This is a genomic window from Clostridium sp. ZBS2 (assembly GCF_023845855.1).
Taxonomy (GTDB): Bacteria; Bacillota; Clostridia; order Clostridiales; family Clostridiaceae; genus Clostridium; species Clostridium aquiflavi.
On record NZ_JAMQIF010000006.1, the window covers coordinates 302,936 to 349,171 of the forward strand.

A 46,236-nucleotide genomic window follows, 5' to 3' on the forward strand; every position below is an offset into this window, starting at 1 on the left:
GACAAGCAGTAAATATGACAATATTAAAAGGAAACTCGACTTCGCTGAGTAAGTTCGAAAAGCTAAATATAAAATTTAGATTCTCACTTAACAATTCTCAAAGTCCAATTACAATGCCACTTTACCTATTGCATATATCAACACGCATTTAAAACAGAGCCAAATTATAAAATAAACCAATAATTTCTTGGAGTAAATTTTAAAAAAATACATAACTTATTTATAGAACAATTAATATAATAAAATGGCTATGTTTTAAATATATAAACATTATACTAAAACATAGCAAAAAAAATGTAAGAGGTGTTTATTATGGGAAAATTTACTAAGGGAATTGTTGCAGGAGCATTAATTAGTACAGCTGTAGGAATGGCATTTATGCCTAATTTAGATCGCAGAACTCAAAAGAAAATGAGAAGAGTTGGAACAAAAATGAGAAATATGGCTGAAGATACATATGATAATATGATGAATTGTTGTATGAAATAAAAATATGTTTATCAAAAAGACAAGAAAAAACATTTATTTTTTCTTGTCTTTTTATTTTTGTAGCATATTTTATAATGAAATTTTTAAATATTATTTATATTATTAAAAGTTAAATAAAAAAATATATTAAATATAATGTAATTACATCAATATTGCATAAAAATGTAAAAGATACATAAATAATAGAAAAATAATAATAATTTGGTGTAGTTTATTGTGATTTTATGGTATAATTATTAATATAATAATTCTTGGTATAGAAAAGAGTTGAAAAATGTGGAAATCCTGTCATTGGGTGAAAAAATAAAGACGAGACGAAAAGAATTAAATATGACATTAAAAGATTTAGCAAAGAATAGGATAACTCCTGGTCAAATAAGTTTAATTGAATCAGGAAGATCAAATCCATCAATGGATTTGCTTGAATACTTAGCAGCAACATTAAATATAAGTATTGAACATCTTATGGAGTCGGAAGAAAGTCAAGCCGAAAAAATAAGCATCTATTATGAACAAGTTGCAGAATCATATATATTATTAGAAATTTATGACATTGCACAAAAATACATAGAAAATGCTTTATATTATTCAGAAAAATATAATTTAGAATATAGAAAAGCAAGATTATTATTTATAACAGCACAAATATATGTTTATAAAAAAGATTTTCAAATGGCACAAAAGTTTTTCTTATCTTCTAATGTTATATTTATTAAAAATAATAATTATGAAGAAATAATTAAAACGTTTTTAAACTTAGCCAAAATAACAATAAATTTAAGAGCATATCATTCTGCTAGTAGTTATTTAAGACAAGCAGAAAAAGTATATTTAGATAATAACATAGAAGATGACTTTTTATTAGGAGAAATATACTATAATATGGCACGAACTTATTTTAATATAGAAGATTTAGATAAAGCATTAGAATATTCAAATGTTGCCAAGAAGAAATTAGAAAGAACTTATAGTGATAAAGGTTATGCCAAAACACTGCTTGTTTTAGCTGAAGAATTCAATAAACGAGGAGATTTATTGAAAGCTACTGCATATTCTAAAAAAGCATTAGAAGTCTATAGAAAAATAGAACACAAAAAGAGTGTAGTAGAAATTGAACATAACTTAGGTAAATTATTTTATGAATTAGATAATTTAGAAGAGTCGTTTAAGCATTATGAAATATCTAAAAAGGTAATTAATCAAAATGAATTTGAAAATGAAGTAGATGTTTTAATAGACATATGTAAATCACATCTAAAACTTAAAAATATAGAAGAATGCAGAAAAATAGTAGAACAAATGGATAAAGTTATAGACCCAAATGATTTTAGTAGATTAATAGAATGTAAATTAATACAATATATAATTTTTAATATATCAGAAGAATATGAAAATGCTGAAAAAATGATCATGGAAGCATATGCTAAAGCTAAAGAAAGCAAAGATTTATTAAAAGCAGGCGAAATAGCTATGAAAATAGGTAAGCATTTTATGGATAAAAAAGATGAAAATAGAGCAAGTAATTATTTAAATGAAGGAATTAAATTTTTTGAAGAGTTAGGATTAATAAAATAAAATTAATTCATATTATATAATGAATCAATAAATATAAATGGGTGATGTAAGTGGAAATATTATCTACAGGGGAAAAAATAAAAAGGGCTAGAATTTTTAAAGGTATTACATTAAAAGACTTATGTGGAACTAAAATTTCAATTTCTAAAATGAGTTGTATAGAAAATGGAAAAGTTAAGGCTGATAAAGAACTATTAGAATATATATCAGAGAAAATAGGAATTGAACTAAATTATTTAATACAAGATGTATATGATCAAATATTAAATAACTTAGAATTAATAAAAAAGACATTGTCTTCGGATTCAGAGTGTGAAAATAAGCTGAAATATAATTTAGAATATGCTTTGAAATATAAATATAATGATTTAGCTTTTGAATTAATACATATACTATTTACTTATTATGTTGAACAAAGTAAAGTTGAAAATATTCAATTAATAGTTTCTCAATATTATGATTTGTATCAAAAAAATAATAATGTTGAAAATACATTAGTATATTTTAAAGATATGGCTAGATACTTATATGAAAATAAAGAGTATTTAGAATCAATAGCTTATTATAATAAATTAAGAGAAATTTTAAATCAAGAAAATAAAAAAATAGATCGGGAAGAGTACTGCTTAATCTTATATAATGAAGCTATTTGTTATCAAAGATTAAATAAATATGAAGAAGCATATGAACTTTTATCAATAGTAATTAAAGATATTGATAAAATAAATAGTGACTTAAATAAGGGAAAAATATATCATGCATATGCGACTTTGTGTATTAAGTTAAATAAAGATTATGCTGAAGACTTTAAAATTAAAGCTTTTGAATATCAAAAACATAATCCTATAAATTTAGCATTATCTAGAGGTGATTATGGTAAATATTATTTTCAAATAAATGATAGAGAGAAAGCCATAAAAGAAATAGAAGAGGGAATAAAGACATTCCCACATCATAATAAAGAAAAATATGTAGAGTTTTTAAATTCTTGTACTAAAATTTTAGTAAAGAATTCAGAATTTGAAATTGCATCTAAAATAGCAGATGAATCTTTAAATATTGCAATTTCTACTGATAATATATCTTTATTAAAGAAATCATATTATTTAAAGGGTACAATACTTCAGAAATTAGGAGATTATGTACAAGCTGAAAAATATATGAATATAGCATTAGATGCTTTATTTAAATCAGGTACTAAAGAAGAACGTAAGGAAAGATATATAGATATGGGAAATATGTATTATAAACTAGGATCTGTATCTGATTCGTTAAAATATTTTAATTTAGCTTTTTTTGTGGATAAAAGAATATAAAAAAATTAAGGGGTATCTTTCACTGCCGTTAAATATTAAGCTAAATTTAATACACTATGAATACTAAATTTATAGATAAAATTATGTCTTTATAACACACTTATGTTAAATAACATAAATGTGTTATTTTTACATATATAATAATTTTGATAATGTGAATTAAAAGTTAAATATCTTCATAGATATAGATTAAGAAAGATAATTTTAAAGGAGCGGTTTAATGAAATTTATTTCTGTTTACCCTTCATCTATATCTGTGATTAGTAGAAGATTTAATGAAGAAAATTTTTATGAAAATAAGTATTTACCAGTAGGAAATGTAGTAGGAACTGATGGTAACGTTTTTAGGACACTAATGATGTTTGATATAAAGGATAAAATATTAAACACCTATAAGATAAAATCTGCAACATTGAATTTATGTGTAGAAAAAAATATATATAATTTTAGACAGGTTTCTGGAAATAAAGTTTTCTTAAATAATAATACTGAAGAATATAATCCTTTAGCAGTTAATTGGAATAACGCACCTAGTTATGAATACACAGGTAATTTCTTAATTATTGAAGGAAATAAAGATGAGCATTTTCTAAGTGTAGATGTTTCTGAAATGGTAAACAAGTGGTTTAATTATTATGAAGAAAATTTTGGATTAACATTAACAGGAATGGAAGATGTAGAGAATTGTATAAGTATATTTTCTTATTCCAGAAATAGAAATAAGCCTTATTTATCATTGGAAGTTGAGGCGTAAAAAAATAATGTCATTAAAAAGTTCTATTAAAAATCCAATTTAATAGAACTTTTTTTATTTTTTAAATATACTTTGACTTTCTTTGACCTTTGTATTATTATATATTTAAAGAAGAAAATATATAGTGAAAATAAATAGGGGAGGCAAGAAGAATGAATATAGAAAAAATGACATTAAGAGTACAACAAGCTTTAAGTGATGCCAATATTATAGCAGTTAAATATAATCACCAACAAATAGATGTAATTCATGTTTTTTCTGCTCTGGTTAATCAAGAAGATGGTTTAGTACCTAATATTTTTACTAAGATGGGTATTCAAGTAAAATCTTTAAAAGATAATTTAAATAAAATAATTGATTCAATGCCTAAAGTTTTAGGTGAAGGTGCATCAAATTCGGGAGTATATATCACAAGAAAAGTAGATGAAATTTTAATTAAAGCAGAAGAAATATCAAAAAAATTCGAAGATTCTTATATAAGTGTTGAACATTTAATGTTATCTATAATGGATATTGATAAAAATGGAGAAGTGGCTAAATTATTAAATAAATATAACATTACTAAGGATAAATTTTTAAAAGTTTTATCAGAAGTTAGAGGAAGTCAAAGAGTTGATACTCAAGACCCAGAGGGAACTTATGATGCATTAGCTAAATATGGAACTAATTTAGTAGAGTTAGCTAAAAAGCATAAATTAGATCCTGTTATAGGTAGAGATGAAGAAATAAGAAGAGCTATAAGAATTCTATCAAGAAGAACAAAAAATAATCCTGTTCTTATAGGTGAACCAGGTGTGGGTAAAACAGCAATAGTTGAAGGGCTAGCTGAAAGAATAGTTAGAGGTGATGTACCAGAGGGTCTAAAAGAAAAGATTATATTTTCTTTAGATATGGGATCATTAATAGCAGGGGCCAAATATAGAGGTGAATTTGAAGAAAGATTAAAAGCTGTTTTAAAGGAAGTTCAAAATAGTGAAGGTAGAATAATTTTATTTATAGATGAAATTCATACTATTGTTGGTGCAGGTAAAACTGATGGAGCTATGGATGCAGGTAACTTAATTAAGCCATTACTTGCAAGAGGAGAACTTCATTGTATAGGTGCAACAACATTTGATGAATATAGACAATATATTGAAAAAGATAAGGCTCTAGAAAGAAGATTTCAACCAGTAATAATAGAAGAACCTACTGTTGAAGACACAATTTCAATATTAAGAGGATTAAAAGAAAGGTTTGAAATACATCATGGTATAAGAATACATGATTCGGCAATAGTATCAGCTGCAAAATTATCAGATAGATATATTCAAGACAGATATTTACCAGATAAAGCTATTGATTTGATTGATGAAGCAGGTGCCATGATAAGATCAGAAATAGATTCTCTACCAACAGAGTTAGATGTAATAAGAAGAAAAATATTTAAACTTGAAATTGAAAAAGAAGCATTATCAAAAGAAAAAGATGAAGGGTCTAAAAATAGATTAACAGATTTAGAAAAAGAATTAGCTGGATTAAAAGAAGAAAATGATGAGATGACAGCTAAATATGAAAAAGAAAAAGCGCATATAGTTGTTTTAAAAAATATTAAAGAAGAACTAGATGAAGCTAGAGGAGAATTAGAAGCTGCTCAAAGAAATTATGAATACAACAAGGTAGCTGAAATTCAATACAGTAAAATTCCTGCATTAGAAGAAAAGCTTAAAAATGTAGAATTAGAAGTTAAAGAAAATTATGAAGGTGCTCTTTTAAAAGAAGAAGTTACAGAAGAGGAAGTTTCACAAATTTTATCTAAATGGACTGGAATACCTGTAAGTAATATTCTTGAAGGTGAAAGAGAAAAACTTTTAAGATTAGAAGACGAGATGAGCAAAAGAGTAATAGGTCAAGACGAAGCTATTGAGTCTGTTACAAATGCAATTCTTAGAGCTAGAGCAGGGCTTAAAGATATTAATAGACCAATAGGATCATTTATCTTTTTAGGACCAACAGGAGTAGGTAAAACAGAACTTGCAAAAACTTTAGCTAGAAATTTATTTGATTCAGAAGAAAATATTATTCGTATCGATATGTCAGAATACATGGAAAAACATTCAGTATCAAGATTAGTTGGAGCGCCTCCAGGATATGTAGGTTATGATGAAGGCGGACAACTAACAGAATCAGTAAGAAGAAATCCATATAGTGTAGTACTTTTTGATGAAATAGAAAAAGCACATGATGATGTATTTAATATATTCCTTCAAATTTTAGATGATGGTAGATTAACTGATAATAAAGGAAAAACAGTAGATTTTAAAAATACTATAATTATAATGACTTCTAATATAGGTAGTAATTATTTATTAGAGAATAAAAGTGAGAATTATATTGAACCAAGTATAAAAGAAGATGTAATAAATCAATTAAAATTAAGATTTAAACCGGAATTCTTAAATAGAGTTGATGATATAATTATGTTTAAACCACTATCTGAAAATGGAATAAAGAAAATTATAAATATATTTTTAAATGAAGTTAAGAACAGATTAAAAGATAAGAATATAGAACTAGAAGTTACTGATTCAGCTAAATCAATAATGGCTAAAGAAGGATATGACCCAATATACGGGGCAAGACCTCTTAAAAGATATATTCAAAATACTTTAGAAAATAGTCTTGCAAGAATGATAATTAAAGGAGATTTAATTTATGGATCTAAAGTAGTAGTTGATGGAGCCAATGAAGAAATAATATTGAAACCTGTAAATAATTAAGTTTTATTTATTAAAAATATTTTAATAATATAATTCGTGAAGTTAGAATTTCTTATTTAAATTATCTTTACAAACTTTATAATAGGCTCTGTTTTAAATAAGTGTTGATATATGCAATAGGTAAAAGTGGCATTTGTACAATTTTACTTATGCATATATCAACACTTTGCTAAAATTAAAACACAGCCTTATAATAATAAAATGTAAAAGGAGATAGAATACTCCTTTTATGTTTAATAAATTATTTTATATATGATTTATTTTAAATGAGAATTTGTTTTATCTGAAAAATTTCAGTTTTTCATAATCCTATATTTAAAATGAAAAGTCATATATTAATTTATTAATATTAGAGTATATCTATCTCCTCTTTTGGTACACAGTCAGAATACTATTTTATGCCAGATTCGTATTGTTGTACCATTCTCTTAACCATTTCTCCACCAACGCTTCCACATTGCTTAGAAGAAAGGTTACCATTGTAATCAGTAAATGGAACACCCATTTCATTTGCTACTTCATTTTTGAATTTTGCTAACCCGTTTTTTGCTTCTGGTACTAATGAATTTGCCATAATATATTCCTCCTTTAATCTAATTATAAAATAATTTTATTTGCTAAGCTTTTCTGCTTTGCAGTATTATTTTGTGCCATATCAAAAAATATACTCTATGTAATGAGAGGAATATTAGTAAAAATTAATTATAAAATCCAAAAAACTACATACGTTAATAAAATTCGATAATAATGTTAAATTTATCTATTTATATCTTGAAAACTAGGTACTCCAAATAATGATTTTGCAGATTTAACACCTCTTAGAATAGCTTCTTGCATTACTTTAGCGCCTATCATCCCAACAGTAGTAACATCAGATTTAACTTTATTTGTTGACATTGTAAATATTGTATCTCCATCAAACATAGTGTGAGCTGGATACATTGTTCTAGCATAGCCATTGTGAGCCATAGAAGCGACTTTATTTGCTTCTGCTTTAGTAAAGTTTGCATTAGTAACAATTATTCCAATAGTGGTATTCCCTTTAAATGGATTAATAGGATTATATAAGCTAGACAATAATAAATTTTCTGTATTTAAAAAATTATTATTTTTGCGATCATATGCACCAGAAATTATATTTAAATTTTGTGGATCAATTACATCACCAAGACAATTGACAGCTACAATTGCACCAACTTCTAAAGGTCCAATTTTAACAGCATATGTACCTAGACCACCTTTCATTGAAAAATCTGGTCCTAAAAACTTTCCTACGGTTGCACCAAATCCAGCACCTATATTACCGTTTATATCATCATAGTATTCTTCTGAATTTAAGCAAGCTTTAATTCCCATTTCTTTATTTGGACGTATTTTAGAATCACCAAATGCTAAATCAAATAAAACTGCTTGACACACTATTGGAACTTTAGCAACAGTTACATCAAAGCCAATATTTTTATTTTCTAAATATTCCATTACACCACTAGAAGCATCCAGGCCAAAAGCACTTCCGCCAGATAGCACAACAGCATGAATTTTATCTACCATTTCCATTGGATTTAATAAATCGGTTTCTCTTGTACCAGGTGAACCGCCACGAACATCAACTCCACCAGTTGCACCATTTTCACAGATGACAACAGAACACCCAGTTCCACCTTCTTTATTTTCAGCATGTCCTAGCTTTATACCATCTATATCACAAAATTTAATTTCTTCCATAAAAAATACCTCCTCTAGATTTTAATTACATGTCCAGCTTTACTTATGCATATGCCGCACCATTATTCCTTCACTGCGTTTGGAAAGGGTGCATGGCTAAAAAAATCCACGGCTCTAAAGTCGCCTTGGCGATTTTGTTCTAATAAACAAAAAAACAATGATAGTAAAAAGATATAGTTATTTTACACCATTGTTTTTTTATTTAATATTGAAATTAATTATTCCTATTTATTTTTAATATTGTCATTATTACTGGAACTGAAATCAAAGCACTTACAATAGCTTCTATAGAACCATTAAGTGTAATAACACTACCAATTCCTATAGTAGCAGCTTGTCTACTAATTCCTAATGCATGAGCGTATTTTTCTAAATAAATAATATATGTTAAGCCCATAACACCAATTGTATTAGTTAGCGTTCCTAGTATAGCAGCAGTACCAATACTAATACTTTTATTTTTAATTTTATTTTTTAAGAATGTATAAACATAGTATGATACTATCCCAATTAGAACTCTAGGTAATATTGCAATTATAGGATTCCAAAATATAAATGATGTTGGCATTGGAGCTGTAAACGCTTGGTACATTGAAAATAATCCAAACACTCCACCAACTAAAGCACCAACAACAGGTCCTTCAATAATTGCACCTATGATAACAGGTATATGCATGATAGTAGCTTTAACAGGTGGTATTGGAATAAATCCTAATCCTGTTAAGCCTAAAAAAATAGAGATAGCAGATAGCATACCTACCATAGCCATTTTTCTAGTTGAAAATTTTGTTTTTACATTAATTCTTTCCATAAAATGCCTCCGTTCTTATTCCCATATTTAATAAGGATATAATTCAGAAAAATTTAATTATTAGTTTTTCTGTTCAGTTTCTTTATTAAGAATACCGACAATGTAATTTTATCATGTTTCCAAAAATATTCAATAAGAAATTGTTAAAAATTTATCTAAGTTTAAACTTTTACATAAAAATTAAAAGGTTATTAAGAAAATAATCATCAAAATTAGTATAGTTTCATCCTAATAATGCAAAAATTATACTAATTGTAGTAATTTTCATTGTTAATTAAATAATGAATAATGTTAAAAATTTGTTGATTAATTAGTCGATAATTATAAAGGTTTGTAAAAATAATTATTTTTAAATTTATATAAATGATGTTATAATTACTATGAAAAAATGAGGTGTATATTATGAATAGTATAGCAGGTAAAGGTTGTCCGACTATTATACCGGATGAAGAAAAAAAGCCATTAAAAGATATTGAAAGAAGTATAGTAAAAACATATAGAAAACATGTTTGGTCTAAGTTTGTAAAAGCAATTAAGAATTACGAACTTATTCAAGAAGGAGATAAAATTGGAGTAGCCATATCAGGAGGAAAAGATAGTATTCTTATGGCAAAATTATTTCAAGAACTTCAAAAACATGGTCAAATGAATTTTGAAGTAGAATTTATAGCTATGGATCCAGGATATCATCCACATATAAGACAATTGTTATTAGATAACTGTGAATATTTAAATATTCCAATAACTATTTATGAATCAGGAATTTTTGATGTAGTTGATAAAATGGCTAAGGATTACCCATGTTATTTATGCGCTAGAATGAGAAGGGGTTCTCTTTATAATAAAGCTCAAGAGCTTGGATGCAATAAGTTAGCATTAGGACATCATTATAATGATGTTATAGAAACAACTTTATTAAATATATTATATGGTGGTAATTTCAAAACAATGCTACCAAAGCTTAAATCAGCAAATTTTGAAAATTTAGAATTAATAAGACCAATGTATTATATTGAAGAAGAATACATAAAGAAATTTATTAAAAGTACTGGAATTGCTCCGTTAAATTGTGCATGTATGGTAGCAGCAGAAAGAACAGGCAATAAGAGATATGAAATAAAGGATCTAATTGCACAATTAAAACAAAATTTTGATGGTGTAGATAAGTCTATATTTAAATCTGCTGAAAATGTTAGTATGGATTCAATACTAGGATGGCAAAAAGGAAATAAAAAATATTCATTTTTAGATGTATATGACGAAGAATAAATAGAGGTTGTCTTAATTTTGACAACCTTTTTAATATAGGATCTGTTTTAGCAGGGTGTTGATATATGCATAAGCAAAGTGGGCGGAGTAATTGAAAGTAATTATATAAAATAATAGAATAAAAAGTATATTATAAATAAAAATAAAATATCTATAAAGGAATGATGAAGATGAATAGAGAAGATGTAATAAGTATGGATGCTAATTTATTGGTTAGTATTATGAATATGAAATTAAGAGATAATTATGATTCATTACAATCACTTTGTTATGATTTGGATTTAAAAGAAGAAGATATAGTACATAGATGTAAAAGCATCGGATATGAATATAATAAATTACATAATCAATTTAAAGCATTTTAGTTAAAAATTAGGTATAATAAAATAAAAAGAGTAGGAGGAAAGAATGATGAACTTAAAAAAATACGGAAAAATTATGGGTGTTCTTGCAGCTACTACAGCTTTAGTTTTATCTTTAGTAAATGATAAAAAAGACAGCAGGGCAGATGATGACAAGTAATTAAAATAATTATTTGATGAGGGAATGTTAATTATGAATATAGAAAAATTAAATTTTAATTACAAGGATTTATTTAATCACTTAGATATTAATGGAATAACTATGTTCTGGAATCCATTAAAGGATGAATTGACATTTGACTATAAAATAGTTGATTTTTTAGAGGATTATGAAATAGACAATAAGAAAATTAATCAATTTTTAAATTATATATATCTAGAAGATTTAAATAAAATAAAAGATATATTCAAAGAAGACTTAAAAAAAATTTATGATTCTAAAAAGCATCTAGTAACTCATTATAGAATAAAAAATAATAATAATATTCTATATTTCATCTTTGTGGGGAAGGTAGTTAAGAAATATGATGGGTATACTTTAATGGGAATACATTATTGTTTTGAAAATTTGGATTCTAATTATTGGATTTCCGAGATAGACCTTTTATATAAAGAATTATCTGAAGAGTATTTCATTAATCAAAAAATAACATCATTAATTGAATGTGATAGAACAACAGAACTTCCTAATTGTTATTATTTTAAACGAACTGTAATGGGATTTTTAAAAGAATGTAAAGAAGAACAAGTTCAATGTGCTATGTTAATGCTTAACTTAGATAATTTTAAATATGTAAACGAATCTTTTGGACATGAATTTGGAGATGTAGCATTAAAAGTAGCTGCTAATAAAATATTATCTTTGGTTTCAGAACGTGATCTAGTATGTAGATATAGTGGAGATACTTTTTTAATATTTATTCCAGACATTATTGATTTAAATGAAATAAGTATTTTATGTAGAAAAATAGTTAAGTCTTTTGATGAATCTATAATAATAGATGAGAAAGAGGTATATGTTAGTGTGAGTATAGGAGCATCTTTGTATCCATATAATGGTGTGGATTTTGATACACTATTAAAAAATTCAGATGCTGCTATGTATGTAGCAAAAGGAAATGGAAAAAATGAATATAATTTTTTTAATGATAAAATATCACTTGAATTAAATAGAGTATATTCATTACAAAAGGGATTAAGATATGCATTAGATAATAAAGAGATATTTATAGTATTTCAACCTAAGGTTACTTTGGATGATTTTTTAGTACGAAGTTTTGAGGCTTTGGTAAGATGGAATAGTAATGATATGGGAGTTGTTAGTCCAGATGAATTTATACCAATAGCAGAAAATACTAAAATGATTATTCCAATTGGAAGTTTTGTATTAGAAGAAGTTTTTAAAAAGGTAAGAATATTAATAAATGAAGGTTACTTAAATTTTAAGATGGCAGTAAATTTATCAGAAATGCAGCTAAGAGAAGATAGTATTGTATTAGATTTAAAGAAATTTATATATAAATATAGAGTTAATCCTAATTATATTCAAGTGGAAATTACTGAAAGTATGCTAATGAAATCATTTGATAAAAATATAAAAATTCTTAATGAAATTAGAGATTTGGGAATAAGTATAGCATTAGATGATTTTGGAACAGGATATTCATCTCTTAATTATTTAACTAAACTTCCCATAGATGCATTAAAAATAGATAGAACTTTTGTGGTTGACTTAGAAAAGAATTCAAAAAATAAGTGCATAATAGAAAATATTATTAATTTATCACATCAATTAGGAATAGAAGTAATAGCAGAAGGCGTAGAATCAAAACAACAAGTAGATTATTTGAAGGGAATTTCTTGTGATGTGGTACAAGGATACTATTATAGTAAGCCAGAAAGATTTGAAAAAATTAAAAATATGATATGCAAAGAAATTTCTAAATAAAATTGACAAATGTGTAAAAAGGGGATAATATATATATTAATAATACAAATCCTAAGAAGAGGGATAGTAATCAGGTGCTAAGTTTAAGAGAGCTGAAGATGGTGAAATTTCAGTACTAATGCTAATGATGAATGGGCCTTTGAGGAGCAATATGAAATCTTTTAGAGAGTAGTTGAGCCGTAAGTCGCACGTTATAGCGAATGAGATATGTTAGTATCAAAAAAAGAGAGGCATTTTTATTTATGCAATTTAGGTGGCAACGCGGATAATATCCGTCCTATATATATTTATATATAGGACGGTTTTTTTTTATTTATTTGAATGTGACTTATAGATACTAGCTACTTAAAAATTAAATTGTATGGGGTGTGGTAGTTATGTTGTGAAAGGAATTGTATTTAAAGACTTTGAATATTAATTGATATAAAAAATGGGGGAATTAAAATGAATACAAAAAGAATGATTACAAATGCAATTTTAATAGCAATAGGAGTAATTTTACATCAACTTACACCAGCACTAGGGTTACCAATGCAACCAGATTTTGCATTAGCTATGTTATTTATAATAATTGTTTATAATAAAGATTATAAAACTACAATAATTTGTGGCCTTATAGTAGGAATATTTACAGCTTTAACCAGTAAAACACCAGGAGGTCAATTGCCTAATATTGCAGATAAATTTATTACATGTAATATTATGTATTTAGTGCTAATTCCTTTAAGAGAAAGGGTTAAAAAGAATATACAAATAATAATATTGCTATCTGTTGGAACTTTAGTGAGTGGAACAATATTTTTAACAGTATTAATGTTGACAGCGGGTTTACCAGGAGGAGCTTCATTTGGGATACTATTTATGGCAGTAGTATTACCGACAACAGCTTTGAATGCATTTGCTGGATATGTAATGTATAAAATAGTTGCAAGAACTGTATCAACAACTAAAGCATATGCTTAAATTATAGTAAATAAAAAAACATCTATATTATTGATTGATTTTTCAATAATATAGATGTTTTTAATTTTGATTTAGTTAAACTTAAAAATTCCTATTTAATAATGTGATATTCTTCAGGAGTATCTTCTGTAATAGCTTTGAATTCATACCCATTATTTTTATAATATTTAATCACTTCTGGTAAAGCTTTAACTGAATTTTTACTAATATATCCGCAATGCATTAATAAAACTACTTGCTCTTTATCACTTCTAGAGTTCTTTATAAATGTACTAGGAGCAGCTGAATGGTTAGCACCATCACCACTATCGACATTCCAATCATATATTTTCAAGTTATTTTCATGAAGTAAATCAATCATGGATTTACACAACTTATAACTATTATTGTTACATCCAAATGGAAATCTTAGAATATTAGGTTTTATTCCAACAATAGAATTTATTAATTCTTGAGTTTCTAACATTTCTTTTAAAAAATGTTCATTAGAAGAATATAAATTATTTTTTTTATGAGTCATACTATGCAGACCTAGAGAGTGTCCCTCATCATAAATTCTTTTTACTAAATCTTCTTGACCCTTAACTTGTTCTCCTATTAAAAAAAATGTTGCATGTATTTTTTCTTCCTTTAAAATATCTAGAACATCTTCTGTAACTTTACTGGCTGGTCCATCATCGAAAGTTAAGTATATAACTTTATTAGTTTTCGATTCATCTTCTGCATAAGCTACTTTACTATTTAAATTAGTTATCAGAATAAATGTTAATAATAAAATAAATAATCTGTTAAATTTGTTAAATTTCATAAAATCACCTTCAATACATATTCACAATAATATTATTTACCTAATATATTAAAAATATTTATATAATATTAAATATATGTTTTTTGTTGAATTGTATTTAGGTAAATGATAAAATTACAGGTATATGGAATATATGTATAAATTTGGTGAGATATATTTGATTTTGCTTATTAGATAAGACTATTTATAGAAGGGAAAGTTCTCATTTTATAAATAGTCTTTTAAGATAAATATAAATAATGTTTATTTCTTATATTCACACATTAAATGAAAAATAAAATTATAAAATTAAATATATAGTTTTATATGTAAAAACAGTAAAGAGGTGAACTTACTTGAAGACTTTAAATAAAAAATATTCTATTAATAGATCTATAGATGTTAATGAAAATTTTTATATATATAAGGTTATCAATATACGTAATAATAAAATATATAATTTATATATTTTTCAAGATAATGTTGAATATGAAAATTGCAGAGAATATTTATTAAGTAAGTTTAAGACAATAAAAAATTTAAACTTTAAAAATGTGGTTAATATATTAGATATAGAAGTAATAAAAAACATAGATGGGATAAATTTAGATAAATTAAACTATGGATATGTAACAGAATATATAGATACGCAAATAGATACTGAAGTTTATTTAAATAAATGTTCATTTAATGAAAAACTAGATATTTTTATGGAATTATGTGCAGCGGTTAATACATTAAATATTAAAGGGTATATATTTGATGACTTAAGCATGAAGGATATAATTATAGTTTCAAATGATGATAATAAAGTAAGCATAAAGATAAAAAATTTATTACAATATGAAATAAGTAAATTTAGAGAAAATAATCTATTAGGAGTGAAATCATTACCTTATCCTTATAACATTGATAAGTTAGAAGATCAATCAAGTCAAAAGGATAATATAAAGGACATATTATATTTGTTTAAAAACTTATTTAATGATGTTGAGTTAAAGAGATATTTTAAAGGAAACAATTCTATAGATAAAATATTATCATTCAATAAAGCTCCTAAAATAACTGATTTTATTAAATGTATAAATAAAAAACTAAATAAGAACTATAGTATATTTATATTTGAAGCATTAGATAAAGTTCAAACAGATTTAGATATAATTGGAATGGAGGATGAGATAAAGAAGATAGAATTAGGATTTAAGCATATATCTGAAAATAAACTTAAATATAAAATAATATGTTTTAAAGGGGAACAAGGCAATGGTAAGACTACAACTTTAAAGGAAATTAAACGAAAGATATCTAGTAAATATATTGGTAATAAGAGAGAAAATTCATACTTAATAATAGATAATATATGTTCTAGCACTAATTTTATTGTTACTATTAAAAATATATACAACAATTTAGATAAATATTTAAAGGATAAATATGGAACGTATTTAGAAAAATTTATAGATATGCTTTTGGAAGATAAAGTAATTAATGATGAAAATACGCTTAAAATTATCAATAGAGTTTGTACTCTTTTACATGAATATACTTTAAATAATATGTTAATTATTTTAATAGATGATATTGAAAAAACTAGTGAAGTATTTAAATTATTCTTTAAATATATGTGCTTATTAAGAAAGAAATTAGAAAATATAATGATTATAATGTCTACTAATGAAGAAGATTTTGATTGTGAAATGATAGAATATATGAAGTTTATTAGATCACTGCCAAATTATGAAGAAGTTGCAGTAAATTATTTTAATAATTATAATACTAGCAAAATGGTAAAGAATATGTTGAATTATCACAAGAGTATAGGTGAACTTTGTATGAAGATATATTCTGAAACCTTAGGAAAGCCACAATTTATTAGCAAAACCATAGAAGAGTTATATAAAGATGGAATTATATATTTATCTAGAGATGATGGAAGATGGAGAAGCAAGATTGATGTAAATAATATTGTTATTCCTAAAGGCGTAGAAAAAATATTAGAAAATAAAATATTAAATTTAAATAATGAAGAACTTGAAATATTGGAAAGGTTATCAATATTTCAAATGCCATTATCTGAAACTTTGATATTTTCATATGTAATTTTAGATAATAAAAGAAAAAATATATATTATAAATTAAAGAAAAATAGATTATTAATTGATAAAATAAGTGATTCTGGGGTTAGAGTAGATTTTTATAATGATTTAGTGAAAAAAATAATTTATTCTAAGATGCCTAAAGAAAAAAGTTTAACAATGCATACTGATTCTTGCTATTTTTTAGAAAAAATATTAAAGAATACCCAAGAATATTTGGATGAATATTTAAATCAACTAGAAAAATCTAATCAAAAAGAAAAATTGATAGAATATAGTTTAAAATGTGGAAAAAAGTTTGATGATTATGGAGATACGTTTAAATCTATATATTATTATAAAAAGGCATTAAGCTGTGCGGAATGCAATGAAAAAACAAGAATTGCAATAAGTATTGGAAAGTTAAATGAAAAAGTAGGAAAAGATAAAGAGGCATATAATTATTTCAATAAAGCGAATATAGATGCTATGAATAATGATCAAAAAGAGCTACAAGCGTATGTACTTCTTAGGATGATAATAATAACTTCAAAAGAATACAAGCCTATAGATTTAACGTATCCATTAAAAGTAGTAAGAAATCTTTTAAATAACATAGATTATTCTAAAGGTGAAGCATATTATTATTATGCACTTGCATTAGTAGCTAAAATAGAGAGCAAAAAAGCTTTATCGGTGAAATATATAGAGAAAGTTTTTGAGATTTGTAAAAATAGCAATATTACAGTAGGGGTATATGCTTGTGCAAAATTATTACTAAGCAGTATATTTATTTCAGAAGGAAAGTATAGTGAAGCTAAAAAGTTATTGAATGAATCTATGAATGTATTTGAAATGGAAAATAATTATGCAGGATTATTAACTACTAAAATAAATTGTGAAGTTATTAATAATGAAATTGGAAAAAATATAGATGATATTTTAAAAAGTCTTATAGATATTAGAAAATTAAGTACTAAATATAAGGTTTATAAAAAAGAAGTTTCAAGTTTAATACACATAGCTAAAATGAACATAGAAATATTCAAATATAATAAAGCTAGTGAAAATTTGCTAATAGCATTAGAAATTGCCAGAGAAAATGGATTGGATAGATATATTCTTAGAATTTGTACTCTACTATGTTGGGTATATTGTAGATTAGGAAAAACAAAATTAGCATCTAATTACTATGAATTAATTTCTGAGTTGAAAAAAGGAATACAAGTATCAGAATTAGATATGCTTACTATTAAATCTACAGAAGCCTTGTATAATTGTAGAATATATAATTTTAAACATGCATTTAAAGAATTAAGTGCAATTAATAAAATAATAAATGATTACAAAGGGACGGAGTTTAGTAAAATAAAGAGCCAATACTACCAATTATGCATTATTAATTGTAAAAATGAAAATGACGTAAAAAGAACTTTTCAATTATTAAAGGATGAATTGATTAGTTTAACAAATCCTGTTACTAAAGAAGGAATGTTAATAGGCAGTGTAGTAAGTATATTATTTTTAGGATATAAAGAATTAGCAAGAGAATTATTTCTTAATATAAAAGAATGCCCAAAGGAATATGATAATCAATTAGGATATATTTTTTTAGCATTATACTTATCAAAAGATAATGATTATAATAATTTAATTAAGGATGCTTTAAAAGTAATTAAGTTTAGTAGAAATCAAGAAGTAAAAGCAATGGTATATTGCTCAATAGCTGAAAAATATAAAAGTAAAGGATTTCAAGAGCTGGCAATAAATTATTATTATGAATCTATTAATATATTCATAAATATAATAAATTCATTACCTGAAAAATATAAGATACAATATATTAATAATAGTATGTTTTTAGTTGTTTATAATAAATTTAGAAAAATATTAGTGGAAAACATGGGGATAAAACTAAATTTAAATAAACTAAATTGTATAGATGTTGATTTTAAAATAAATGAATTATTAGATGAATTAAAAATTAGTAAATTGTTATTAAACAAAGAATTTTTTGATATTATGCAAAAGCACTATAGTAATTATTATTGCAATTTTGAAAGTAATATATATGAAATACTAAGTAATTTTTCAAATAATATAGTAAAAAATTTAGAAAATTTATTAAAATATATTGCAAGAATAACACTATCAGATAAGGCATTACTTACAATTGAAAATAATTTTGGAGAAAATGAAGTTATATGTGAATATAGAATAGAAGATAAAAAAGAAATTTTAAAATATTTTTCATTAAAAGTAAATCCTAACAAAGAAATAGTGATTATATCTAATGATTGTAATAATAAAAGTAAAATGAATTACGAAATGCTTAGAGATGGAATTCAAGCATGTATGTATATAAAGTTTAGAAATAAAAGAAAATTTATTACTAACAATGAATGTATTAATGGAAAACTTATTTTAATATCAAATAATGCTATAAATAATATAAATTCTAATTCAAAAATTAAGGTTAAAAATTTAATGCCTTTTGTAATGTTTTTATTAGATCAATATAAGTTAATGATAAGTTCTACATTGGATAAACTTACAGGAGTGTATAATAGAAAATATCTTGAAAAAGCTTTTTGTGATTTAATAGATGACTCTTATTCAAAAGGAAAGGAATTTTCATTAATTATTTTTGATATAGATGATTTTAAAGGAGTAAATGACAGATATGGTCATCAAACAGGAGATGAAGTTTTAATAAAACTAACACAGGAAGTTAAAAAATGCTTATCTAAAGAAGATGTATTTGTAAGATATGGAGGAGAAGAATTTATTATACTTTTACCTGAAAAAAGTGAAGAGGATGCATATTTGTTTTCAGAAAGAATAAGAAATAAAGTTGAGTGTGCTAAGATTTTAGGTGAAAAAAGAAAAGTGACTATTAGTTTAGGAATATCAGTTTATTTAAAACATTCTTCAAATTCAGAAGATTTAATAAAAATGGCGGATCAAGCATTATATACATCTAAAGCTCAAGGAAAAAATAAAACAACTATATGGAATGATAATATAGAAGTATTAAGTAATAATATAAATATATCTAAGGGTATATTACCATTTAAGTATAATAACGATAATAAGTTAGTTCCACTAATAAAAGATATACTTGAATTATTAACCAATAAAAGTAGTAAAGAAGATAAAATATATAAATTTCTTTCAAAGATAATTCAAATAACTGGTTCGGAATTTGCTACAGCATTTATTGTAAAGAATAAGAAAATAGCAAAGATTTATAACGAGAAAATTAAAGAAGATAAAATTAATGATAGAGAAAAGCTTAATATGACTTTAATAGAGGAAGCTATTAATAATGCTAAGGGGTATTATTTAATTGATTGGGATAACTCATATGTAGATAAATGTTTTGGAATACATGATTGGAAATCATTGTGTATAACACCAATAATATATAATGGAGAAGTAATAGGAATTATATATGTCTCTATTTCAGTGAATAAGAGGGAATATACACAAGAGGACTTATCTTTAATAAATTATTTAGGTCAACTTATGATACCATTGTTTTGTTAGTATAAGAACAATAATTATTTAATAAGTAAATTTCTTAAAATCTAAATATCCGAAGTCATTAGCACATAAAATATTTTTGAATCATATTCTAGTATTGTATAGAAATAAGAAAGGAAAGTTTTTATGGCTAATGATACGAATAACATGCATATAAATTTATCAGCGTCAGGTGAAAAAATAAAGTATTATGAATCTGATGATGATATATGTATATTTGAAATTTCAGATGAAGATCCTGATTTTTCTAATATAGATATGGATTGTGATTTAGTAGAAGAGAAAAATCATACAGTGAAAGGTAATTACAATTTTACAGGAGATAACGAGGATTTACTAAAAATTAATTATGATTTAACAGAAGATGAAATGGATTCAATAAAAAACAATTATAATTCTCAAGAAAATGATTACGAGTTAACAGAAAACAACAATATTGATAGTAGAAATTTTTCTTATGAAAATTGTGAGTCGGATATACAAAAACATGATACATTAAATGATTCAGAACTTAATGGATTTAGTTATTACAATAATCAATGTCCAAAAGTCAGAGGAGAAATAGTAGTTATATCATCTATAAACTGTGGCGGTAAAAATGAATATTTAGAGGGTGCTAAAATAAATTTGTATAAGCTTAATGGTGTATGTCCAGTATTTATTGAATCTTGTTTAACTAATAAACAAGGAAAAGTAGTATTCGAGAATTTACCAGAAGGATGTTATAGAATAATAGAGATTGTTAATAAAAATTATTTTGAAAAACCTAAGTATGTTAATTGGAATGAAGTAAATATAAATAGAGAAAATACTAATGCTAAAATTTTAGTTATGAATAATTTAAAAAAGAATTGTAGATATAGATAATTTCTATATTTTAAAAGATTGATAAGATTGTTTAACTTATCAATCTTTTGCTATTTATATAATTATATTTTATAATCATATAAGCAAAGACAATCCGTATAGCTTATGCTACACGAGATATTTTAAGTAGGTGATTATATGGAAAGGTACATATTAAAAATAAAGAAAATTAATGAAAAAGCAATAGTGCCTAATTATGCTCATGAGGGAGATGCAGGATTAGATTTATATTCAGTAGAGAAATTATTATTAGAACCAGGAGAGAGGGGCTTAATTCATACAGGAATACAAATAGAGCTTCCTACAAATACAGAGGCTCAAATTAGACCAAGAAGTGGATTAGCATTAAAACATGGAATTACTACTTTAAATTCACCAGGAACTATAGATGAAGGTTATAGAGGTGAAATTGGTGTTATTTTGATAAACCATAGCAAAGAAAGTTTTAAAATAGAAGAGGGCATGAAAATTGCTCAAATGGTTATAAAACCTGTACTTAATGTTCAAATAGAAGAAGTTAATGAATTAAGTGATTCTGAAAGAAAAGCAAATGGATTTGGATCTTCAGGATTAAGATAGTATAGTAACTACAGCCTTAGAAGGCTGTAGTTACTATATCATTTCTGAAATATATAGTTTTAAGAAATCTATGTTTTAATATGTTTTGGTATATGCATATTTAAAACATAGTCCTTTTTAGTTTGATTCATTTAATTCTTCCCATTGTGCATAAAGTTCTTCAATTAAGCTTTCTTTGGCTTTAATCTCTTTATTAACTCTCTCACTTTCAGATGGAACTGAGTAAATTTCTTCTTTACACAATTCTTCCTGAAGCATTAATAAATCTTCTTCATTTTTATTTATAGTTTCTTCAAGAGATTTTATTTTATTTTGAAGGGCCTTGGCCTCTTTATCTAAAGCCTTTTTTTTCTTTTTTTCTGTATTTAATTGAGTCTTTGTTTTTGATGAATCCTGTTCATCATAATTTTCAAATCTCAAAGGATTTTTTTTCTTTTCTGTATAATAGCTATAATTACCTAAATAATTTATAACTCCATTTTCAGTTAGTTCTAATATTCTATTTATAACTTTATTTAAAAAGTATCTATCATGAGATATTACTAGTAATGAACCATCATAGCTTAAAATAGCATCTTCTAGGGCTTCTCTAGATGGTATGTCTAAGTGGTTAGTAGGTTCATCTAATAATAATAAATTAGCTTTAGATAACATAAGTTTTAATAAATTAATTCTACACTTTTCTCCACCGCTTAGTTTATCAATTTTCTTAAAAACATCATCTCCAGTAAACAAAAAAGAAGCGAGAACATTTCTAATTTGTGTAGTAGTTAATTCAGGAAAGTCGTCCCAAAGCTCATCTATTATTGTTTTATCAAGATTAAGATTTGATTGTTCTTGATCATAATACCCAATATTAACATTTGCACCTAAAACTTTAACGCCACTATCACTTTTCACTTTATCCATTATTATGTTAAATAAAGTTGTTTTACCTCGACCATTTTCACCTATTAAAGCAATTTTTTCTCCACGTTTTAAATCAATAGAAAGATTAGAAAATAATTTTTTTTCTCCATAAGATTTAGATAGATCTTCAATATGTAATACATCAAATCCACTTTTTACAGAGGTTTCAAAGTTTATTTTAGAAGCAGATTTTTCAACATCAGGAGCATTCAATAAGTCAATTCTATCAAGAGCTTTTTCTCTACTTTCAGCAGCCTTAATACTCTTTTCTCTATTGAATGATCTGAATTTTTCTATAATAGCTTCTTGTCTTTTAATTTCAGCTTGTTGAAGATTATAAGCTTTTAATTTACTTTCATAATCTTTTTCTTTTAATTCTAAGTATTTAGTATATGACGCATTATAGCAATTAACATGACCATTTATAACTTGAAAAGTTATATTAGTAACAGAATCTAAGAAATATCTATCATGTGAGATTATAAGAACAGTTCCTTTGTAGCTTTTTAAGTATTCTTCAAGCCATTCAATTGCATCCAAATCTAAATGATTAGTAGGTTCATCTAGTAGCAATATATCAGGTTTTAAAAGCAATAGCTTACATAAAGCTACTCTAGTCTTCTGTCCACCACTAAGTGTTGAAATAACTTTATCAAAATCATTTTCATTAAATCCTAAACCTTTAACTATACGAGATATTTCACCCTTATATGTATATCCACCTCTGTTTTCATATAAATCTTGAGCAGTCGTATAGTCTTTTATTATTTTTTCGTGATAAGCAGCATTTTTCTCGTCATAAGGTTCACCCATTTTTATTTGTAAATTAGAAATTTTATTTTCTAGTTGTATAAGCTCATTAAATACTGTCAACATTTCATCATAAAGAGTAAATTCAGAATTTAAGTTTAAATGTTGAGATAAATAGCCTATAGATTTATTTTTATCTATATAAATATCACCTGTATCTTGAAGGATTTCTTTAGAAAGTATTTTGAATAGAGTAGATTTACCTTCTCCATTTGATCCAATTATACCAACCTTATCTCCATCATTAACAGAAAAAGTTACTTCCTTTAGAATATCATCTATTCCATAACTTTTACTTATATCTTTACAACTTAAGACAATCATTATTTATCCTCCAATGTTTTATTGTTATAATTAAATGTATATTATATAATTATACTATTTTATAATAGGTATATCAATTTAAGGAATAATCTTTGGAGGAATTATAAATGAACTTATATGACGAAAAGATTGATAAGGTTAGTGCAAAGAAGCAATTGAAGGAAAAGCAGTTATTTGATTCAGCATATGAACTGTTTTTAACACAAGGAATTGAGAAGACTTCTATAAGTGATATTGTAAATAAAGCTGGAATAGCAAAAGGTACATTTTATTTATATTTTAATGATAAACATGATCTTTTAAATAAACTTATATTAAAAAAGAGCAACAAGTTATTAAAAGAGGCTATGAATGAGACCACTAATGAAAAAATAGATGATTTTTCAGAAAGAGTTTTATTTTTTATAGATTATATAATAGAAAATTTAAAACATAATAAGTTACTTCTTAAAATTATAAATAAAAATATTTCTTGGGGATTATATAGAAAAAATATATTAAAACCAGAGGAATATTACAATGTAAATAAAGTGGTAGATAGTTTTATAAAAAATCTAGTTAATTCTGGCATGTCAAAAGAAGAAGCTGAAATGACTTTGTTTATGATAATAGAATTGGTAGGAAGTGTATGCTTTACAACGATAATATTTAAAGAACCTACTGATATAGATACTATCAAGCCTATTTTATTTAAGAAAATTTTAGCTATGATAAAGGTTTAAAAGTTAAGCTCCATTTCACTTTGCTTATGCATATATTAAAACTTTGCTAAAACAGAACCTAAATTTAAAATACCTATCTTAAAATATAGATTAAATATATTAAGATAGGTATTATTTATAAAATTACTTTTGTCTATAAGCATCTTTAGTGAGGATATATCCTATTCTAGGCGTGTCATTAAAAATTCCAACTATATAAATTGTTATGAACATATTTTTTTCTAAATTAATATTACTTATAAATTTACTAAAATTATTTTTATCTGATACAACAAAATTATATATTCCAGGAGATACAGGATAGTAATCTGTTGTCTCTAAGTAAGGAATTTCATCAAATAAAAGTGGTCCATCTGGTAATGATAAAGAAATACCAGATAAGTTTGGTGAAAGATTAATAAATCTTACATATGATAGTAACGGATTAGCTTCAAATTCACCATCATCTAATTTAAAAAATGCTACTTCTTTATTTTCATAAGTTATATTTATAGTTGAATACGAGAGTGGTAATATTTCTATAGTTTTAGATATAAGGGGAGTGTCATAAGTATAGGCCTTATATAATTTAATATCATATTTACCGGGAGCTATATTTATATAATTTGAAACTTCTCCAAATGAGATATTAGAATATAGTGGTTTATCATTTGCATAAATATCAACACTTAAAGATTCAGGAATAGCATGTATAAACCTTACATTAGATTCTATATCAGGTAAGGAATTTCTAAATAAAAACATATAATTTCACCTACCTTTTTTCACAATATTGTAGTGACAATGTTATTATTCTTTTAATAATCATCCTAGCCATTGGATAAGGAATACCATAACGTAAAAGTGTATTCAATATATTAGGATTATTTTTTTCAATTCTTAAATAAATTCTATTTACATCATTATCGGGCTTAGCACGCTCTAAATCTTCATTTTCATTTAAATCTAAATCAAAACCTCTTAATATTTTATCAGGAGTCAATTCAGAGGGATTTTCTTCTTTTATAGCATGATTTTTTGTGTGACAATTTTCATTTAATTCATTAACATAACAGTATAGCTCAGATTCAACAGTTTCATCTGGAAATAAGTCTGAAGAATTAATATCACCTCTAAAATTATGATCAGGTTCATTATCGAAGAGAGAATTATTAACCTTAAAAAGGGGTGTTAATGATGAATGATTACAGCGAAAATTAAAAATGTTTTGTAGTGGCATAAAATCGTAATCAAAGTCATTATTACATTTAATATTCATATATTTTTTATCAGGTTTCATTTTTTTACAATACCTCCATATATTATCTTAATAACTATATGACTATAAAAGACTATTTGTTACACTTTATAATATGAATTTATATACATATATATTACTTAAATTAACTACATTCCTTGGTGACACAATAAAAGCTACATTTGAATAGGATATATTGGAGGAGATGTATATGAGGATAAAAAATGAGGAGAACGTTAGAGATTTATTTCTTGGAATAGATGAAAAAGTTTATGATTATAGAGGTCATGGCATAAATTCAATAAATTTTGATAATGCAGCAACTACACCTACTTTTAAATCTAATTTTTCATATATGAAAAAACTCAGTAAAACTTACGCATCTATAGGCAGAGGTACAGGTCAAAAAGCGGAAATAACTACTGAGTTATATTATGAATCAAAAAAATTTTTAATGGATTTTTTTAATATAAAAAATAGAGATAAATATGTTGTAATCTATGTTAATAATACAACAGAAGCTTTAAATAAACTTGCTAAAACATTAATTAAAAAAGATGATGAAATTGTTCTTATATCAAGAATGGAGCATCATTCAAATGATTTGCCTTGGAGAAATAGAGGAAAAGTTGATTATATAGAAGTTAATAAAGAAGGAAGATTAAAAATTGAAGAGTTAGAAGAAAAGTTAAAAAGTAATCTTGGAAAAATAAAATATGTATCCCTAACTGGTGCATCTAATGTAACTGGATATATAAACAATATTCATGAAATAGCCAAAATAGTTCATCAATATGGTGCTAAATTAATAGTAGATGCAGCTCAACTTGTAGCTCATAAAAAAATTAGTATTAGCGGAAATTCAAAAGAAGAGGATATAGACTTTTTAGTATTTTCTTCTCATAAAATATATTCTCCATTTGGAATAGGTGTAATAATAGGTTTAAAAGAAGATTTTATAAATTCTCTTCCAGACTATTCAGGTGGAGGAACAGTGGAGCTGGTTTTAGATAATGAAGTAACTTATCTTAAGCCACCAGAAAAAAATGAAGCAGGGACTCCAAATTTTTTAGGAGTAATGTCTTTAATAAATTCATTAAGAGAATTAAGGGATATAGGATATCAATTTATTGAAGAACATGAGAAAGTTCTTTTAAAAAGAATGTTGCAAGGCCTTGAAAGCATTCCACAAATAATTAATTACGGTGATACTTTTAATATTTATGATAGGCTTGGAATAGCTGTTTTTAATATAAATGAATTTTATGACAAAGAAGTAGCTGAAATATTAGCTAAGAGGCGTGGAATAGCAGTAAGGCATGGATGGTTTTGTGCACATCCTTATTGTAGAAGGCTTATGGGAATAAGCGAAGAAGAAGCAAGTTCTTTTTTAAATGACGAAACAAAAAGAATGCCAGGAATGATTAGAGTAAGTTTTGCAGTATATAATACAGAAAAGGAAATAGATTTCTTTTTAAATACAGTAGAAGATATTGCAAGAGGAAATTTAACTTTATAAATAATGAACTTTTAGATATATTCTAAAAGTTCATTATTTAGATAATATGAAATCTTGGTTATATTAGATTTTTATAGTAAGAGAGTTATTAGTTTGAGTTTAATAACTCTTTTACTCAGTTAAACATAATTAGACATTAAAAACTTTATATTGTGGTAAGTTATTTTCTAGTTTTAAATTAGGAATATTTTTTACTAATGGTGAAAAATACTCACAAGCTTCTTCTTTTAAAAAGTTTCCATCCTCATTAATCCATTCAGAAGGGAAGTACCTAACATTATTAGCTACTTTATCAGCATCTACTAAGAAATAAGATGATTTATAGTCTTTAGAATCTTCACGTTTTATAGCAACCATTTTACCACTTTCATTATTTGCTGCACTTTGTAAAGCTACATAACCAACATTATAAGCTTCATTTAAATCAGAATCAGATGCAAAGTGCATAGCACAACGTTGTAAAATTCCTAGTTCTAAAGCCTTTACTCTTTTAGTTATACCAGCATCAAGAAGTAAACTTCTTAGATACTTACTAACACCACCTAATTGGGCATGTCCAAAATTATCATTAGAAACACATTGGAATTCAGATATAAATTTACCAGTTTCATCTTTAATACCTTCTGATACAACAATATAAACTTTATTTTGTTTTTTAAATCTTTCTCTAACATCATTTATAAATTGGTATTTATCAAAAACAGCTTCAGGAAGATAAATGAAATCAGCAACAGGTTTGTTATCTATTTTTGCTATGCAAGCTGAAGCTGCTAGCCAACCTGTGTCTCGTCCCATAGTCTCTAATATAAATATACCATTATTTATATAAACTGAAGAATCTAGATAAGTTTCTAATACTGATGTTGTAATGAACTTTGCTGCGCTACCAAAACCAGGTGTATGATCTGTAAACATTAAATCATTATCAATGGTTTTAGGAATTCCTATAAATTTTATATCAATATTATTTTTTTTAGAATAAGCAGAAAGTTTGGCAATTGTATCCATTGAATCATTTCCACCTACATAAAAAAATGAAGTTATATCATATTCTTTTAATATTTTTATTAAATTTTCATATTCATCACAAGAATTATCGGGATTTTGTAATTTATATCTACAAGATCCTAACCCAGAAGATGGTGTATATCTAAAAGTTTGTAATTCATCTTCATTAATTAAGGTAAGATCAATTATATTTTTATTTAAAATTCCTTCAATACCATTTAAGCCACCATAGACCTTATCAAAAACTTTAAGTGACTTGTTAGCGTGTATTAATCCTACTACACTAGAATTAATAACAGAAGTTGGACCACCAGATTGTGCAATAATACAATTAGACATAAAAACGCTCCTTTTTAAAACATAATAGTATAAATGTGATATACTATTTACTTATTAGTAATACTCTATTTAATAATATACAACAAAAAGTACATTAAATAAATAGTTTTTTTGATAAATATTAAATTAATTAATTATTTTTGCATATATTTTCAGTTTCATAATAATAATTATTATTATAGATAGTAATTTTAATAGATATAAGGAAAGTGATTATTATGGGTTTAAGCGAAGTTATATTAATAGGAATTATATTAGCTATGGATGCGTTTGGCGTAACACTGAGTATAGGATTAAATTCTATACTTACTTACAGAAATAAAATAAAATTTATACTGTCATTTGCTTTTTTTCAGTTTTTGTTTACTTATGTTGGAGGTACTATAGGATATTTATTTGATCTCTATATTGTAAATATATCTTCTTTGGCAGGTGGTATAATACTTTTTATTATAGGTATACTTATGATGTTTGATGGATTGAATAATGAGAAAAATGATGTATTAGAGAAGAGTAGTACTTGTATAATACTAGGAGTATCTGTAAGCATAGATGCGTTAGTTGTTGGATTTACTACTCTTCATAATTTAAACAATAGTTTACTTCTTATATTAGATTCTTTGCTTATAGGGCTTATAACATTGATAATATGTTTAAGTGGATTATTTTTATGTAAATATATAAGAAAGATTAGTTTTATAAGTAAATATGCTGATTTTTTAGCAGGAGTTATATTAATATTATTTGGATTAAAAATGGTATTCTTTTAGTATAGTTCTTTAATAATCATGTGTTATAATAAACTTAAGAATGTTTATTAGGGGATAGACTAATGGATTTAAAAGAATTTTTAAAAAATAAGAATATAAAAGTAACCAAAGGAAGAATTGAGATATTAGAAATATTAAGAATTTCTAATAATAGTTTGAGTGCAGAAAAAATATATCAAATATGTAGATGTGATAATATAAATATTAATTTAAGTACTATTTATAGAACATTAGAGTTATTTGAGGAAAAAGATATAATTGATAAAATTGTTCTTGAAGATGGAGTATTTTCTTATAAATTAAAGAAAAAGACTCATATGCATTTTTTAAAATGTGACATTTGTCATAAAGAAGTTGAGATTCCATGTCCTATGATTCAAATACAAGAACTTGTAGAAAACAAAACTGGTTTTACATTAACAGAGCATAATCTTATTCTTAAAGGTGTATGTCAAGAATGCAAAAAAAATAAGTAAAGTATATATAAAGTTCTTAACTTCAAATTGAGTTTATAAAGTATTGAGAATTAAAAAAATCGTTATTTTAAAAGCGTTTTGCCATTATTAAAATTATAGATGATATCTATGTGGGATAAAGGATAAGATTTTGCTTTAAGAATATTAAATTATTGATAATACTAATAAAACAGAACTAAATAAAAAATGCTACATAAGAATTTATTTTTTAAATAAATGTTTATGTAGCATTTTTTATTACCAATGTTTTAATGATTTTTGTTAGAAGTAAAAATTAAAGTTAATATTAGCATTATTACTGAAGTTAGAGCAATGGTTCCTCCAGGAGCGCTATTAAGATAATATGATAAAACTAAACCTAATATAACATCTATTAACCCAAAGATTATAGAAAAAATTAGTGTTTTATTAAACCCCTTTTTTAATTGCATAGCAGTTGCTACAGGAACTACCATTATTGATGAAACAACTAAAATTCCCATTATTTGAATAGAAAGAGATATGGTTGCACCAACTAATAATGTAAATATGTAATTTATAAGTTTAACATTTATTCCAACAGTTTTAGCACCACTTTCATCAAATGTTACATATATTAATTTATTATAAATTATAAGTAAAAGTATTATACAAACAGCACCAATCAATGCAATTAGTAAAATATCTGCTCTTGTTACAGTTAATATACTACCAAATAAAAAAGAATCTACTTTAGCAACAGCTTTACCGCTACTTACTAATATAATTGCAATACCTAAACTTAAGGTCAATACAATAGACATAACTAATTCAGAATATTTTTTATAATAATCTCTTAGAAATTCTATTATTATTGCACAAAGTGATGTAAATAAAAAAGCAGTAATTATTGGATTTGTTCCTATTACGAGGCCAATAGCTACTCCAGCAAAGGATGAGTGTGATAATGTATCTCCGATCATAGAATTTCTTCTAAGAACAATAAATAGACCAATAAATGGACAAAGTATTGCTACTATAATTCCAGCCATAAAGGCATTTTGCATAAAACTTAATTCAAACATATATAATTACCTTTCTAAAATTAATAAAATATTTACATTGCGCAAGACTTATGATGTTCACATTCAAGATAATTAATAAATTCTTTTTTAGTATATAAAGTAAGAATACCACTATTAACTTTTAAAATATGAGTAGAATACTTAAGTGCAACATCTGTATTATGTTCAACAGATATAATTGTTTTGTTTAAATCTTCATTTAAACTTTTTAATAAAGGATAGATTTCATTCTGACTTTTTTCATCAACTCCAGTTGATGGTTCATCTAATATTATTAAATCAGGATTCCCTATAAGGGCTTTTGCAATAAATATTCTTTGTTGTTGCCCTCCAGATAAATTTCCAATTAATGAATTTTTGAAGTTTTTCATATTAACTTTATTTAATACGTCATCTATTTCAGTAGTTTTTTTAATTCCCATGGTTTTTGCATGCATTGTTAACAGTTCTTTTACTGTTATAGGAAATTGAGAATTAAAATTATCTAATCTTTGAGGTACATAAGAAATTTTATTAAAATCTAAAGTTATTGAACCTGATGTTGGTTTTAATAATCCAAGTACCAATTTTATAAATGTACTTTTACAACTACCATTTTCACCTAGTATTGATAAGTAAACACCACCAGGTATATCAAGTGTAATATTCTCTAATAAAAGTTCAGATTTGTTTGTATATGAAAATGATAAATCTTTTATTTTTATCAAAAAGTAATCAACTCCTTAAAAATAATATATTTAGACATTATATTATATAACGCCTAAATATATTATATACTTAGTTGCAAATTGTTTGCAACTATTACTAATTATATACTTCATCTAGTACCCAAAAATTACTTTTATCTTTTTTAAAATTTCCTTTTAAAATTGTTTTTTTATGAGGTTCTTCTTTTGATAATCCGGAAGCTTCTACAAGAGCATTTTCTCCATCAGAATAAATTAATGACATTTCTTGAACTCTAAGAAGCTTATCCTTTTTATCAAAGCCGTTAGTAAAATAATGTTCAACAGAATAAGCTAAATCAGCACATCTTTTTTGAATATATATTTCTTTTGTAATAATAAAAGAAGAAAGAACTAAAGTAATTAAAATTAAAAATGTGCAGATATAACGTTTTAAAATAGTTCTTTTTTGTTTTTTCTTTACCTTTTGTTTCTTATATCGATTTAAATCAATTGTATTATTTTTTTTTATATTTCTACTATAAAACTCCTGCCTCTCCATAAACACCTCCTGTAATGTTTTTAATATGTTTTGGAAATTAAAAAAAATTCTAATAATACAAAACTAAAGGTTAACATAATATAAAATGTTGTAAGAAAATATTACCATATATTTACAAATATTTAAATGTTTTTTATACATAAAATGGAAAAAAATAATAAATAAAAGCAATTCTATTGCTTATTAAGATAAAATATACTTATAATGTATTTAGGCACAATCAAAAAAATAACAAGTCCATTTGCCAGCCTATTTTTCATCGTGCTGCGTCGTCAAATTGACCTAATAGGCACGCTAGGAGGTCAATTCATCTTCTTGCTTGATGAAAAATATTCATTGCAACTTTGAACTTATTATTTATTTTCATGTGCCTTATTATAAATGAACAAATATTTAAAAGGATGGTGCTGAATTATGGAATTTTCAAGTTTAGTTTTAATAGAGAAAGATAGTGAAACAGGATTTATAAAGAAAGAGTTAGGAAGTTTTGAAGTAAGTGAAGGTGGATTATTTGTTAAAAAGTTTTATGTATTAGATGGAATCGTACATATGTATTTTGATACTAATAAAAATGTAGAAGAATGGGAATATTCAGCTATATATGATTTATTTAATACAGAAAGATTCACTGAAAAAGGATATGAAATAGAAGAGGATTTAGATGAATATGATCCAACATATGTTATAAAATTTAAATATGAAGATGATTTTGATTTTATTAAAGAAAAAATACACGAATGCATAACATTAATACAAGAAGAAATGAATAATGTGTGGGAAAATATCAAAGATAAGAAAGAAGAATATATTTAAAATCTCAAAGTATTTACTATTGTAATTTAAATAGGAGGTAAATTAATGGAAGAATTGAAAAAGAGAGAAGAAATTGAATCCAAATTTAAATGGAAAGTAGAAAAAATATATGAAAATATTGATGAGTGGGAAAAAGAATTTAATGATTTAAAAAATGAAGCTCATAGCTTAAAAGATTTTTCAGGTAAATTAAATTGTGGAGAAAGTATATTAGAGTATTTAAAGTTAAGTGAAGAAATATCAAGAAAAGCAGAAAAGTTATATATATATGCTCATTTAAAGTCTGATGAAGATACTTCAAATGCAACATATCAAAGTTTAATGAGCAAAATTGATATATATATGGCTGAGTTTGCAAGTTATACAGCTTATTTTGTTCCAGAAATATTGAGTTTAGAAGATGGTTTTATAGAAAAAGAAATAGAAAGATTAGATGAATTAAAACCATATAAATTTTTATTTGAAGACATATTAAAAGAAAAACCACATGTATTGTCAAAAGAAATGGAGGAGCTTTTAGCACAAGCTTCTGATTGCTTAGATGCACCATCAGCTATCCATAATATTTTAACTAATGCAGATATGACATTTGGAAAAATAAAAAATGAAGATGGAAAAGATATAGAATTAACAGAGGGCAATTATTCTTCTTTTATAAGAAGTAAAAATAGGGAACTTAGAAAAAGAGCATTTGAACAGTTATTTGGTGAATATGAGAAACTTCAAAATACATTAGCCACTTCTTTAACTTGCTCAATTAAAAACTTTAATTTTAGCAGCAAAATAAGAAAATATAATTGTGCCTTAGAAGCGTCACTTAAACCTAACAATATACCTTTAGAAGTATATAAAAATGCTGTAAAAGTTATAAATGATAATTTAGATTCTCTTCACAGATATGTAAAAGTGAAAAAGAAACTTTTAGGCTTAGATGAAATTCATATGTATGACTTATATGTTCCAGTTATTGAAACTCCAAAAGAAAAGATAGAGTTTAATGATGGTGTAGATATAGTATTGGATGCACTAAAGCCATTAGGTGATGAATATTTAAGTATATTTAAGAGTGGTATAGAGGATGGTTGGATAGATATATATGAAAATAAAGGTAAAAAAGGTGGAGCATATTCATGGGGTGGATATGATACAATGCCTTATGTATTATTAAATTATAATAATGAACTTGGTGATGTATCTACATTAGCACATGAAATGGGCCATTCAATTCATTCATATTATTCAAGAAAAGAACAACCATACTATTATGCAGGATATACTTTATTCTGTGCAGAAGTTGCATCTACTACAAATGAATCAATACTTATTCATTATTTAATAGATAAAGAAAAAGATGAAAATAAAAAGCTTTATTTGATAAATCAAGAATTAGAGCAAATAAGAACTACAGTATTTAGACAGTTAATGTTTGCAGAGTTTGAATTATATACCCATGAGACTTTAGAAAAAGGAATACCTTTAACTTCTGAAGATTACAATACTAAATGGCATGAATTAAATGTAAAATATTTTGGACCAGATATGGTTGTAGATAAAGAAATAGATATTGAATGGTCAAGAATACCTCATTTCTATTCAGATTTTTATGTTTATCAATATGCTACAGGTTATGCAGCAGCTTCAGCATTTTCTAAAGCTATTTTAGAGAAAAAGGAAAATGCGGTTGAAAAATATAAAGGCTTCTTAAAATCTGGAGGAAGTGATTATCCAATAGATATACTAAGAAATGCAGGTGTTGACATGACGACTGATGAACCTTTAGAAGCAACGATAAAAAGATTTAATGAATTATTAGATATGATTGATTTTTAAAGAATAAGGATATGTTTAAGCAATGTGTTGATATATCTAAAACATAGCTAATAAAAATATATTATATAATGCTGTCTTAATTTTTAAGGCAGCATTTGTATTACTTATGTGATAAAAAATCATAGGAATATATGTTTTAAAAGATGGTTATTTTAATATGTGTTGATATATACAATAGGTAAAGTCTAATTACTCTGTCCAATTTACTTATGTATATATCAACACTTTTATAAAATATAGCCTGAAAAATATAAATAGATAATAAAAAGGGATGGACTTAAGAATGAAATATTTAGAACAAAAATTATTTAATTTCTTAATAAAAAATGATAATTTTTATATTAAAGAATATTATAGTAAGTTTTATGATAAATTAAATTATATTGCAATAAAGGAATTACCATATGGTAGCTATTGTGTACTAGTTACAAGTGAAGAACATGAAGACATAAACGTAGATGAAGCTGTAACATATTTAAAAACATTAGGAAAAAATTTTGCTTTAAATATAGTGGTATTTTCAAATGGAGAATATTTAGGAAGTAAACAGGAAAATATAAATAAATTAGTTATAAATAAAAAAAATAATAACATAGTTTTATGTGATAAATCATGTGAACCTTTGAAAAATATAATTATTAATATAAATAAAAGCTCTGAATTTAAGTTAAATAAATTTTCAAGAAATAAGAAGAGCACTTTAATTTTAATTGCAATAAATGTGATTATATTCTTATTAACAGTATTTGAATCTAAAAGCATATTATACATAGATATAAATGTATTAATAGATTTTGGAGCTAAATATAATTATTTAATATATCAAGGTGAGATTTGGAGATTAATAACTTGTGCATTTTTACATGGAGGTATAACTCATCTGTTATCTAATATGTATGCATTATATATTTTAGGACCACAAGTAGAAAGAATTTTTGGTGTTAACAAATATTTATGTATATATTTTACATCAGCTATAACTTCAAGTTTATTAAGCATATTATTGAATGAAAATTCAGTATCGGTAGGAGCATCTGGAGCTATATTTGGCTTACTTGGAGCAATACTAGTATTTAGTATAAAAGAAAGACATAGATTAAAAAAGGGGTATATATTAAATTTAGTAGGAATAATAATTTTAACTTTAATGTCTGGATTTACCATTAAGGGTATAGATAATTTAGGGCATATAGGAGGTTTTATTGGTGGTGCAATTATTACTCGCATTTTAATGATTAGAAAAATATAGAGGCTTTAATTTTAAAACAAATTACAGTTAATATTGTTTTAAAAAGTATAGTTTAAGAAGATATATAAATTGAGGAGGAATAAATTTTGAGAAGAAAATTAACATATGATGAAATAATAACAATAATAGTGAGTGCAATATTAGTAATTCACTTACTATTTAATATATTATTTCAGTCAGGTGATAATGTCTTTAGAATTGTATTACTTATTATTACTATTTTTATTGCAAAGTTTGTTTTTTCTGTTACTTTTATTAAACATTGTAAAATGATTTACTTGTTAATTTTAACTTTCATAATTATGGCAATGTATGTAGGCAATGTATTTGATATATATACATATATATATTGTTATGATAAAATACTTCATTTTGTATCTGGAATCATAATTAGTGTTATAGGATTTTCTATATATGTGAATTATACACATAAAGTTAGTGATAAATTAAATCCACTATTTTCACTAATTTTTATATTAAGTTTTTCAATAGCAATGGCTGGCGTTTGGGAGATATGGGAGTTTTCTACGGATAGATTATTTGGTTTAAATTCTCAAAATAATAGTTTGATTGATACTATGCTAGATATAATAATAGGAACATTGGGATCTCTAACAATGTCATCTATGGAATATAGTTGCATTAAAGGCAAAAATATACGATTTTTTAAAAGATTAATTAGTGAAATTATAAAATAATCCTAAAATTATAATTGGTAAATTAATAATAAATAGCGACTTTATATGATATAATGTGAATTTTTATATTATTTTAATAATATTATAGCAAAATAATACCTCAAGGTGTATTATATAAACAAAATCATTTAAACTAAAATAATTGATTGTAAAATTTTAAGGAGATGAGTTTAATGGAAGCAAAAGCAATGGAATATGTTGATGGGGTATTAAAAAGGGTTAAAGAGGTTAATAAGGAAGAAACAGAATTTATAGATGCGGTTACTGAAGTATTAAATTCTTTAGTACCAGTATTTGCAAAGCATCCAGAATTTATAGATGCAGCTTTACTTGAGAGAATAGTTGAGCCAGATAGACAAATCATCTTTAGAGTACCTTGGGTAAATGATAATGGGGAAGTAAAGGTAAATAGAGGATTTAGGGTACAATTTAATAATGCCATAGGACCATATAAGGGTGGATTAAGATTTCATCCATCAGTAAATTTAAGTATAATAAAATTCTTGGGTTTTGAACAAATATTTAAAAATTCTTTAACTGGATTACCAATTGGTGGGGGAAAAGGTGGTTCAGATTTTGATCCAAAAGGAAAATCAAATAATGAAATAATGAGGTTCTGTCAAAGTTTTATGGCTGAATTATACAAACACATTGGACCTAATATAGATGTTCCAGCAGGAGACATTGGTGTAGGTGGAAGAGAAATTGGATATCTTTATGGTTACTATAAAAAATTAAGAAATGCTAGTGAACAAGGGGTTTTAACTGGAAAAGGATTAACTTTTGGAGGTAGCTTAGCTAGAACAGAAGCTACTGGATATGGTTTAGTATACTTTACAAATGAAATGTTAAAAGATAATAATATGACATTTGAAGGTAAAAGAGTAGTTATTTCTGGATCCGGAAATGTAGCTATTTATGCTACTCAAAAGGCACAAGAATTAGGTGCAACAGTTGTAGCTTTAAGTGATTCTAATGGATATATATATGATGAAAATGGAATAGATTTAAAAGTTATAAAAGAAATTAAAGAAGTAAAGAGAGGCAGAATAAAGGATTATTTAATTTATGTACCAAGTGCTAAGTATGAAGATGGATGCAATGGTATTTGGAAAATTAAATGTGATATAGCATTACCTTGTGCAACTCAAGGAGAAATTGACTCGGAAAGTGCAAAAATATTAGTGAATAATGGAGTTCAAGCAGTAGCAGAGGGTGCTAATATGCCATCAACTTTAGATGCAATAGATATATTCCAAAATAATAATGTGTTATTTGGACCAGCAAAAGCGGCTAATGCTGGAGGCGTTGCTTGTTCGGCTCTTGAAATGTCACAAAATAGTTTGAGATTATCATGGACATTTGAAGAAGTAGATGAAAAACTTAAAGATATAATGAAAAATATATATAACAACTCTAAAAATGCAGCAGGAGAATATGGTAATTCAGGAAATATTGTAGCTGGAGCTAACATAGCTGGATTTATGAAAGTAGCAGAAGCTATGATAAGTCAGGGAATTATATAATTTTTTTACTTTTATATCAATAAAACATTTATAAATTTATAAAAATTAACTTTAGGTAAATGGAAATAAGTAACAAGTCCAAAGTTGCAATTGATATTTTTCATCAGGCAAGAAGATGAATTGAACTCATAGCGTTCCTATTAGGTCAATCTGACGACGTAGCATGATGAAAAATAGACTGGTAAATGGACTTGTTATTTTTATAGAAAAAATTTATTTTAATTTTAGGTTTTTGAAAAAATAAAATTAAGATAAAAAGGATTTTTTAATTACAAAAATTACATTAATAAATATTCGAATATATGCAAATTATAAAGATATAGAATTAAAGTATGATTTATAATATTTATTAATTTACCAAAAAGAAATAAGCATTATTAAATAAATGATAAAGAAACTAAGAAAACTCATGGTAAATGATTACAAAAAACGCAAATAAAACAATCTTAATTTTATCTTAAGAAAAACATACTTGATTTTTTATTTATATTGAAATATATTAAATAAAGGTGTAATTAAAATGTGTAGATAAAATAATAAGTGAAGAATTAGCTTCATTTAACATTAGGAGTGAATGTAATGGGAAAAAATATTTTTACCATAACAACAACGATATTTCAAATATTTGTAATTATATTAACTTTATATTATATGGTGTTAGGTTTTTTTGGTCTTATTAGGAAAAAGGAAAAGAAAAATTATACTCCTAATAAGAAATTTGCGTTATTAATTGCAGCACATAATGAAGAAGTAGTTATTGGTAAATTAATTGAAAGTATGTTAAATCTTAATTATCCCAAAGATATGTATGATGTTTTTGTTATAGCAGATAATTGTACTGACAATACTGCTAAAATATCAAAAAAATATGGTGTTAATGTCTGTGAAAGATTTAATAAAGATAAACGTGGCAAAGGTTATGCTTTAGAATGGATGTTTGATAATTTATCTAAAATGAAAAAACAATATGATGCAGTAGCTATATTTGATGCTGACAATCTAGTTCATAAGGATTTTTTACAAGAAATTAATTCTAAAATGAATGATGGATATAAAGTTGTACAAGGCTATATTGATAGTAAAAATCCTGAAGATTCATGGATAGCAACTTCATATTCAATAGCTTTTTGGACTCAAAATAGGATGTTCCAATTAGCTAGAGAAAATGTAGGATTTTCTAATCAAATAGGTGGAACAGGTTTTGCAATAGAAACTGAAACTTTAAAAGAATTAGGTTGGGGAGCAACTTGCTTGACTGAGGACTTAGAATTTACATGTAAGCTTGTGCTAAATGGAGAAAAAGTAGGATGGGCTCATGATGCTATAATTTATGATGAGAAACCACTAAAATTATCTCAATCATGGACTCAAAGAAAAAGATGGATGCAGGGATTTACAGATGTAGCATCAAGATATTTTTGGAAGTTAACTAAAAAGTCAATTAAAGAAAGAAAATGGTATATATTTGATTGTGCATTATATGTATTACAACCATTCATTACTTTGATGTTAGCTGCATCAGCAATTTTAACAATAATACAATTAGATACATCAGGACATGATATATTTGTTTTGAGTCAAGTATTCCAAGGAAATGTGTGGGTTGGTATAGGAATTAAGGTATTTGCTTTAATACAATTTATAATTACTCCATTAATATTGGCAGTTGAAAAAAAGATATCTAGGGGTTTCTTTGTAATGACAGCGTTGTATTCAACTAACATATTTTTTATTCCTTACATTTTAGATATAGTAAAAAATTATGGATTAGATGCAACAAAAAATTATGGTGTAGCATTAGGAATTACTTTGGGATTTAATGTATTATTCTTATTAGCAGTCTTCTTATTATTAGGAAAGAGTAATTTAGTATTATTTTTCAGATTCTTATTATATGGATTATATACTATAACTTGGGTTCCTATTACTATTCAAGGAATATGGAATAAAAATAATAAAGAGTGGAATCATACTAAACACATTAGAAATATTGAAATATGTGATGTTTAAATTTGTTATATAGAATTAGATTTAAAGAGTGCTTAAAAGGTGTAATAAAGCTTAAAATTTTTATTACATAACTAAATAAAGCACTCTTCTTTCGCGTATGGGATATATGGAATATGGTAAATTAAAATTAAATATTTTATTTTTTGACATGAGATGTAAAATAAAGTATATTTTTATAGTATAATAGTACATAAGTTCGCATGTCTGTACTAAAAGTAAATTTACTATAAATAATAGCTATAGTAAACAGTGGAAATATAATATAGAATAGTGAGAGTTAAAATATTAGTACTTACTTAAAAATATAATAGATTTAAGTATAGTTTTAGGAGGGCCTTATGGAATTAAAAAATAATAATTATGATGTTACTGATTTAACATCTTTAGAGAAGTTGGAACCAGTAAGAATTAGACCTGGTATGTATATAGGGTCTACAGGAACTAAGGGATTACATCATTGTATATGGGAAATATTAGACAATGCTATAGATGAGATTACAAATGGATATGGAGATAAGGTAACTATTATTTTAAATGAAGATAAAAGTGCTACAATTTATGATAATGGTAGAGGAATACCAACAGGAATACATCCTTTAAAGAAAAAATCAGGTGTTGAAATGGTATTTACAGAACTTCATACTGGAGGTAAGTTTGATAATAAAAATTATAAAACTTCTGGAGGACTTCATGGAGTTGGAGCAGCTGTAGTGAATGCTTTATCAAAATGGGTTGAAGTAGAAGTGTATCAAAACAGTAATATTTATAGACAAAGATTTGAATATGCTTTTGATAAGGAGTTAAAAAGATCTATGCCAGGTACACCTGTGAGTAAGTTACAGGTAATTGGAAAGACTGATAAAACAGGAACGAAAGTCACTTTTAAACCTGATTCAGAGGTATTTTCTTCTACAGATTTTAAATTTGATGTTATAGATAGTAGATTGCAAGAGCTAGCATTCCAAAACAAAGGAATAAGATTAGAACTTATAGATAGAAGAAAAGATGAGGAGATTCAAAAAGAATATTACTCAGAAAATGGTCTTTTAGATTTTATTAATTACTTAAATGAAAGCAAAACAGTTATTCATGACAATCCTATTATTTTTGAGGGAGAAAGAACAGTAAATAATCTTCAAGTGCAAGGTGAAATCTGTATACAATTCACAGATTCATCAACAGAGTATATAGCAAGTTATGTGAATAATATACCAACTACTGAAGCTGGAACTCATGAAACTGGATTTAAGACTGGTATGACGAGAGCTTTTAAAGAGGGTGCTAAGAGGCTTAACTTAATAAAAGAAAAGGATAAAGAGTTTGAAGGTAATGATTTAAGAGAAGGTATGACTGCAATACTTAGAATTAAAATTACCAATCCGATTTTTGAAGGACAAACCAAAACTAAACTAGGAAATAATGAAGCGTATACTATGATGAATGATTTAGTATATACTAAATTATTAGAATGGATAGAAGATAATAAGGAGTTAGCAACAACTTTAATTAGTAATGCATTAGAATCTGCAAAGAGAAGAGAAAAAATTAAAAAGATAAATGATGCTGAAAAGAAAAAGGTTGGAGTTGGAACAGCACCTTTAGCAGGTAAAATTGCAGTGTGTACATTAAAAGATAAAAGTGTTAATGAATTTATAGTTGTTGAGGGAGACTCAGCAGGAGGTTCTGCAAAACAAGCAAGAGATAGAAGATTCCAAACTATAATGCCATCTAAAGGTAAAATAATGAACACTGAAAAACAAAAGCTTGAGAATGTTTTAGCTTCAGAAGAGTTAAGAATATTTAATGCGGCAATTGGAACAGGGACATTAGAAAATTATAAACAAGATGATATGAAATATGATAAAGTTATAATAATGAGTGATGCTGATGTAGACGGATATCACATAAGAACATTATGGATGACTTATATTTATAGATATATGAGATCGTTAATTGCAAATGGGCATCTATATTTAGCACAACCACCTTTATACAAAGTATACAAGGTTAATAAAGGTTCTGAGACTGTAAAGTATGCATATAGTGATGAAGAGCTAGAAAAGGCTAAAAAAGAAATTGGGAAAGGTGCATTGATTCAAAGATATAAAGGACTTGGAGAAATGAATCCAGAACAATTATGGGAAACTACTTTAAATCCAGAAACAAGAACTCTTATACAAGTTACAATAGAGGATGCAGCAAAAGCAGAAAAAATGATATCTCTACTTATGGGCGATGTAGTAGAGCCGAGAAAAAATTATATGTATAAATACGGAGAATTCAATTAAGTTAAGAATGGAGAAATATTATGGCAAAAAAAGTTCAAAGTATACCAAGAGATAATAATATAATTAAAGTACCATTAGAGGAAGCTATGCCTGAAAATTATTTGCCTTATGCTATTGAAGTAGCCAAAGAAAGAGCACTTCCAGATGTAAGAGATGGACTAAAACCAGTGCACAGAAGAATACTTTATGGAGCATATCTTCTAAAGGCTTTTCCAGATAGACCTTATTATAAGTCGGCAAGAATAGTAGGAGATATATTAGGTAAATTTCATCCACATGGAGATTCATCAGTGTATGATGCTATGACTATTTTGGCACAGAATTTTTCAACAAGAGCTCCACTAATAGATGGTCATGGAAACTGGGGATCAATTGATGGAGATAGTGCGGCAGCCATGCGTTATACAGAAGCTAGACTTGCACCTATTTCCATGGAAATGTTGAGAGATATAGATAAGGATACTGTTGACATGGTTCCAAACTATTCAGATAGTGAATTTGAACCTAAGGTATTACCAAGTAGATATCCTAACCTTTTAGTTAATGGATCATTTGGAATTGCAGTAGGTCTTGCAACTAACATTCCTCCACATAACTTAAAAGAAGTAACAGATGGAGTATTAGCATATATAGATAATAATGAAATAGATATTAAAGAATTAATGGAACATATTAAAGGACCAGATTTGCCAACAGGTGGAATATTAATAGGAAAAAATTCACTTAGATCAGCCTATGAAAGTGGTGTTGGTAAAGTAGCGTATAGAGCGAAAACTAATATCGAAAAGCTAGACAGTGGTAGAATTGGAATAGCTATTACAGAGTTCCCTTATAGAAGGAATAAAGCAAAATTACTTCAAACTATTTCTGAGATGACAGGAGATAGAAGGCACTCAAAGGCATTAGAGCTTATATCTGACATTAGAGATGAGTCTGATAGAAATGGTATACGAGCAGTAATAGAATTAAAGAAATCTGCTGATGAGGATAGTGCAAATAAGATATTAAAATACTTATTTAAAAAGACAGAACTTCAATGTAATATAAGTTTTAATATGGTTGCTTTAGCTGATGGAAAGCCTGAAACCATGAGCCTTAAAGATATGATAAGGCATTATGTAAATCATCAAAAAGAAATAGTAACAAGAAGAAGTGAAAAAGAACTTGAGGTAGCACAAAAGAGATTCCATATAGTGGAAGGATTTATTAAAGCTATAGATGTACTAGATGAAGTTATTGCAACTATAAGAAGCTCAAAATCTAAAAAAGATGCATCTAATAATTTAATTGAAAAATTTGCTTTTACAGCAGAACAAGCTCAAGCTATATTAGAATTAATGCTATATAGATTAACAGGTCTTGAAATAAAAGTTTTTGAAAAAGAATACAAAGAACTTGAAAAAATAATAAAAAGACTTGAAAAGATATTATCAAATGAAAAAGAATTATTAAAAGTTATAAAATTTGAATTAAAAGAAATAAGTGATAAATATGGGGACGAAAGAAAAACTCAAATTATAGAAGATGATGCCAAGAGTAAAATAGATATTGAAGAACTTATAATAGTTGAAGAGGTTATGATAACTTTATCTAAAGATGGATTTATAAAAAGAATACCAGTTAAAAATTATATTAGATCCAATTCTAATCCTGAGGATATAGAATATAGAGAAGGGGATAAGTTAGAATATCTAATAAGTTCAAATACTAGAGATAGTCTTCTTATCTTTACGGATAAGGGGTTTATGTATCAAGCTAAAGGAATAAATATTCCAGAATTAAAATGGAAAGAAAAAGGTGAAAGACTTGATACTATAATAAAATCTCTAAATTTAGAAGATGAAAAAATAGTTGAAGTTATATCAGTAGATAACTTTAATCCAAATAAAATTTTTAGATTTATAACTAAAAGTGGTGGAATAAAAGAAAGTTCACTAGATAAATTTGAAACATCTTATGGAAAGCTTCAAGCATTAAAATTAAGAGATCAGGATGCATTACTGAATGTTAAATTAAGAGATAGAGAAGAAAATAATGATTATTTAAATATAAAAACTAAATTAGATTTAGAGTTTACAATAGAAGTACCAGAACTTGAAAATGTACCAAGAAATATTTTACCTATTCAATTATTTAATTTATCTGTAGATGATGAAATTATTGAAGTGAATGAAAGTAAAGAAGAAGAATATTTTGAATTTAACATAGGGATTAACGATAAAAATATACTTAAGTCTTATAAGACATCAAAAGTAGATTCGAATAGAGCAAAAATAAATTCATTAAAAACCTTATTGCTATTTAGTAATAAGGGGTATATGTATAAAATACCTGGATTCTTATTGAAAAATATAATGAATGAAGATATTAAATTAGAAGTATTTACTGGAGAATTAGAAAAGAAAGAAAAGATAATAAGAATAAGTTCAATTTCTTCTTACGATAATAATTTAGCACTTTATTCTTTTAGTAAAAAGGGATTAGTAAAGAAAACTTTATTAAATGAGTTTAAAGTAAATACTCAAAAGCAATTTTTCTATAAACTTAAGACAGAAGATGATGAGGTTATATCTGTAGATATAAATAATATAACTTTAGGAAATTTAATAATGATAACTAAGAAGGGTATGGCAATAAGATTCCCAGTTGAGAATGTTAATTCTATGGGAAAGGTTGCATCTGGAGTTACTGGTATTAGTTTAAGAGAAGAAGATGAGGTTATATTTGGAGCATATGTTTCTAAATACTTAGAGGTTAATGGAAATATGGTTATAATATCACCTAGATCACAAGAAATTTCACTTACTTCAAAGGCAAATGAGAAATTAAATATAACTGTTGAAGATATAAAGCTTCAAAATCGTGCTGGAAGAGGAACGAATGTTATGTTAATGATTGATGATGAATTGAAAGATGTTATGATTGTATAATAGTAGGAGGAGAATTTTATGAAAAAGGCATGTGTATTATTAGCAGAAGGTTTCGAAGAGGTTGAGGCATTAACTATATCTGATATTATAAGAAGAGCGGATATAGTTTGTGATTTAGTTTCGATGAATAAAGAATGTGTAACTTCTTCTCATGGAGTTACAATAAAAGCAGATAAGATCTTTAAGTCTGATATGGAATATGATCTAGTAGCACTTCCGGGTGGGATGCCTGGAGCAAAAAACTTAAGAGATGATGAAAGAGTTATAGAGTTTGTTAACAAGCATGATAAACAAGGTAAAATAATAGGTGCTATCTGTGCAGCTCCTATAGTACTTGGAAAAGCAGGATTAACAAATGAAAGAAATATAACTTCATATCCTGGATTTGAAGATGAACTTATAAATTGCAACTACAAAGAAGATAATGTTGTTGTTGATGGTAATATAATAACTAGTAGAGGTCCAGCAACAGCTATAGAATTTGCTTATAAGTTAATAGAAAAGCTGGGATACGATAAGGTAGAAGAATTAGCTAAGTCTATGTTATATAAATAATATATCAGTGTATAGATTTAAATATAAGGCTCTGTTTTAAATGCGTGTTGATATATGCAATAGGTAAAGTGGCATTGTAATTGGACTTTGAGAATCCTTAATGAGTATTGTCATATTTACTGCTTGTC

The 46,236-nt window shown here is 25.6% G+C and carries 36 protein-coding genes and 1 other annotated feature; of the genes, 25 read left to right on the forward strand and 11 right to left on the reverse strand.

All coding sequences use genetic code 11. The features are described 5' to 3' along the window. Positions 1-312: 312 nt before the first annotated feature. The 5 genes from NG918_RS03970 to clpB all read left to right on the forward strand — a co-directional run bounded on the left by NG918_RS03970 (position 313) and on the right by clpB (position 6,893). Positions 313-489 carry a YtxH domain-containing protein gene (locus tag NG918_RS03970; protein WP_252212733.1) on the forward strand — a complete coding sequence of 59 codons (177 nt, stop codon included), beginning with the start codon at positions 313-315 and terminating at the stop codon, positions 487-489. Positions 490-765: 276 nt separating this feature from the next. Beyond that, on the forward strand, positions 766-2,064 hold the full coding sequence (locus NG918_RS03975) for a helix-turn-helix domain-containing protein (protein WP_252212732.1): 1,299 nt from the start codon (positions 766-768) through the stop codon (positions 2,062-2,064). A 50-nt stretch (positions 2,065-2,114) separates the two neighbouring features. Then, a complete protein-coding gene (locus NG918_RS03980; RefSeq protein ID WP_252224691.1) occupies positions 2,115-3,380 on the forward strand; it encodes a helix-turn-helix domain-containing protein in 1,266 nt (421 codons plus the stop codon). Positions 3,381-3,600: 220 nt separating this feature from the next. Then, positions 3,601-4,134, forward strand: coding sequence for a DNRLRE domain-containing protein (locus NG918_RS03985; RefSeq protein WP_252212730.1), 534 nt, complete (start codon positions 3,601-3,603; stop codon positions 4,132-4,134). A gap of 152 nt (positions 4,135-4,286) precedes the next feature. Further along, a complete protein-coding gene (gene clpB, locus NG918_RS03990; RefSeq protein WP_252224694.1) occupies positions 4,287-6,893 on the forward strand; it encodes an ATP-dependent chaperone ClpB in 2,607 nt (868 codons plus the stop codon). A gap of 391 nt (positions 6,894-7,284) precedes the next feature. On the opposite strand, the gene NG918_RS03995 is transcribed toward clpB, so the two are convergent. The 3 genes from NG918_RS03995 to NG918_RS04005 form a co-directional block, all read right to left on the reverse strand. Next, positions 7,285-7,467 (reverse strand): alpha/beta-type small acid-soluble spore protein, encoded by a 183-nt coding sequence (locus tag NG918_RS03995; protein WP_012423416.1) that lies wholly within the window; start codon positions 7,465-7,467, stop codon positions 7,285-7,287. Between the two features lie 182 nt (positions 7,468-7,649). After that, positions 7,650-8,618 carry a P1 family peptidase gene (locus tag NG918_RS04000; RefSeq protein WP_252212728.1) on the reverse strand — a complete coding sequence of 323 codons (969 nt, stop codon included), beginning with the start codon at positions 8,616-8,618 and terminating at the stop codon, positions 7,650-7,652. Between the two features lie 214 nt (positions 8,619-8,832). Continuing rightward, a complete protein-coding gene (locus NG918_RS04005; protein WP_252212727.1) occupies positions 8,833-9,429 on the reverse strand; it encodes an ECF transporter S component in 597 nt (198 codons plus the stop codon). 402 nt (positions 9,430-9,831) lie between these two features. Here NG918_RS04005 and NG918_RS04010 point away from each other — a divergent pair, with 402 nt between their 5' ends. From NG918_RS04010 to NG918_RS04025, 4 genes are all read left to right on the forward strand, one after another. After that, the gene (locus tag NG918_RS04010; RefSeq protein WP_252212726.1) at positions 9,832-10,698 is read left to right on the forward strand and encodes a tRNA 2-thiocytidine biosynthesis TtcA family protein; all 867 of its coding nucleotides are present in this window, start codon (positions 9,832-9,834) and stop codon (positions 10,696-10,698) included. A 170-nt stretch (positions 10,699-10,868) separates the two neighbouring features. Next, a complete protein-coding gene (locus NG918_RS04015) occupies positions 10,869-11,063 on the forward strand; it encodes a DUF4250 domain-containing protein (protein ID WP_252212725.1) in 195 nt (64 codons plus the stop codon). Between the two features lie 190 nt (positions 11,064-11,253). After that, positions 11,254-13,008: a putative bifunctional diguanylate cyclase/phosphodiesterase gene (locus NG918_RS04020; protein ID WP_252212724.1), complete on the forward strand. Its 1,755-nt coding sequence runs from the start codon at positions 11,254-11,256 to the stop codon at positions 13,006-13,008. A gap of 44 nt (positions 13,009-13,052) precedes the next feature. Then, positions 13,053-13,291: a binding site (T-box leader), on the forward strand. A gap of 161 nt (positions 13,292-13,452) precedes the next feature. Then, positions 13,453-13,971: a tryptophan transporter gene (locus NG918_RS04025; protein ID WP_252212723.1), complete on the forward strand. Its 519-nt coding sequence runs from the start codon at positions 13,453-13,455 to the stop codon at positions 13,969-13,971. A 91-nt stretch (positions 13,972-14,062) separates the two neighbouring features. On the opposite strand, the gene NG918_RS04030 is transcribed toward NG918_RS04025, so the two are convergent. Then, positions 14,063-14,779, reverse strand: coding sequence for a polysaccharide deacetylase family protein (locus NG918_RS04030; protein ID WP_252224700.1), 717 nt, complete (start codon positions 14,777-14,779; stop codon positions 14,063-14,065). A 335-nt stretch (positions 14,780-15,114) separates the two neighbouring features. Here NG918_RS04030 and NG918_RS04035 point away from each other — a divergent pair, with 335 nt between their 5' ends. The 3 genes from NG918_RS04035 to dut all read left to right on the forward strand — a co-directional run bounded on the left by NG918_RS04035 (position 15,115) and on the right by dut (position 21,825). Further along, positions 15,115-20,382 (forward strand): diguanylate cyclase, encoded by a 5,268-nt coding sequence (locus NG918_RS04035; protein ID WP_252224702.1) that lies wholly within the window; start codon positions 15,115-15,117, stop codon positions 20,380-20,382. A 123-nt stretch (positions 20,383-20,505) separates the two neighbouring features. Further along, positions 20,506-21,246, forward strand: coding sequence for a prealbumin-like fold domain-containing protein (locus NG918_RS04040; protein WP_252212720.1), 741 nt, complete (start codon positions 20,506-20,508; stop codon positions 21,244-21,246). A gap of 138 nt (positions 21,247-21,384) precedes the next feature. Continuing rightward, positions 21,385-21,825 (forward strand): dUTP diphosphatase, encoded by a 441-nt coding sequence (gene dut / locus NG918_RS04045; protein WP_252224706.1) that lies wholly within the window; start codon positions 21,385-21,387, stop codon positions 21,823-21,825. A 117-nt stretch (positions 21,826-21,942) separates the two neighbouring features. On the opposite strand, the gene NG918_RS04050 is transcribed toward dut, so the two are convergent. Next, positions 21,943-23,868, reverse strand: a complete 1,926-nt coding sequence (locus NG918_RS04050; protein ID WP_252212718.1) for an ABC-F family ATP-binding cassette domain-containing protein — start codon at positions 23,866-23,868, stop codon at positions 21,943-21,945. Between the two features lie 107 nt (positions 23,869-23,975). On the opposite strand from NG918_RS04050, the gene NG918_RS04055 reads away from it, so the two are divergent. Continuing rightward, positions 23,976-24,590, forward strand: a complete 615-nt coding sequence (locus tag NG918_RS04055) for a TetR/AcrR family transcriptional regulator (RefSeq protein WP_252212717.1) — start codon at positions 23,976-23,978, stop codon at positions 24,588-24,590. Between the two features lie 123 nt (positions 24,591-24,713). Here NG918_RS04055 and NG918_RS04060 read toward each other — a convergent pair whose 3' ends face one another. Further along, on the reverse strand, positions 24,714-25,334 hold the full coding sequence (locus NG918_RS04060; RefSeq protein ID WP_252212716.1) for a DUF4397 domain-containing protein: 621 nt from the start codon (positions 25,332-25,334) through the stop codon (positions 24,714-24,716). Positions 25,335-25,344: 10 nt separating this feature from the next. Next, complete coding sequence (locus tag NG918_RS04065; RefSeq protein WP_252224712.1) at positions 25,345-25,869, reverse strand: hypothetical protein; 525 nt, start codon at positions 25,867-25,869, stop codon at positions 25,345-25,347. A 169-nt stretch (positions 25,870-26,038) separates the two neighbouring features. On the opposite strand from NG918_RS04065, the gene NG918_RS04070 reads away from it, so the two are divergent. Continuing rightward, the gene (locus NG918_RS04070) at positions 26,039-27,346 is read left to right on the forward strand and encodes an aminotransferase class V-fold PLP-dependent enzyme (protein ID WP_252212714.1); all 1,308 of its coding nucleotides are present in this window, start codon (positions 26,039-26,041) and stop codon (positions 27,344-27,346) included. A gap of 129 nt (positions 27,347-27,475) precedes the next feature. Here the strand turns inward: NG918_RS04070 and NG918_RS04075 are convergent, their stop codons facing one another. Further along, on the reverse strand, positions 27,476-28,693 hold the full coding sequence (locus NG918_RS04075) for a 6-phosphofructokinase (protein WP_252224718.1): 1,218 nt from the start codon (positions 28,691-28,693) through the stop codon (positions 27,476-27,478). 218 nt (positions 28,694-28,911) lie between these two features. On the opposite strand from NG918_RS04075, the gene NG918_RS04080 reads away from it, so the two are divergent. Both NG918_RS04080 and NG918_RS04085 read left to right on the forward strand, forming a co-directional pair. Continuing rightward, the gene (locus NG918_RS04080; protein WP_252224721.1) at positions 28,912-29,463 is read left to right on the forward strand and encodes a manganese efflux pump MntP; all 552 of its coding nucleotides are present in this window, start codon (positions 28,912-28,914) and stop codon (positions 29,461-29,463) included. Between the two features lie 62 nt (positions 29,464-29,525). Further along, positions 29,526-29,939 carry a Fur family transcriptional regulator gene (locus tag NG918_RS04085; protein WP_252212711.1) on the forward strand — a complete coding sequence of 138 codons (414 nt, stop codon included), beginning with the start codon at positions 29,526-29,528 and terminating at the stop codon, positions 29,937-29,939. A 248-nt stretch (positions 29,940-30,187) separates the two neighbouring features. Here the strand turns inward: NG918_RS04085 and NG918_RS04090 are convergent, their stop codons facing one another. From NG918_RS04090 to NG918_RS04100, 3 genes are all read right to left on the reverse strand, one after another. Beyond that, complete coding sequence (locus NG918_RS04090) at positions 30,188-30,982, reverse strand: metal ABC transporter permease (protein WP_252212710.1); 795 nt, start codon at positions 30,980-30,982, stop codon at positions 30,188-30,190. 32 nt (positions 30,983-31,014) lie between these two features. Continuing rightward, positions 31,015-31,689 carry a metal ABC transporter ATP-binding protein gene (locus NG918_RS04095; RefSeq protein ID WP_252212709.1) on the reverse strand — a complete coding sequence of 225 codons (675 nt, stop codon included), beginning with the start codon at positions 31,687-31,689 and terminating at the stop codon, positions 31,015-31,017. A 97-nt stretch (positions 31,690-31,786) separates the two neighbouring features. Beyond that, positions 31,787-32,209: a hypothetical protein gene (locus tag NG918_RS04100; RefSeq protein ID WP_252212708.1), complete on the reverse strand. Its 423-nt coding sequence runs from the start codon at positions 32,207-32,209 to the stop codon at positions 31,787-31,789. Positions 32,210-32,623: 414 nt separating this feature from the next. Here NG918_RS04100 and NG918_RS04105 point away from each other — a divergent pair, with 414 nt between their 5' ends. The 9 genes from NG918_RS04105 (at position 32,624) to NG918_RS04145 (ending at position 46,108) form a co-directional block, all read left to right on the forward strand. After that, positions 32,624-33,022: a DUF6762 family protein gene (locus NG918_RS04105; RefSeq protein ID WP_252212707.1), complete on the forward strand. Its 399-nt coding sequence runs from the start codon at positions 32,624-32,626 to the stop codon at positions 33,020-33,022. Between the two features lie 45 nt (positions 33,023-33,067). After that, positions 33,068-34,852, forward strand: coding sequence for an oligoendopeptidase F (pepF, locus tag NG918_RS04110; protein WP_252212706.1), 1,785 nt, complete (start codon positions 33,068-33,070; stop codon positions 34,850-34,852). A gap of 283 nt (positions 34,853-35,135) precedes the next feature. After that, complete coding sequence (locus NG918_RS04115) at positions 35,136-36,101, forward strand: rhomboid family intramembrane serine protease (protein WP_252212705.1); 966 nt, start codon at positions 35,136-35,138, stop codon at positions 36,099-36,101. An 86-nt stretch (positions 36,102-36,187) separates the two neighbouring features. Next, positions 36,188-36,799: a DUF2238 domain-containing protein gene (locus tag NG918_RS04120; protein ID WP_252224728.1), complete on the forward strand. Its 612-nt coding sequence runs from the start codon at positions 36,188-36,190 to the stop codon at positions 36,797-36,799. 173 nt (positions 36,800-36,972) lie between these two features. Next, positions 36,973-38,325: an NADP-specific glutamate dehydrogenase gene (gene gdhA / locus NG918_RS04125; RefSeq protein ID WP_252212703.1), complete on the forward strand. Its 1,353-nt coding sequence runs from the start codon at positions 36,973-36,975 to the stop codon at positions 38,323-38,325. 579 nt (positions 38,326-38,904) lie between these two features. Beyond that, positions 38,905-40,335 (forward strand): glycosyltransferase family 2 protein, encoded by a 1,431-nt coding sequence (locus NG918_RS04130; RefSeq protein ID WP_252224731.1) that lies wholly within the window; start codon positions 38,905-38,907, stop codon positions 40,333-40,335. A 338-nt stretch (positions 40,336-40,673) separates the two neighbouring features. Next, entirely contained in the window at positions 40,674-42,623 is a 1,950-nt protein-coding gene (locus tag NG918_RS04135; RefSeq protein WP_252212701.1) for a DNA gyrase/topoisomerase IV subunit B, read from the forward strand. A gap of 20 nt (positions 42,624-42,643) precedes the next feature. Beyond that, the gene (locus NG918_RS04140) at positions 42,644-45,553 is read left to right on the forward strand and encodes a DNA topoisomerase IV subunit A (RefSeq protein ID WP_252224734.1); all 2,910 of its coding nucleotides are present in this window, start codon (positions 42,644-42,646) and stop codon (positions 45,551-45,553) included. Between the two features lie 18 nt (positions 45,554-45,571). After that, positions 45,572-46,108 carry a DJ-1 family glyoxalase III gene (locus tag NG918_RS04145; RefSeq protein WP_252224737.1) on the forward strand — a complete coding sequence of 179 codons (537 nt, stop codon included), beginning with the start codon at positions 45,572-45,574 and terminating at the stop codon, positions 46,106-46,108. Positions 46,109-46,236: the final 128 nt, after the last annotated feature.

Coding starts and splice junctions, on each gene's coding strand:
- NG918_RS03970 (WP_252212733.1), top strand. CDS start 313: ATGGGAAAATTTACTAAGGGAATTGTTGCAGGAGCATTAATTAGTACA.
- NG918_RS03985 (WP_252212730.1), top strand. CDS start 3,601: ATGAAATTTATTTCTGTTTACCCTTCATCTATATCTGTGATTAGTAGA.
- clpB (WP_252224694.1), top strand. CDS start 4,287: ATGAATATAGAAAAAATGACATTAAGAGTACAACAAGCTTTAAGTGAT.
- NG918_RS03995 (WP_012423416.1), bottom strand. CDS start 7,467: ATGGCAAATTCATTAGTACCAGAAGCAAAAAACGGGTTAGCAAAATTC.
- NG918_RS04000 (WP_252212728.1), bottom strand. CDS start 8,618: ATGGAAGAAATTAAATTTTGTGATATAGATGGTATAAAGCTAGGACAT.
- NG918_RS04005 (WP_252212727.1), bottom strand. CDS start 9,429: ATGGAAAGAATTAATGTAAAAACAAAATTTTCAACTAGAAAAATGGCT.
- NG918_RS04010 (WP_252212726.1), top strand. CDS start 9,832: ATGAATAGTATAGCAGGTAAAGGTTGTCCGACTATTATACCGGATGAA.
- NG918_RS04015 (WP_252212725.1), top strand. CDS start 10,869: ATGAATAGAGAAGATGTAATAAGTATGGATGCTAATTTATTGGTTAGT.
- NG918_RS04020 (WP_252212724.1), top strand. CDS start 11,254: ATGAATATAGAAAAATTAAATTTTAATTACAAGGATTTATTTAATCAC.
- NG918_RS04025 (WP_252212723.1), top strand. CDS start 13,453: ATGAATACAAAAAGAATGATTACAAATGCAATTTTAATAGCAATAGGA.
- NG918_RS04030 (WP_252224700.1), bottom strand. CDS start 14,779: ATGAAATTTAACAAATTTAACAGATTATTTATTTTATTATTAACATTT.
- NG918_RS04040 (WP_252212720.1), top strand. CDS start 20,506: ATGGCTAATGATACGAATAACATGCATATAAATTTATCAGCGTCAGGT.
- dut (WP_252224706.1), top strand. CDS start 21,385: ATGGAAAGGTACATATTAAAAATAAAGAAAATTAATGAAAAAGCAATA.
- NG918_RS04050 (WP_252212718.1), bottom strand. CDS start 23,868: ATGATTGTCTTAAGTTGTAAAGATATAAGTAAAAGTTATGGAATAGAT.
- NG918_RS04055 (WP_252212717.1), top strand. CDS start 23,976: ATGAACTTATATGACGAAAAGATTGATAAGGTTAGTGCAAAGAAGCAA.
- NG918_RS04060 (WP_252212716.1), bottom strand. CDS start 25,334: ATGTTTTTATTTAGAAATTCCTTACCTGATATAGAATCTAATGTAAGG.
- NG918_RS04065 (WP_252224712.1), bottom strand. CDS start 25,869: ATGAAACCTGATAAAAAATATATGAATATTAAATGTAATAATGACTTT.
- NG918_RS04070 (WP_252212714.1), top strand. CDS start 26,039: ATGAGGATAAAAAATGAGGAGAACGTTAGAGATTTATTTCTTGGAATA.
- NG918_RS04075 (WP_252224718.1), bottom strand. CDS start 28,693: ATGTCTAATTGTATTATTGCACAATCTGGTGGTCCAACTTCTGTTATT.
- NG918_RS04080 (WP_252224721.1), top strand. CDS start 28,912: ATGGGTTTAAGCGAAGTTATATTAATAGGAATTATATTAGCTATGGAT.
- NG918_RS04085 (WP_252212711.1), top strand. CDS start 29,526: ATGGATTTAAAAGAATTTTTAAAAAATAAGAATATAAAAGTAACCAAA.
- NG918_RS04090 (WP_252212710.1), bottom strand. CDS start 30,982: ATGTTTGAATTAAGTTTTATGCAAAATGCCTTTATGGCTGGAATTATA.
- NG918_RS04100 (WP_252212708.1), bottom strand. CDS start 32,209: ATGGAGAGGCAGGAGTTTTATAGTAGAAATATAAAAAAAAATAATACA.
- NG918_RS04105 (WP_252212707.1), top strand. CDS start 32,624: ATGGAATTTTCAAGTTTAGTTTTAATAGAGAAAGATAGTGAAACAGGA.
- pepF (WP_252212706.1), top strand. CDS start 33,068: ATGGAAGAATTGAAAAAGAGAGAAGAAATTGAATCCAAATTTAAATGG.
- NG918_RS04115 (WP_252212705.1), top strand. CDS start 35,136: ATGAAATATTTAGAACAAAAATTATTTAATTTCTTAATAAAAAATGAT.
- gdhA (WP_252212703.1), top strand. CDS start 36,973: ATGGAAGCAAAAGCAATGGAATATGTTGATGGGGTATTAAAAAGGGTT.
- NG918_RS04130 (WP_252224731.1), top strand. CDS start 38,905: ATGGGAAAAAATATTTTTACCATAACAACAACGATATTTCAAATATTT.
- NG918_RS04135 (WP_252212701.1), top strand. CDS start 40,674: ATGGAATTAAAAAATAATAATTATGATGTTACTGATTTAACATCTTTA.
- NG918_RS04140 (WP_252224734.1), top strand. CDS start 42,644: ATGGCAAAAAAAGTTCAAAGTATACCAAGAGATAATAATATAATTAAA.
- NG918_RS04145 (WP_252224737.1), top strand. CDS start 45,572: ATGAAAAAGGCATGTGTATTATTAGCAGAAGGTTTCGAAGAGGTTGAG.